Below are 57,671 nucleotides of genomic sequence, written 5' to 3'. Positions count from 1 at the left end.
AACTGGAGATCAAGCTGGGATCCGTGAGCTGGTGGAGCGAATGAAATCCATGGTGCTCCGCGGCTCCGGAATGCTGCTTTATACGAAGACTGAAGGTCGGTTCGTCACGGGATTGGGACGTTCCCATCCTGTGGAAAACGGATTTGCCTGGCACCCGACATTGGGCACCGCTTATCTACCAGGTTCGTCGGTAAAAGGATTGGTACGGGCTTGGGCGGAACGGTGGGAGGAGGCAGTGGATGAAAAAGATGTGCACCGAATTTTTGGCTACCAAGATTCATCCACCGCTAGTGTAGGGAGCGTGATTTTTTACGATGCGATCCCTCTTGCCCCGATCCAGTTGGAAGCAGATGTGATGACCCCTCATTATGGACCGTATTACCAAGAGGGAAAGGCACCGGTGGACTGGCATGCCCCCGTCCCGATCCCCTTTTTGACGGTAGCAGCGAATCAACCCTTCCTCTTTTCCCTGGCTCCACGACGGCTGGGAAAACATGAGGAAGATGTAGAAACGGTCATGGATTGGTTGCAGAAGGCGTTGGAATGGATTGGAGCCGGAGCAAAAACGGCAGTGGGATATGGTCGATTTGTGGTGGATAAAAAAAAGCAAAATGAGTGGAAACAGGCTCTTGAAGATCAGAAACGGGAACAGGAGAGACAAGCCAAGTTGGCCGAGATGACCCCGGTGGAACGGGAGATGGAAGAAGACGGGTATGACCAGGACTCGGATCGATTTATGAAGGTTCTCACCGATAAATGGCTGGACCGGATGGAGGCGGAGGATACCCCCCTAGCGGATCGAATGGAGATTGCCCAGCGTTTAGCTGATTGGTATCAAAAATACCGATTGGATCATTGGAAAAAACCCAATAAGAAGAATAAGGAGAAAATCCGCCGCATCCAGGCGGTGTTGCACGAGGAAAGTTAACCAAGTCTTTGTCGTCGATCCCCAGTAGGGTAAAAACCCCTGGGGATCGATGACAAAGCTAAAATGACGAGATTACTTGATATAATGGGAAGAAATCGAACATATCTTGATCTTAAAGGACATTTTCCATATGATGGATTTACGGAGATATGGCTTCGGATCGGCTTTTTGGTGGGTTTCTAACGTACTTACGAGGAATTGAAGTTAAGGAATCATGATCATCCCAAAGCCACCCCCCGCTCGGTGTTCTTCGCCGGGCGGGGGGGTTATTTATTATACCCTTCCTCTCCAATATACTCCGGGAACTCTTGCAGAAAGGTTTTGACCAGATGTTCTTACTCCGCATTGAGGATGTCGCGCAGTTCTCTGTTGGCGAGGGAGGCTGGGGTAGTACAAGCCTATTTCGCTACGATCGAAAATGGGAAGTATTCACGTCCACAGCCTGAACGCCCAACGCAATTTTGTCCCGCATTTTTTCGAGTAGCGACGTTTGCCGGAGGATCGGAATGACCGCGCGGCGCAATCCCAGAAGCAGGGGGTTTTTCACTGTGATCAGATGTGCCTGCATCGATTGGATTTTTTGAATTTCCGCTACTGCCGGTTTGCGGTACAGCTCGTAGCTTTTCAGTATTGCTTCCTGCAGAATACCGGATGGCTGAGACGCGATTGCTTTCATGATCATGTCGTGAGCAACGACCGCGTCCTGAATTGCCAAACTGTTGCCTTGTCCGGAAAATGGAGAGGCGACGTGAGCAGCATCTCCAATAAGAAGCAGGCCGTCTTTCACCCATACATCCGCCATTCCAACTTGAATATCCAGAACAGAACATTGCTTGAAGCTTGTGAGATGTTGAGGCAATACGTCCCGTAAATCCGACTCGATAGCGATTAAAGTGCGGATGAAATCATCGATACCCTTTTTTACCAATTTGGGGTATGTTCCTTTCTGTATCACCCAACCGACCTGTACGAGATCTTCCCCTTTTGGGATATAGATCAGCATGCCTTCCTTTTCTATTTTGATTTGTGGCGGATAATCTTTATTTAATGCTTTGGGCATATCGAACCAGACAAAATCAAATTCAAATTTGTCCATCGTCTGGCCGATCTTGGCCAGTTTCTGAATGGTTGAATAACGACCGTCGGCGCCGACGACCAATCGGCTGTGCACTTCAATTTCCCCCTGTGAGCTTCTTGCTCTGAGCCCGTGTACAGAATGCCCTTGTTTGATCAGTCCCTTGGCTGACGTTCCGCTGAGATAGGTGAAATTAGGGAACTTGGACGCTTCCCGGATGAAATATTCCAACAGCGGCGGTTGCGGGATGTTCAATCCGTAATTGAAGGGAGGATCAAGTTCATTAAACCGGACTTCGAACAACGTCTTTCCGTGATCCACAAATTGAAACATATCAACATGCTGATACGGAATTTTTAAAACGTCTTCCAATAGTCCGATCTGATCGAACAGTTTCAATACCAAAGGCTGAAAAAAATAACCGCGAAATTCCCGATCCAGACGTTGGTGTCGTTCCAGAAGAGCGGTCTCGACTCCGCTCCTGGCGAGTAGGTAACTGAGCATGCAACCTCCCGGTCCGGCTCCGACCACGACAACATCTACATTCATTTTTTTGTGTGAGACGGAAGATTTCAATTTAGTGGAACTCATTTTGAATGGCCTCCTCATTTATTATGTATTTAATAAGTAAACAGAACAAAAATTATTGCAATGCGTTCATAAATTGGCGAACCGACGTCTCGATATATCGGTTTCGCTCCTTTTCATCGTTGGAAAATCGATCCGTCATCAGAAAGTGAAGAACCATGGCGGTCTGTATATTGCGAATGGCGATCATAAGGTCGTAGGATGCCATTCGAACGCGCGGTTCAAGAAAGGCATGCAGGAGTTCCACGCCTTTTTGAATGATGCCTTTCAGTCGCTTACGGATTTCCGGATTACGTCCTGCCTCGCCGAAGCACAAAACCACCAAATGTTGTTGCTCATGGAGACTACGAAACAAACTTTGGAAATAAACGATCAGTTGTTGGTCAAGTGGGGCCTCAAGGTCCATCCTGCTCAACTCTTCCTGCATCTGATGCAAGAGCGTGTATTTATCCAGAATCGCCCAAAGCAGGTCTTCTTTCGACTTAAAGTAATGATAAATTAAACCGTCGGTAACCCCTGCTTCTTTGGCGATATCTTTGGTGGTGCTTTCGCCGAATCCTTTACGGGAAAAAATTCGAAGTGCCGCATCGATCAAATTGTTTTTTGTCTCCAGCGCCTGTTGTTGGCGATTCGTTCTTTTCTTCATCGCGATTCTCCTCCGTCGCCAATCATTGGTTAAGTATTTACTAAATAAATTACAATGATTCTTCAGCTCTGTCAACAATGTCTTTTTTTACCCTTATATATACTCGGTACGGGATCCAACCTTTTGTGAATTTGAAGTCGTCGATCTCCAGTAGCGTAAAAACCCCCAGGGATCGACGACATTTGTTAAGTGGCGATTTGGGTGAATCTATCAAGGGTTCCGGCGATCGCCAGTGAAAATTTATCGGAAATCGGAGTTTGGATTGGATCTTGAAAAGCCGATAGGCGTGGGGGTAAAATGGGTTTAGATCGTACCTATAAGGAATTGAAACATGAAGAGATTCCACAAGACCAAGATCCCATAGGCAAGTTTAGATCGTACCTATAAGGAATTGAAACTCACGATTGGGGAACCGAAAGCTGGGGCACGCTGCGTTTAGATCGTACCTATAAGGAATTGAAACACAAGGGCTTTGCATATTTCTTGGATATCCTCGCGTTTAGATCGTACCTATAAGGAATTGAAACAGGGTTGACAGTTTTGATTTAAAAACCTTGTCAAAACCGTTTAGATCGTACCTATAAGGAATTGAAACTTCGAACGGTGACATACAGGAGGGGGTATTTGTCAACTCGTTTAGATCGTACCTATAAGGAATTGAAACTTAAACTCATCGAAGGTAATTTTCCCGGATTGAAGAGCGTTTAGATCGTACCTATAAGGAATTGAAACCTCCGAGTGAAAGAAGAGTGACAAGGGCCACCGGGTTTAGATCGTACCTATAAGGAATTGAAACTGTTCAGCACCGAAGAATTACCCCACTTTTTCCCGCTAGTTTAGATCGTACCTATAAGGAATTGAAACGGCCAATGTGTTGTCTGGCCTTCCATTCCGCCCACCCGTTTAGATGGTACCTATAAGGAATTGAAACAAAGAACAAGCAGCAGGACGATCACGATCAAAAAACCGTTTAGATCGTACCTATAAGGAATTGAAATCCTTTAAGGAACTGGGCTGCTTTGGCTGTAAGTTTGAAACATGCCTATAAGTCGAAGGGCCCTTATCGATCCCATGAGTTACAAAGGCGTCCCTTTATAATGCAATTAAAATGTCGTCGATCTCCAGTCGTGCAAAAACCCCTGGGGACCGACGACATTTGTTATTTGATGATTAAGGTGATTCTATCAAAGGTTTCGGAGATCACCAGCGAAAATTCATCGGAAACCGGAGTTTGAACTGGAACTTGAAAAGCCGATGGGTATGCGGGTAAAATGGGTTTAGAGCTTACCTATGAGGGATTGAAACTTGGGGCTGGGCATTGACCCCGACCAGGCTGAAGCGTTTAGAGCTTACCTATGAGGGATTGAAACTGAGATTGGCAGAGGAGGCGGGGCGGTGAAAGAGGAAGTTTAGAGCTTACCTATGAGGGATTGAAACTGAATGCGCATCCGGATACTTTGATGTTTTTCGTCACGTTTAGAGCTTACCTATGAGGGATTGAAACAACGGCACTAGTTTCCGATAAATAGGAGGTGATGCCGTTTAGAGCTTACCTATGAGGGATTGAAACTGGATTGTATATGACTCTTGTTGGAAATTCGATCATCCGTTTAGAGCTTACCTATGAGGGATTGAAACGCTCAAGCTTTCATGCTGCTAGAGATCGCAACGCTGGTTTAGAGCTTACCTATGAGGGATTGAAACACAATGAAAGCAAGTGAGAATATCGAGGAAATTTGGGTTTAGAGCTTACCTATGAGGGATTGAAACAAGGGTCTCGTACGAGAGCTTCAAGCGGAAGTCAGGTTTAGAGCTTACCTATGAGGGATTGAAACTCCGCCGCCTCAGCCTGTTCCTGCTTCAGTTTGAGAGTTTAGAGCTTACCTATGAGGGATTGAAACGCGATTCCGGAATTTCTCAAAGAGGAGAGTCCACTCGTTTAGAGCTTACCTATGAGGGATTGAAACTAGAGCACCGTATGCTATCGCACCCTCCCCACTGTTTGTTTACAATCTACCTCTGAGGAATCATGGGGACATATATTTTAATCCGATAGTAAGCACGATTGGATAATATTTTCAAAAGACCTCAGGATGTTCATAAAAGGGTGATAGCATAATTATCTTGTAGGGATTATTCACGATAATTATTTTAATTGTTTGATTAATTGGACTTAAGAAAGTGAAAAATGAAGATCAGGTGTCTTATTGATGTGAAATCCGGCAGGGTGGTGTGGCGGGTTTTGCTTTTGAATTCACTGCCAACCACCCAGTTTTTCTGTAAACCAGTTGAATGTATCCGGAGTATATGTGTCAATCGCAAAAAATGGTATATGGACATTGATTATCCAAACGGTATGTATTATTCTCTTATTAGGTCTATTATAGTAATAAATTAATCCACCAGTTTAGGGGGTGAATCAATTGAAATTGGTGATGACGTTTTCGAAACAAGACGGGACGATTGAACTTCCGATCGATCACAATCACATGTTGCAATCCTTTTTGTACCGTAATATCAGTGATGATCAGTATCGGGATTTTCTTCATGAGCAGGGGTACTCGTTTGAGAAACGCAAGTTTAAAGGGTTCACTTTTTCTAGATTGGACAGTACATACATTGTAGACAGAAAGCGGGGAGTGATCTGTTTTCGATCACCGGTCACCTGGGTTGTAACTGCTGCCACGGAATCATTTATTCGTGATTTAATGACGACTTTATTGAAACAAAATCAGTTCAAATGGTACGACCAAAAGGTACATTTGGAGTCTCTCTATACAGAAGCGATACCCAATGTAACATCACCGACTCTTGTACGGACTCTTTCCCCGATCACTATGTATACCACGATTATTGACGAAAATCGTAACAAAAGGACTCATTACTATCATTGTGAAGACCAAGCCTTTTCTGCGCTTATACAACAAAACCTTATAAAAAAATATGTGGCTCTTCATGGAACGGAACCGGAGAATAATTCTTTTTCAATTTCTCCCGTCCGCATAAAACAACGGCCGGAGACTGTGAAGTTTAAGCGCTTCATAATTAAAGGTTGGAAGGGGGAATTTCTATGTACAGGGTCCCCGGAGTTAATTCAGTTTGCACTGAAGGTTGGTGTCGGCGCCAAATCGTCACAAGGTTTTGGCTGTATCGAAATTTAGTAAGAAGGTGAACTCATTGATCGAAGCCGTTCGCAAGCTGGGTGAACCGATGGCCAAACTAACACAACAAGAACAGGCCGATGCACTTGTTATGCAGGTGGCAGGAACTCAAGAAGGACGATCGGACTATGTTGTCTTCCTTGACTTTGATTTGACTACCCAAACGTTTTCCCTTGATGTGGAACCGATGACTATCGATTCCTCCTATCAATATTTCCACATCGGAACAGCAGATGGACCGAGTAGCGAACAGTGGATGCTGACTGGCACACGCCCGGATTATATCGTCTCACAAGCCTTGTACGCACTTATAAGAAGGCTTCCGGACTGTGAATGGAAGGACCGATTAGCTCAGGTTAAGCAAGATTTTTTTTATGATACAGGAGATAAACAAGGCATGAAAGCCCGTTATCGTTATGTCTTGGATGTTAAGTATCTGGGCGGAACCACGATGGAAGCATTGATGGAAGAAGCGCAGGGAGATGAGAAGAAAATTATTTCCCTTGTGGTGAAAGAGCTGAATCAAGCAGTTGAGAAACAGTTGGAGGTTAAATCAAAAGATGTTGCGCTTTGGGTACTTTCCGTAAATGGTGAATTTCCCCAACGAAGCGAACAATACCGTCAGCTGGCGTGGCAATTAAAAGAAGTTGCTTTTGAACGAGCAAAAAAAGGAAAATGTTCTTTGTGCAATGAAATGACCTCTGTTACAGATGACACAAGCAAATTAAAGTTCAAAAGCTATATAACCGATAAAATCAATTTTGCAAGTGGCGTTTCCAAGGATTTCTCGCGCAACTTTCAGCTGTGCCGAACCTGTCATCGTGAAATAATACTTGGTGAGATGCGGGTAATGGGGGAATTCTCGGCTCGGATTGGGAGGTTATCTCTTTATATCATCCCGGAAATCTTGTTTGACAACGACAGGATGCTTTCCGGTAAGTGGGGGCACGATGCAGTCAATCAGGGACGGGCCGTTCTGGATATGAAAGCTGCATATGAGATGGACGCAAAGCTACTGAAAGACACTTGGCATCAGTCACAGCTAAACAATCAATTTACGTTGCATTTTCTCTTCTACATTAAGCAACAGAACGAGTTCCGTGTAATTAAGTTGATAAAAGATGTTTCCCCTTCAAGATTAGTACGCCTGCAACAGATCACCTTTGATGTGGATGAATTGGGAAAAAGGTATTTTCGAAGTTGGAATGAACAAGAGCGCAGCGATTGGATGACTATCGACTTTAGGCAGATCTATTGGTTGTTTCCGCTGAAGGAAAGTCAGGGTCAACTGGTTGAGTATCGAAATCTGTTGCAACTGTACGATGCAATTTTTGCTAAAAAACCGATTGAGAAGCGTGTCCTAGTTTCTAAGTTGCTCGAATTAGCGAAAGTTTACCGCTTCGAACAGACAGGAGCTTATCAGCTATCGGCGCCTCTCGGTAACAATCGGGATTATGCTATGATTATTGGACTGTTGAAAGGGCTGTTGTTCCTGAAATATCTTGAAATGGCTTGTGTTTTAAGAGGAGGAGAAGCCATGGATGTTTCCTTGTTGACTGTCAAGGATGAATTAAAGGATTTCATTCAGAAAATGGGCTATAGTGAAAGTCAAACATCGTTGATTCTGTTGGGAATGCTGATCAATCAGGTGGCGCGAAAGCAGTATGATCACAATCTTACATCAAAACCGATCCTTGATAAGTTGAATTATCAAGGAATGAACCCCGGAAAGTTGCAACGACTCAGCACGGATGTGTTTGCTAAGATAAAGCAGTATAAAGCCTTATATCCGGCAAATGAAAAAATGTATGCGGATCATACCATGCTGTTGCACAAAAATCTGAAACGGTGGGATCTGTCCGATCAAGAAAATGTGTTCTATGTATTGTCCGGTTACGCGCTGGGAACAAGACGATTGGGTTTGGAAAGAGCAGAAGAAATCGTAGAGCGTAAGTCTATATGAAATAATACTGTATTTTTTGCAGGAGGAGGAAAAGCAAATGAACAATAGCGATTTGTTGTTTTTGTATGATGCGAAGTTGACGAATCCCAACGGTGATGCAGATGATGAAAACCGTCCGCGCATGGATTATGAAACGTCGCGCAATCTAGTGAGTGATGTACGCCTAAAGCGATATCTGCGTAACTTTTTGCAAGATGCTGGGCAAGAGATCTTTGTTGCGAACATCGAAAACAAAACGGTGAATGCTACAGCTCGCCTGGAGAATCTGTTTGAAGAGTATGACGGTAAAGTGAATATCAAAAAATTGGATACCGAACAAATTGAGTGGATGTTGGATCAATTGTTGGATGTTCGGCTGTTCGGGGCAACGATGCCGATTAAAGCGGAATCGGGTAAAGGATCGTCGTTGACATTTACTGGCCCGGTACAATTTAATTGGGGCTACTCACTCAACCCGGTCAGTTTGGTCGATTCGAGTAAAATTACATCTCACTTTAGTTCAGAAAGCAGCAACGAACGTGGTACTATGGGAAACGATTACCGCCTGTACTACTCGCTGATCGCTTTTCACGGAATTATCAGCGGTCGGCGGGCTGCACATACAAGGCTGAAGGAAGCCGATATTAGTCTGCTGGATCAAGCAATAGTCCGATCGATTCCGACCCAGGCGACCCGCAGTAAAATCGGTCAGTACCCGCGTTTGTACATACGCGTGGAATATGTTAATGATCAATTGGTTCTTGGTGATCTGCGGGATTTGATTCCCAACTTGGAAGATCCTAAAATCCGGGAGATCAATCAATACGAACTCCAAATGGAGGAATTGCGTCAAAAATTGGTGGATCACAAGCAACAAATCCACAGGATTCATTATTGGCATGACTCCAAACTGCAACTTGTTAGTGCAAACGGTCAGGGAACGTTGGAGGAAGTATTGGGATCGGAACTGAATGACCTGATGCACCTGCTTGATGTTTAAGGGGGGAGGACGGTGCAAACACAACCGATCCTAGTATTGAAGTGGTGGGGAGCAATGGCTCATTTCCGGAAATTTTATACCAACTCATCGTCACTTAGTTATGCCTTTCCCCCAAGAACAGTCATCATGGGTATGTTATCCGGCATTGTCGGATATGAGCGGGATACGTATTATGACCGCTTTGATCCCGAGGATTTCTATTGTGCTGTGGAATTGGTGGCACCCGTCAGGAAGATTTCGCAAACGGTGAATTACATTTTTGCCAAATCTGCAAAGGATTTGAACCGCTCGAGTGGTTCAACCCAAATTCCACTGGAAATTATTTTGAGCCGTCATTCAAAAAAACATGGGTACAGCCGGGTCTGCTACCGCCTGTTTATACGTCATCGGGATCTCAATATCATGCGCGAGTGGCAACATCGGGCACAAACAGGGTCCTTTTATTATCCGCCTTGCTTTGGATTAAGTGAATTCAGTTCTCAGTTGGAGTATGAAGCTTGGATTGATGGAGAAAAAATCAGCGAACTGCCGTCGGGAACACAGACGGAGATACATTCGGTGTGTTCGATGTCTGGCGTTGAACCGAAAGGATTGGAGTTGGACTTATGGGGGACTCGTCAATATTTGAAAGAACGTATGCCGCGGCATTTTTCGGGAAACCGTCAGCTTACGGAAACTGAACAATATATTTTTGAGCAACAAGGCAAGTCTATTTCCGGTACATTTCGCCATCCTGTGACCTGTATTGAGTTGGACGGAACAAAGAAGAACATCATGTGGATGTAGGGTAGGTGAACGATCATGTACTCCCATATCAAAAAAAACAAACAGGGTGAAGTAAAATGGAAGAAGCCACTTGTTCAACATTTGCAGGAGGTTGCAGACTCCGCAGATTATTTGTCCCCATTGCCGGACAGCCAGGATGAGAAGTTGCTCAAACAGATTCACCGTATCAACGCCTATGGACATGATTTCGGCAAATATACACCCTATTTTCAAACCTATTTATTGACCGGTGAAAAAGAGGGGAATTTGCACCACCATTCCTACATTTCGGCGGTGTGGACCGCATGGTTATTGAAAAAAAATAGTTTGAGGGAGGGGTGGGGGTGTTATGCCCCACTCCTAGGTTTTCTCGTTGTTCTTCATCATCATGGTGATCTTGGATCTCTGGAGCACGATATTCCCAAAGAAGAGGATACCAATGTAGAACTGGCTCGATTTTTGGGGCATGTAAGCCGCCACAGGGATAAAATCGAACAACTAAAAAAACAGATTGATAGCTTAATCCCCTATCAGGAAATTATTGAGAGTGATTACGCCTCGATGCTTGGAGTAGCTGTCAGTATCCAAGATTTCAGTGACCATCTTCTTGAAATATACGGGATGTTGGTTCAATTGAAAGAACAGCTGTCAGCAGAGAACAATAGCTTAAGAGTCAAACTGTTTTTCTATTTACAACTGCTTTTTTCTTTACTGATCGACGGGGACAAACATAGTGCCGCAAACCTATCCTTTATGGAAAGAAGACACCTGCCTGCAGATTTGGTAAATCGATACGCGGCGGATCATTTTAAGAAAAAACCGGAAACCACTCTTGACCATTTGCGTGTCGATTTTTCGCAAACAGCCATAGACCAACTTGCTCAATTTAATGTGAAGAGACGTCTTTATACGATAACTTCTCCGACTGGAACAGGTAAAACATTGATTTCTTTTGCGGTGGCTCTCGGGATGCGTGAGGAGATTAAGAAGGAGCTGGGGTATGAAGCGAGAATTATTTACGCTTTGCCTTTCACGAGTATCATCGAGCAAAATTACGATAAGCTACGAGAGGTCCTGTGTTATATTCCGGATTTCGATGGTTCGGAAGAGCGTTACTTATTGAAACATCATCACCTGGCAGAAGTTGCGTACAGGGAAAACAACGCAGATAAACCGATTTCCGATTCACTGCTTTTGATGGAGAGCTGGGAGTCAGAAGTTGTCATCACCACTTTTTATCAGCTGTTGCACAGTGTGATCGGGTTTAAAAACCGCTATTTGAAGAAAATTCACCAACTGTGTGGAAGTATTATCATCTTGGACGAAGTGCAGAATGTTCCCGCTGAATATTGGCCACTTCTCAATAATATGTTGAAACACTTATCGCAGCAGTTGGGGTGCTATATTTTGCTGTTAACAGCGACAAAACCTTTTATCTTCGAAAAAGGGGAAGCGCAGGAGTGGTTACCGTCAAACAAGGTGGAAAGATATTTTCAGTCCCTTAATCGGATGAAGATCGTTCCCATTCTTCCCGAGGATGGGGGTGGTTGGTCCGAGGATGAATGGATTGATCGTTTTATAGAGCGGTATGATGAAGAAAAGTCGCATTTACTCATTTTGAATACGGTGCAAAGCTCGATAAATATATATCAACGAGTAGCCAAACACATATGTGGCCAAAAAATATATTATTTATCGACAAATATTACACCACACGAGCGAATGAAGCGATTACGAGCCATTGGGGATGACTTAAAAAACAGGGAACCGATTGTTCTCGTCTCAACACAAGTCGTCGAAGCTGGAGTTGATCTTGATTTTGATGTCGTCGTCCGCGATCTTGCACCGATCGATAGTATAGTGCAAGCGGCAGGACGGGGTAATCGGAATGGACAACGTGCGCAAGGGACAATGTTTGTGCTCCCGATGATGCGCAATGAGACCAAAAGCGACTGCACTCTCGTCTATGGTGCCATCCATCGCAAACTTGCGATCGAAGGAATAACCCAGGATGTAATTCATGAACGTGACTTTCACCCCTGGATCGAGTCTTATTTTAAGCAAAAAATGAAAAAAACCAATCAAACGATTTCACGTCACATTTGGAACGGTGTACGATCCTTGCGTTTCCACGATCAGGACAATCCAAACAATAGTGAATCTGTTTCCCGCTTTAGGCTCATTGAACAACGGTTGGACATGGCCTCATTGTTCGTACAAATGGATGAAAAGGCTGAAAAAGTGTGGGAACGTTACATGACAGAAGTTGTGGCCCAGCCGGAGATGTTGTTACGGAAAGAAGCCTATCTCAAACTACGACGTGTATTTCAATCCTATGTGATCTCTGCACCATTGAAACGCGTTAAAAATTTGGAAGTATACGGTGGTGTATTTTTACTCCGGAAGGAACTGCTCAGTCAATATTACAAGGTAAACGACACTGGATTTATCCGTAATCCGGAAGATGCAGATGTGTGGATGCTATAAGAAGGCGTAGTAACCATTTGGAAGAGTGGTGGTGTTGTGCAAGTAACAGGAACGCTGGTCTGGTACTATTTTATCTGTCACCGGGAAGTATGGTTGATGGCCCGCCAAATTATTGCAGACCAGGATCACGAGGATTTGGATATGGGACGATTTGTTCAGGAAACGTCTTATTCCAGGGAGAAAAAAGAAGTTGCAATTGATAACATTCGGGTCGACCTGATCCATCATGATGGTGAAGAATTTGTAATCAGTGAAGTGAAGAAATCTTCCCGATTTGAACAGAGTTCCCGTATGCAACTGTTATTTTATTTGTACAAGTTCAAACAAAAAGGAGTCAATGCAAGGGGAGAATTGAGATTTCCCAAAGAAAAAAGGAAAGAGACTGTTCGCTTGACAGGAGATAGGGAGAAGGAATTAGAGCGAATTATCGACCACATTCAAAGGATCACTAAGCAACCAGTACCTCCCCCGCCTGTCAAATGTAAATACTGCGGGAAGTGCGCCTATTACGAATCCTGCTGGGTATAAAACAAGAGGTGACTAAGTGAAAAAAACGCTTTATATTTTCCAAAATGGAAATCTCAGACGAAAAGATCAAACCCTGCGGTTGGAAACGGAAGAGGGAAACAAGTATATTCCTGTTGAGGATACCCAGGAAATCCTGATTTTTGGTGAAGTTGATTTCAATAAACGATTACTTGAATTTCTTTCGCAGAAAGAGATCATCTTGCATATTTTTAACCATTACGGTTATTATGCAGGTTCCTTTTATCCCAGGGAGCACCTCAATTCGGGTTATATGATTTTAAAGCAGGCAATGAGTTATCAGGATGAAGCAAAAAGGATGGAATTGGCGAAATCCTTTATTAACGGCGCGGTCCATAACATTTTGCAAGTGATGAAGTATTACCAAAATCGTGGGAAAAACGTCGCTTCAATCATAGAAAGCATCACCCCTTTACAAGAAATGATAAGTACGAGTACAACAGTTGAAGAGTTAATGGCATTGGAAGGGAATATAAGGGGCTATTACTATCAATCATTTGATCATATTTTAGAAAATGAAAATTTCACTTTTGAAAACAGGTCAAAACAGCCGCCCAAAAATGAAATGAATGCTCTTGTGAGTTTTGGCAACACCATGCTCTATACTGCTGTCTTGAGCGAAATATATAAAACGCATCTGGATCCCCGTATTGGTTTTTTACATGCAACCAATTTTCGGCGGTTCACATTAAATTTAGATGTGGCTGAAGTATTCAAGCCAGTACTTGTCGATAGACTAATTTTTAGTCTTGTAGCAAAAAAGATGATAACTATGAAAGATTTTGATCGGCGTGCAGGAGGGACATTTTTGACTGATCGTGGGAAGAAGGTATTTATTACTGAATGGGACAAGCGATTAAAGACAACCTTCAAGCACCGGGATTTGGGACGGAGTGTTTCCAATCGCCGTTTAATTCGTCTGGAGCTCTACAAACTGCAGAAACATCTCATAGAAGAAAAAAATTATGTACCATATAAGGCTAAGTGGTAACAGAGAGGATGATTCAATTGTTTCGTTATTCTTGTGTATGATATCGGACAGAAACGGGTAGCCAAGGTATTGAAAACGTCACGCAAGTATTTAAATTGGGTGCAAAATTCGGTATTAGAAGGAAACATCTCACGTGTCAACTATGAAAAGTTAAAAGCTGAACTGAACACCATAATTAAACCCGAAGTGGATTCGGTGATCTTTTACACCTTCCGTACGACGAAGTATTCGAAAAGAGAGATTATCGGCATACAAAAAGGGGGCGAGGAAGTCATATTATAATTATGCATGTGATGAGTCAGAAATGGCACCTAAATATTGTAATGAATTATCCTTATCAAAAGTCGTCGATTCCCGGTGTTGTAAAAGCCCCTATGGGTCGACGACTTTTTTGAATCCCAAACTCTCCGTTACAGCCACGATTGATCAGACAAAACTTATAATCCCAACAAGAACACATGTCAGGATCAATCTTGAAACTCAATAACCATGTCTTAGAACCCACCTATGAGAAATTGAAACGGATTTAATCCAGGTCTTTTGGTTGCTTATGAAGGGAATCGAAGGTCCCTCTACTCTTGATTCGATCTCATGAGTTGCAAAGACGTCCCTTTATATCGAGCTTTTCATCTGTTAATCTATCGATTTGATTGAATGGCAAGTAATTTTCCGAAATTACCTAAATTAACATGTCGCCGATCTCCAGTCGTGCAAAAACCCCTGGGGGATTGACGACATTTGTTATGAGTGATTCAGATGAATCTATCAAGGACTTCGGCGTTTGCCAGCGAAAATCCATCGGAAATCGAAGTTTATTTGGATGGGCGATAGGCATGGGGTTAAAATGGGTTTAGATCCTACCTATGAGGAATTGAAACAGTCTATTTGCTCGCTCTTGTAGGATCGTAACTCAGTTTAGATCCTACCTATGAGGAATTGAAACCTGTCTTGCGGTTTACTGTTACTTGAACTAACCATGTTTAGATCCTACCTATGAGGAATTGAAACCTGGCTTGGTGACTCTGAAACGGAAACATCTAAGGTTTATAACGTACCTATGAGGAATTGAAACCGAGATTCCTGTTCAGCCTGATGTGGTGGCCGAAGCGAGTTTATAACGTACCTATGAGGAATTGAAACGAATATTGATCTTGATCTTTTTGGTCCTTTTCGTCTTTCGTTTATAACGTACCTATGAGGAATTGAAACTTTCTTCTCTTCCCGCTTCCTCTGTTCCTCTCGGTAACGTTTATAACGTACCTATGAGGAATTGAAACTCATCGTGTCTGACTCTTGCCAGATCGCCGAAAATGTTTATAACGTACCTATGAGGAATTGAAACTATGGAACTAGCACTATGCAGCAAATCGCGCCGACTCGTTTATAACGTACCTATGAGGAATTGAAACCCTTCCGTGAATCGTCCTTTGTTTTCGTTGAACCGTGTTTATAACGTACCAATGAGGAATTGAAACTGAGGATACAGGGTCTTGTTCCTTAGTTACTCGATTGCCACCCTGCCTTCTTCTGTTGCGGAGCCGATTGAATATCGAGGGATATGCCGAAATTACCCAAATTAAAATGTCGTCGATCTCCAGTCGTGCAAAAACCCCTGGGGATCGACGACATTTGTTATATAGTGATTCAGGTGAGTCTATCAAGGATTTCGACGTTTGCCAGCGAAAATCCATCGGAAATCGAAGTTTGATTTGGATCTTGAAAAGGCGATAGGAATGGGGTTAAAATGGGTTTGTAACGTACCTATGAGGAATTGAAACGAATGAGGACGCGAAGGGAGGGGGAATGGATGGCAGGTTTGTAACGTACCTATGAGGAATTGAAACTCAGGATTTTGTTTGCATTATGTTTGCAAACCGTTGTTTGTAACGTACCTATGAGGAATTGAAACTCATGGTTTTTGAAAGGACAATTTGTCCAAGAAGGGAGTTGAGTTTGTAACGTACCTATGAGGAATTGAAACCAACTTTATCAAGGAAATTGGGATGTACTGCCGGGGAGTTTGTAACGTACCTATGAGGAATTGAAACCTCCCAACAGGAACCGAAAGGAGATAAACCACATGGTTTGTAACGTACCTATGAGGAATTGAAACTCCACTCGGGCCACTTGAGAAGGAAGAACCCGAAAAGTTTGTAACGTACCTATGAGGAATTGAAACTGGGATTTTTTCGGAAGGATCGGCAGCCGTCAGCTAATGTTTGTAACGTACCTATGAGGAATTGAAACCATCGAGAAAAATGGCAGCATAAAAAGAACCGGGTGGGTTTGTAACGTACCTATGAGGAATTGAAACTGGGCGGCACGCCGGATACTACCGTACCGAAAGTGGAGTTTGTAACGTACCTATGAGGAATTGAAACTGAGGATACAGGGTCTTGTTCCTTAGTTACTCGATTGCCACCCTGCCTTCTTCTGTTGCGGAGCCGATTGAATATCGAGGGATATGCCGAAATTATCCAAATTAAAATGTCGTCGATCTCCAGTCGTGCAAAAAAACCTGGGGACCGACGACATTTGTTATGTAGTGATTCAGGTGAGTCTATCAAGGAATTCGGCGATTGCCAGCGAAAATCTATCGGAAATCGAAGTTTGATTTAGATCTTGAAAAGGCGATAGGCATGGGGTTAAAATGGGTTTAGAATGTACCTATAAGGAATTGAAACGTTGGTGTCTCCCCCGTCTCCCGGATCTGTGCCGCCATCGTTTAGAATGTACCTATAAGGAATTGAAACATCGAACGGAAGAACAGGTTCAAAAAGCCCAGATAGCCTGGTTTAGAATGTACCTATAAGGAATTGAAACTCTGATTGAAAACTCCCCAGGTGGCCAAAGCCAGGCGTTTAGAATGTACCTATAAGGAATTGAAACTGGCCATGTGGCCTATGTGACCGCGGTGGATGGCTCCAAGTTTAGAATGTACCTATAAGGAATTGAAACCCGCCAGTTGGACACCTTCCTCCCCCTTCGCCAAGACGTTTATAGCGTACCTATAAGGAATTGAAACTCATTAATTGCTTTAAACCCGCTCCTTCCTTGGTCGTTTAGATCCAACCAAAAAAATTGAGACTCCGGTTGCGGATCTTCGACGGAATCAGCGAAAAACTTCATCATTCAAAAAAACCACCCTTCACCCGATTTTTCCTCGGATGGAGGGTGGTTTACTTAGCGGTTCCTTGCCTTGGGGACGTTCCTCGGATGATTCATTAAACAGATTCTTTCCATAATAATTCTTCCTTGTCCATTCCCGGAGGGCTGTTACTCAAGGCCCGATGTCGCTGATATATTCGGGAAACTCCTGTAAAAAGATTTTGGCTACTTCTTCGTATTCTTCATCCGGGAGGTCGTGCAGCTGTTCGTCGGCGAGGCGGAAGAAGAAGGGGGTGGGGTTGCCGGGAGGGCGGCGGTAGTACATGCCGATCAGATGGCCCTGGGCGTGGAAGGTGGCGCCGAGGACGACGGGAAAGGTTCCCTCGTCGGTTTCCAGTTGGCGGAAGAAGAAGGGCTCCAGATGATTCCAGAGGGTCTCCTCGTAGGTTTCGCCGGGGTGGGTGAGGGTGAGGGTGTCTCCATCTTCTTCGGCGATGAATAGCTGTTTTTTGGCCTCCTTGGACCAGAGGAGGAGGAGATGTTTGATATGTTCGTGGATAAAGACGTATTGATGAGGGGTGGAAAAGTGGATATTCACAGCGTTTTCTCCCTTCTCCGTAGGATGGTGAGGCTAATATACCATGTTTTCAGAAAAGGAGAAACCATGAAGTCCCCATTGACCGGCCGGGGCTTTCTATTGTTTTAAAAAGATCAGATGATGGGGATGTAGCCCACTCCGCGATCTTGTCTCCCATTCCCAGCAATTAGGTGTATATGATGGCGATCGAAAGGCATACACTGGGAACAAACGTTTCGGAAGTGATGAGGATGGTGGAGACGGTATTGCAGCTGGCGGTTCGGCAAAAGGAGACCGTAGATCTGATCTATCTGGATCGGAAGGGGCATTTGACCCAACGGCGGGTCCGAATTTTGGAATTGGGGGAGACAGAGGTGCGGGTCTTCTGTTGGAAACGAAAAGCTTTCCGGAGATTACGCTGGGAGGGAATCTTGGCGGTGGAGAGGAATGAGAGCCAGAGGTAATCGGATAGAAATGTGTCTTTTTCATGAAGCAGGGGGGATGTCCTTTTTTCGCCGGGTCACAAGTATTTTCCGTATCAGAAAAGCATGCTATACTTGACGTGAACGTTGTGTTTTTTCCGGACGGTATTTGACGTCCGCGGATTACAGGGCCTGGATATGATTTACCGGCAGGTCCGGATGCAGGAGGGTGGAAGATGAGCTCCCAAACGAACTCCCAAGATCAACAACATGAAGAAAACGATTTTCTCGACATGGTGAAGGGGACGGCTCTCTTTACCGGGCTATTCATGGGAATTGCTCTGATCGGTGGGATTCTGGCCGAGGTGTTGAAGTAATCTGTAGCGGGGAGGGCTGGTGACAGCCCTCGTTTTTGATGCCTGGATTCCGAAGCCAGATGGGATTATCGTCAGTTTTTACAGAGAAAATTCCATCTCAGGAAGTGATATGGAAGGCGAAACCCCGTCAGTTGGCAATAGGTTCATGCTTGCGCTATACTTTCAGGGGGTTGAATTGGTTTTCCCCTACATAAGAGCACGGGCAAACCAGCTGCAGCCGGATCGGTTCTCGGCCGGACAGGCTGTGTATCCATCATTTTTCACGGATAGGGGGATGGGACATGAACGTACATGAGTATCAGGGAAAAGAAATTCTGAAGCAGTACGGGGTGGTCGTTCCCCGCGGCCACGTGGCTTTTACCCCGGAGGAGGCGGTGGATGCCGCCAAGGAATTAGGTGGGGATCTGTGGGTGGTTAAAGCTCAGATCCACGCAGGGGGCCGGGGAAAAGCCGGCGGAGTGAAGTTGGCCAAAAGCTTGGATGAGGTGAAACAATACGCTGACGAGCTTCTGGGCAAAACGCTAGTCACCCATCAGACCGGACCGGAAGGAAAAGAAGTGAAACGCCTCTTGATCGAGGAAGGCTGCAAGATCGAGAAGGAGTATTACGTGGGTGTGGTGATCGACCGTTCCACGGACCGGGTGACGATGATGGCTTCGTCAGAGGGGGGCACCGAGATTGAAGAGGTGGCTGCCCAAACCCCGGAAAAAATTGTGAAAGTAGTCGTCGACCCAGCAGTGGGTCTTCAGCCCTTCCAGGCGCGGCAACTGGCTTTTGCGATCGGGATTCCGAAAAAACTGGTCAATAAAGCCGTTAAATTCATGACTGGTCTGTACCAGGCCTTTGTGGAGAAGGACGGTTCTCTGGCGGAAATCAACCCGCTGATCACAACGACGGACGGCCAGGTGATGGCGCTGGATGCCAAACTGAACTTTGATTCCAATGCTCTTTACCGCCATCCTGAGGTGATGGAACTGCGGGACTTCTCCGAAGAGGATTCCAAAGAGATTGAAGCCTCCAAGTTCGATCTGACTTATATCGCCCTCGATGGAAACATCGGTTGCATGGTGAACGGAGCGGGGTTGGCTATGGCTACCATGGACATCATCAAGCATTACGGTGGGGAACCGGCCAACTTTCTGGATGTGGGAGGCGGGGCCACCACGGAAAAAGTGACGGCTGCCTTCAAAATTATCCTGGAAGATCCCCAGGTTCAAGGCATCTTGGTCAACATTTTCGGCGGGATCATGAAGTGTGACGTGATCGCTGAAGGGGTCGTGGAAGCGGCCAAAGAGATCGGTTTGGACCGTCCGCTGGTGGTACGGCTGGAAGGGACCAATGTGGAGCTCGGCAAAAAGATTTTGAATGAATCGGGTCTCAAGATCACAGCAGCCGATTCCATGGCCGATGCTGCGGAAAAAATCGTCTCCCTGGTGAAGTAAAGGATAAGTTCATCACATCTGGAAAGGAAAGGCGGGTTCCAACTTGAGCATTTTCATCAACAAAGATACGAAAGTGATCACGCAGGGGATTACCGGAAAAACCGGTCTGTTCCACACCCAAGGCGGGCTGGAATACGGCACACAAATGGTCGCCGGCGCTGTGCCAGGCAAGGGTGGCACCCAGGTGGAGATCACCCTGGAAGATGGCGAGGTCAAATCCGTTCCGGTATTTGATACGGTGGTGGAAGCGAAGGAGAAGACCGGAGCCAATGCGTCAGTGATCTATGTTCCCCCGGCATTTGCGGCGGATGCGATCATGGAAGCGGTAGATGCAGACCTGGATCTGGTGATCTGTATTACCGAAGGCATTCCGGTGATCGATATGGTGAAAGTGAACCGTTATATGGAAGGAAAGCGGACACGCTTGATCGGCCCGAACTGTCCCGGAGTGATCACTCCAGGGGAAAGTAAGATCGGTATCATGCCGGGCTATATTCATACTCCGGGACGAGTGGGTGTCGTCTCTCGCTCCGGCACTCTGACCTATGAAGCGGTTCATCAGCTGACCCAGCGGGGAATCGGTCAATCTACCGCTGTGGGGATCGGGGGAGATCCGGTCAACGGAACCAACTTTATTGATGTGTTGGAACGGTTCCAGCAAGATCCGGACACTTCAGCGGTCATCATGATTGGAGAAATCGGTGGGACTGCTGAGGAAGAGGCAGCGAACTGGATTCAAGCTCACATGACCAAACCGGTGGTCGGTTTCATCGGTGGTCAGACTGCCCCTCCGGGCAAGCGGATGGGTCACGCCGGTGCCATCATTTCCGGCGGCAAAGGAACAGCGAAGGAAAAGGTGGCCAAGCTGGAAGCCTGTGGGGTGGCAGTCGCTCCGACCCCGGCGGATATTGGCGAAACCCTGGTTCGGGTCCTGAAAGAGAAAGGCTTGCTGGAAGAGTGCACCACGGCGAAATAACATCAGAGCTTTTGCTAAAGGGATCTCCTAGGGGGATCCCTTTTTTATTTACTTAGGAAGGAGAGGATGGGGTGAAGGCTTGGGAGGAGCGGGAGGGACTGGTGGCGATGCACCAGATCCGGGGTGTCGGATGGGGGACACTGAACAAATTACGACAGGCAGGCTGGGATCCGGGTCGACCAGCGGAGGAGGAAGAGATGCACATGTGGCGGGAAGCGGGTATCCCTTCTGCCACGATCCACCGCATTCAGAAAAAATGGACTCCCCGTTGGGTGGAACAGGTGGCAGAGGAGTTGGCAAAGCGGGAAATTCAGGCGGTCACCCTACTGGATGATGACTATCCGCCGCTGTTGGGACAATTGTCTCAGCCGCCCTGGGTATTGTATGTGCGAGGGGATGTCTCTTACCTTCAGGGTCCCGGTCTGGCGGTGGTGGGGACTCGCAAAACGACCTCTTACGGAAAACAGGTGACGCGACAATTTGCAGGGGATATCGCCAAGCGGGGTTGGACGGTGGTGAGTGGTCTGGCTGCCGGGGTGGATGGAGAGGCCCATCGGGCTGCTTTGGAAGTTGGAGGAAGGACGGTAGCCGTGCTGGGTTGTGGTGTGGACGTGGTTTACCCGCGCCATCACCGGGATCTTTACAAAGAGGTGGTGAGGAAGGGAGCAGTGATTTCTGAGGCACCTCCAGGAATGGAGCCTCACCCCGGGTTGTTTCCCCAGCGAAACCGGATCATCAGTGGGTTGAGCTGGGGGACGTTGGTGGTGGAGGCGGCGGAGAAGAGTGGGTCTCTGATCACGGCACATCACAGTTTGGAGCAAGGACGGGAGGTTTTTGCCGTGCCTGGACCTGTCACCTCAACCTGGAGTCAGGGTACCAACCGTCTGATCCGGGAGGGAGCTAAATGTGTGATCGATGCAGAGGATCTGTGGACGGAGCTGACTTTCGTTCCCCAGCCGGAAACTCCTTCGCAAAAGGAATCTCTCCCCGAAGCTGATCTGGAGCCGCAGGAGCAGGTTCTCTTGGAGCTGCTGGGGGAGCATCCCTTGACGGTGGATTCCTTAGCGGATCGCACAGACATGTCCCTCGGAGAATTACACCGGCAACTCCTTCAGCTACAGGTGAAAGGGTGGGTCCGACAGTTGCCTGGAGCTCAGTTCATGAAAAAGTGAGAGTTTCCCAATTTGGCATCTTCCGTTGAAGGTGCTTATTTTTTTGTTTCCATGGCATCTGCTCATTTCCAACCATACTTCTTTTACATATAGAAATACAGGCGTGTTGATTAGTCATATTTTAGGCAGGAACTAAGGTCGGGATGGTTGGACTTTGATTCGCCTTTGCGCTCTTTGCAAGAGATCGTAGCCCTCCCACCCTCCCCGTCCCCTCAAGCCATATTTTACGATGGAGGCAAGGGAAAGAGCGAAAGGTCAGTTTTGGTTCCACCACCCATTTCCTGATTAATCAACAGCCCTGATAAAAATAGAAACGGGCAAAGGAGTGATCCCTCGATTATGGCTGGATCCAGTCAAGTAATCCTAGAGCATCAGCGGAAAAAGAAACGATTCGCTGTTCGTCCGCTTGAGGTGGTCAGATTGGCGTGTCATTTTTCCCGTGTGCGGGTGGCAAAGATGGCATTGCGTCCCGGGGATTTTGTCCGGGTAACCTGCAAGAGACGCACGGCGATTGTTTTCAACTCCTTCCGCGCTTTCAATCGGGGAACTATCCATCTGCGGCGGGGAGAGTTTGTCACTTTTATCGGTGATTTCCGTCGCAAAAAATCGCGATCGCGGTAACAGATCGATCGGGGAGGGGGAATCCCTCCCTTTTTTAATGGGATGCTTAGCTGGAAGTGAAGGAGTGGCTACACACCTCCCGCTAGGTAAACTCCGTTCCCGTTATGGTGTTGCGGAGAGGGGCAGCTGAGGTTTCGCATTTCCAAAAACCGTTGCTTTGTTTTGGGAGATGGGATAGAATGAGGGATATCAATTTTTCGGAAGAAGGAGGTGGAAAGGTCCATGTGTAGTCAACTCTCTATCACTGCAAGTACGATGAATCGGATCTCGCCGCAGTTGTGCCTTGTAGCGGTACTTCATGGGATCCGTTTATCTTTGCTTGGAAAAACAAGTAAATTCATTCGTCTACGCAAGGGATTCCTTTCCATCTCCTGCGCGGTCCATTCTGTTCTGGCTCCCTGGGCGGGGCAGGCATAGAACGCATTCGGGACCCGGGAACCATGGGCAAAGGAACCCTTGCTCATGGTTCTTTTTTGTGTCCGAAAAAAACAGAGGAATGGAGGGGAAACCGATGCGTTGGAAAGAGTGGGATTTGAATTTGAAAATCCGACTGTTGGGTGAAGGGATGGTCAACATCCTGTTCTGGATGTTCTTTCCTTTCATGGCGATCTATTTTGCCGAGTCCTTTGGCAAAGGAACCGCCGGTGCGCTGTTGATTGTATCCCAGGTGATCGGGGTATTGGCCAACGTAATCGGGGGTTATTGCGCCGACCGGTTCGGCCGCAAGCGGATGATGTTGATCGCGTCAGTGGTGGATGGGATTGCTTTTGTCTTTTTTGCTTTGGCCAACTCTCCTTGGTACCATTCCCCGATGCTGACCTTCATCTGTTTCAGTGCCCTAGGCATTTCCAATTCTCTGTACTTGCCTGCCAGCCACGCGATGGTGGCGGATCTGGTGAAACCGAAACACCGGAATGAAGTGTTTGCGGTATTTTACACCACGGTCAATATCGCAGTGGTGGTCGGTCCGATTCTAGGTGGAATCTTCTTCTTCAAGTACCGATTTGCCTTGCTTGTGGTCGCCGCGCTGATCAGTCTACTTGTGGCTGTAGCGATTAGCTATTGGATTCGGGAGACGGTGCCCCAAAAGGGAGAGACATCCGGATTTCCAGAAGGGAAAAAGTTGCCTTGGTACCGCTTTTTGTGGGTTCAGTTGCAGGATTATCGGGTGATTCTGTCTGACCGCAACTTTATGTTGTTTATCGTGGCGGGAATTCTGGTAGCCCAGACCTTTATGCAATTGGACCTGACTGTAGCGGTTTACGTCAAGGAGGCGATCTCGCAACAGACACTGTTTTCTTTCGGGAATCGGTCGATTCAGACGGGAGGGGCGGAGTTTTTCGGTTGGCTGTTGGCTTTAAACGGGTTCTTGGTGGCTCTGTTGACTGTCATCGTGACCCGTTGGGTGAACCGGTTTCCGGAAGGGCGTGTTTTTATCCTCTCTTCTCTCTTGTACGGAGTGTCGATGTGGGTATTTGGAAGTTCCACAGCCCTCTGGGTGGCGGTGGCAGGGATGATTTTCCTGACGGCAGGGGAATTGGCTGTGGTCGGAATCCAGGAAGGATTTGTCTCCAAGTTGGCTCCGCAGAATATGCGGGGACAATATTTTGCCGCTGCCAGCCTGCGCTTTTCGATCGGCCGGGCGATCGCTCCTGTGGCCATTCCAGCCACGGCTTGGGTCGGATATGGATGGACTTTCTTCTTGTTAGGGATCTGTGCTTTCGTCAGTGCGGGGGTGTATCAGCTCCTGTTCCGTCGGTTGAATCGGGCGCCTGAGTATCGCCGTTTGTCGAGGGCACAAGGGAGCGGCTCCCTGGAAGAGGGGGTGTCATCCTAGGTAGCCGGCAGGATTTTGATAGTGAGGAAACGAATCATTCATAAAGCCTGTTCCCGTAACGGGAAGCAGGCTTTTTCCTTATGCAAGAGAACCCTGAAAATGGATAGACTTCAAATCACCTCATTGCTCAGGGGCTTCTCCATTTGATATGGTACAAGAGCGACAGGAACCGATCCACTCCAGATCCGTCAGCTTTACCTCTGGGGTTTATACCCTGTGGCGAATTGGGTAAAGATTGACATTAGAATGATGATCAGTATTACGGTTTATTTTTTAGAGAGGGGGTCGAGGCATGGCCGATTCTTTGGTCATTGTCGAATCGCCCGCCAAAGCGAAAACCATCAGTAAGTATTTGGGGAGAAAATATATCGTCAAAGCCTCGATGGGTCACGTGCGGGATTTGCCCAAAAGTCAACTGGGCGTGGACACTGAAAACGGATTCCAACCAAAATATATCACGATCCGGGGGAAAGGGGATGTCCTCAAGGAACTGAGAGACGCCAAAAAAAAGGTGAAGCGTGTCTATCTGGCGGCTGACCCGGATCGGGAAGGGGAAGCCATCGCCTACCATCTGGCTCACAGCCTCAATATGGAGGTGGATGAAGAGTGCCGGGTGGTGTTTAACGAGATCACCAAACAGGCGGTCAAAGATGCCTTCAAGCATCCGCGCAAGATTGACCTGGACTTAGTTCAGGCGCAACAAGCGCGCAGAATTTTGGATCGTCTGGTGGGATACGGGATCAGCCCAGTACTGTGGAAGAAAGTGAGAAAGGGACTCTCCGCGGGACGGGTCCAATCGGTAGCCGTCAAGTTCATCATCGACCGGGAAAAGGAGATCCGTAATTTCCAACCGGAAGAATACTGGACGGTGACAGCGGTTCTGGACGCGAAGGGGGAGACTTTGGAAGCGAAGTTTCACGGATACGGAAAGAAGAAGAAAGAACTGAAAAATGAGGCAGAGGTTCAAGAGCTGCTGGAAGCGATCAAGGGTAAACGGTTTACTGTGGAGGAAGTGAAACAGAGTGAGCGGCGGCGCAACCCCGCCCCGCCTTTCATCACGAGCTCGTTGCAACAGGAAGCGGCCCGCAAGCTCAACTTTCGTGCAGCGAAAACGATGACGATTGCCCAGCAGCTCTATGAAGGGGTGAATCTAGGAAAAAAGGAGGGCTCCGTCGGTCTGATCACCTATATGCGGACAGATTCCACCCGGATCTCAGAAACCGCTCGCCAGGAAGCCCGGGAATACATCCAGGGAAAGTATGGGGACTCTTACCTTCCGGCTCGCCCCCGGACCCATAAAAAGCAGGCCGGGGCTCAGGATGCTCATGAAGGGATTCGTCCCACATCGGTTTTGCGGACACCTGCTGAGATGAAACCTCACCTATCCCGGGATCAGTATCGACTATACAAATTGATCTGGGAACGGTTTCTCGCTAGTCAGATGTCCCCTGCGGTTCTGGACCAGATCTCTGCCGACATTCAGGTGGGGGAGGCGCTGTTTCGGGCGACGGGATCCAAAATCAAGTTTCCTGGGTTTATGAAGGTGTATACCGAGGGCAATGATGATGGAACCAAGGAAGAAAACAAATTCTTGCCTGCGCTGGAGAAAGGGCAGCTACTGAAAAGAAAATCCATCCGCCCGCAACAGCATTTCACCCAACCTCCGCCCCGCTATACCGAAGCTCGTTTGGTAAAAACCCTGGAGGAAAAGGGAATCGGGCGCCCCAGCACCTATGCTCCCACGCTGAGTACGATTCAGAAGCGGGGCTACGTGATGCTGGAAGAACGGCGTTTTGTCCCGTCGGAATTGGGGGAGATTGTCATCTCCCTGATGGAGGAGTTCTTCCCTGAGATTCTGGATGTGGAATTTACCGTCAGCATGGAGGAAAGCCTGGACTACGTCGAAGAGGGCAAGGTGGATTGGGTCCAGATTTTAGAACGATTCTATGAAAAGTTTGCAAAGCGGTTGGAAGTGGCAGAGGAAGAGATGAAGGAAGTAGAGATTCAAGACGAGGTTTCCGATGAAGTCTGTGAAAAATGCGGAAGCCCGATGGTTTACAAATTTGGTCGTTACGGAAAATTCCTAGCCTGTTCAGGGTTTCCGGATTGCCGTAATGCAAAACCGATCCTGAAGTCCACAGGTGTTACCTGTCCCCGCTGCAAAGAAGGGGAGATCGTGGAAAGAAAAAGTAAAAGACAACGCACTTTTTATGGGTGTAGCCGCTATCCGGAGTGCGAGTTTGTCTCTTGGGACAAACCGAATCCTCGACCCTGCCCTCGTTGTAGCCATTTGATGGTGGAGAAGAAGAGGAAAAAGGGAACTATGATCCAATGTACTCACTGTGATTACCAAGAGGAGAAAAATTGAGGGGGAGGATCTATGACCCAAAGGGTAACGGTGATCGGAGCCGGTTTGGCCGGCAGTGAAGCGGCGTGGCAGTTGGCCTGTCGCGGTGTGGACGTCCGCCTGGTGGAGATGCGACCGAAAAGGCAAACGCCGGCCCATCACACTGGGCAATTCGCGGAGTTGGTCTGTAGCAATTCACTCCGCTCCAATGATTTGAGCAATGCGGTCGGAATTCTGAAAGAGGAGATGCGGCAACTGGACTCCCTTATCCTCGGGTGTGCCGACACCCACTCCGTGCCCGCCGGGGGAGCGTTGGCCGTGGATCGGAAAGGTTTTTCCAATTGTGTAACCGAGAGGTTGCGCAATCATGAGAAGGTGGAGATCCTCGAAGAGGAGGTGGCAGAGATCCCCGACGGCATCACAGTGATTGCCACTGGCCCCCTCACTACCGATGCTCTCTCTCGGGAAATCCGCAAGCTGGCTGGTGAAGAGCATCTCTACTTTTACGATGCGGCAGCACCGATTGTGACTAAGGACAGTATCGATATGGATCAAGCATTTATTGCCTCCCGATACGGCAAAGGGGAGGCGGCGTATATCAACTGTCCGATGACGGAGGCGGAGTTTCGCCGTTTTTATAAAGCTCTGGTGGAGGCGGAAGTGAGTCCGCTGAAGGAATTTGAAAAGGAGATTTACTTTGAAGGCTGTATGCCTATTGAAGTGATGGCCCGTCGCGGGGAGAAAACCATCCTGTACGGTCCGATGAAACCTGTAGGGCTCACAGATCCCAGAACAGGGAAGCAACCTTATGCCGTGGTTCAGTTGCGTCAGGATAACGGGGCGGGTACTCTCTACAATCTCGTCGGATTTCAGACCCATCTGAAGTGGGGAGAACAGAAACGGATTCTCCAGATGATCCCCGGTCTGGAACAGGCGGAGATTGTCCGCTACGGGGTGATGCATCGCAATACCTTTATCAATTCACCGAGAGCACTTTTGCCGACCTATCAGTTTCGAGAGCGGAAGGATCTCTTCATCGCCGGGCAGATGACTGGGGTGGAGGGCTATGTGGAATCGGCGGCGGCGGGTCTGATCGCCGGCATCAACGCCGCTCGTCTGGCAATGAACGAAGCACCTGTCGTCTTTCCAACGGAAACGGCGATGGGCAGTTTGGCCCGTTATATTACAGAGGCGGATCCGAACCATTTTCAGCCGATGAATATCAACTTCGGCCTTTTCCCTCCCTTGGAAACCCGGGTGAAACCGAAGCGGGAGCGTGTTCGTCAACTGGCCGAGCGTGCTCTCGAATCCATGAAGGAATTCTCTTCTTATGTGACGGCAAAGGAAACTTCCGCTGGATAAGTCCACGCTGTTGTTGGGATTGGCAGGAACCGATCCTGGCAACAGCGTTGTCATTGGAATTCCCCTTTTTTGTTGCCTTGATTGGGCCAAACCCTCTGTGATACGATGAAGTAGAGTCTGGAATTGGGAAGCTTTGACACTTTTTTGCAGAAAAAAGTGCCAACCACAGGCAATAGAGCCGTTGACCTGCCTCGGCACAAGTGTTAGCCGAAGGAGGTTGACCCGGAGGGGGAAAACAGGTTGGAAAGCATGCATGCAACGACCATATTTGCGATCCACCATAACGGTTCAGGGGCGATAGCCGGTGATGGTCAGGTAACCTTCGGCAACCAAATGATTATGAAACACCAGGCCAAAAAAGTCCGCCGTCTCTATCGGGGTCAGGTAGTGGCAGGCTTTGCGGGATCGGTGGCGGACGCTGTCACTCTGTTTGAGAAATTTGAAGGCAGGCTGGAAGAGTTCCATGGCAATCTGCCGCGAGCAGCCGTTGAGCTAGCCAAAGAGTGGCGGGCGGATAAAGTGCTCCGCAAGTTGGAAGCGATGTTGGTGGTGATGGATCAGGAGCATCTGTTGCTGGTCTCCGGTAACGGGGAAGTGATTGAGCCCGATGACGGGATGATGGCCATCGGTTCTGGAGGAAGTTACGCCCTGTCGGCAGGCAGGGCGCTCAGCCGTTACGCCTCCAACCTCACCGCGCGTGAGATCGCAAAGGCAGCACTCACCATCGCGTCGGAAATCTGTGTGTTTACTAATGAGCAAATCGTTCTGGAGGAGGTATGAGGGTGACCGTATCCCCTGATAAGCAATCCAAACGGACTCCGCGGGAAATCGTGGCGGAGCTCGATAAATACATTGTAGGCCAGAACGAGGCAAAGCGGGCGGTGGCTGTGGCTCTCCGCAATCGTTACCGGAGGACACTGCTACCGGAAGATCTGAAAGACGAAGTGGTTCCCAAAAACATCTTGATGATTGGTCCCACCGGTGTCGGGAAGACAGAGATCGCCCGTCGCCTCGCTCGCTTGGTCGGGGCTCCCTTTGTTAAGGTGGAGGCGACCAAATTTACGGAAGTCGGCTATGTAGGTCGGGATGTGGAATCGATGGTGCGGGATTTGGTGGAGACGGCCATCCGCATCGTCAAGGCGGAAAAATTGGAAGAAGTGAAGGAGAAGGCGGAAGAGCTGGCTGATGAAAGAATCGTTTCTCTCCTGGTCCCCTCCGGCAAAGGAAGCAATCAATTTAAAAACCCATTGGAGATGCTGTTCAACTCAGGAAAAGGGGAACGCAACTCCGATGCGGAGGAAGAAAACCGCAACCAAGAGCTGGAGCAGAGGAAGCGTAAGGTCCGCTTTCAACTGAAGAGCGGTTCATTGGAAGATGAAGTGATCGAGATCGAAGTGGAAGATCAATTGCCGATGATGGATATGTTTGCTGGCTCCAGTGCAGAACAGATGGGGATTAATATGCAGGAGATGCTGGGACAGTTTATGCCCAAAAAGACCAAGAAACGCCGTCTTCCTGTCCGGGAGGCCCGCAAGGTTCTGATCCAGGAAGAAGGACAGAAGCTGATCGATATGGACCAAGTGCAGCAGGATTCCATGAGCCGGGTGGAACAGACGGGGATCATCTTCATCGATGAGGTGGATAAAATTGCGGGCAAGGATCGGCAGGGAGGGCCTGATGTCTCCAGAGAAGGGGTGCAACGGGATATCCTGCCCATCGTGGAGGGTTCCACGGTGATGACCAAGTACGGCCCGGTAAAGACGGATCACATTCTGTTTATCGCCGCGGGCGCTTTCCACACTGCCAAACCCTCTGACATGATCCCGGAACTGCAGGGAAGGTTCCCGATCCGTGTGGAACTGGGGGATCTGAAGGCGGAGGATTTTGTCCGCATATTGACCGAACCCAAAGGCGCCCTTCTCAAACAGTACACCGCTCTCCTGGAGACCGAGGGAATTCGAGTGACCTTTACGGAGACTGCGATTCAGGAGATTGCAAAACTGGCAGCGGATGTCAACCAAGGAACGGAGAATATTGGGGCTCGTCGGCTCCATACGATATTGGAACGTTTGCTGGAGGAACTCTCCTTTGAGGCTCCTGATATTACCTTGGAAGAGGTTCAGGTGACTCCTGAATACGTCCGGGAGCGATTGGGGGATGTGGTGGGAAACCGGGATCTGAGCCAATATATACTCTAAAAACAGGGAGCTTGATACTAGAAAAAAGTTTGCGGGAGTGTCGTGTGTCACCCGAGGGAGCGTAGGGAAACACGATCTCCCCACCTAAAATAGGTATCAACACTCTGGATGTGAAACTCCATCCCGACCGTCTGTGAAGGGTAAATCACAACACTTTTTCTCTCCTTTGAACCGGGGGCTGATGGGATCTCAGCGGGTTGGGGAACAGTATCAGGATCCCTCCCTCAAAATTCAGCAAAGGAGCTGCCTGTTAACAAGAAAAGGAGGAAATCATAGAAATGGACCTGTTGTCCAAGGCGAGGGAGATTAACAATCTCCTGCAAAGAACAGGAGGACAAGCCGTCAGTTTTAAAGAGATGGCCGAAGTCCTGCGGGATATGATCCTGGCCAATGTCTATGTGGTCAGTCGCCGGGGGAAGATCCTCGGATTCGGGACCGTGCAGGAATCCGCAGGAGATGATCTGCAACGGCGAGCAGTGTTTGAGGGTCATCTCGGCGAAGAGTACAATGATCTTCTGAAGTCGGTTCGGGAAACTTCCGCCAACCAGAATGAAAACAGCCCATTCAGCCTGAATCATCAGACGGATGAGAACGAATCACACGGTTACACCACCCTCGTTCCGATCATGGGTGGGGGAGACCGCCTGGGAACTTTGTTGTTAACCCGCTTTGATCAGCCTTTTGTGGAGGATGATCTGGTGTTGGCGGAGTACGGGGCTACCGTAGTCGGGATGGAGATTTTGGAGATGAAGGCGGAAAAAGCGGAGGAAGAAGCCCGCAACCGGGCGATGGTCCAGTTGGCAGTGGATTCTCTCTCTTATAGCGAACAGGAAGCAGTGGAACATATCTTTGAAGAGCTGGATGGGCGAGAGGGAATTCTGGTGGCGAGCAAGGTGGCCGACCAGGCTGGAATCACCCGTTCCGTTATCGTCAACGCTTTGCGAAAATTGGAAAGCGGCGGGGTGGTCGAATCCCGATCCTTGGGAATGAAAGGAACACATATCAAGGTATTGAATGATAAATTTCTTCCCATGTTGGGTAAATTGAAACAATCTTGAGGACGCAAGGGCAAATTCCTTTTGAAATCGATCCAAGTTCTTGCGAGGCCGCTTTTGCTTGTGGTATATTATTAAGCGGTGTGAATACACACGTCGGCCGATGGGACCGGTCGGTGCCTTCGGGTCCCAGTCCCGAAAGCCGGCGGAGGAATAACCAAAAGGAGGAATTAACCATGGCTGTCGTTTCTATGAAACAGCTGTTGGAAGCGGGGGTTCACTTCGGACACCAGACCCGTCGTTGGAACCCGAAGATGGAGAAATATATTTTTACGGAACGGAACGGAATCTACATCATCGACCTGCAAAAAACGGTCAAAATGATGGAAGAGACCTATAACTATGTGCGTGACCTGGCTTCTAAGGGGGGCAAGATCCTGTTTGTCGGGACGAAAAAACAGGCACAGGATGCCGTACGGGAAGAAGCCGAGCGTTCCGGCATGTTTTATGTCAACCATCGGTGGTTGGGAGGTACGCTCACCAACTTCCAAACGATCCGCAAACGGATCGATCGGTTGCACAAACTGGAAGCAATGGAAGATGACGGCACCTTTGACGTTCTCCCCAAAAAAGAAGTGGTCATGCTGAAGAAGGAACAGGCCCGTCTGGAGAAATTCCTGGGTGGGATCAAGCATATGAAGGAACTGCCCGATGCCGTCTTTATCATTGACCCGCGCAAAGAGCGCATCGCTGTGGCGGAAGCCCGCAAACTGGGGATCCCGATTATCGCGATTGTCGATACCAACTGTGATCCCGATGAAATCGATCATATCATCCCCGGCAACGATGATGCCATTCGTGCGGTGCGTCTGTTTACTTCCAAGATGGCCGATGCCTCACTGGAAGGGAAACAGGGAGAAGAGACGTCAGCGTCCTGAAGAGGAGAGTAACAGGGTGGCCGCGGGATGCGTGACCACCCTTTTTTTAAACGATATGTACAGGAGGAAGATTTATGGCGATTACTGCGGCCCAAGTGAAAGAGTTGCGTGAAAAAACCGGCGCCGGCATGATGGATTGCAAAAAGGTGCTCCAAGAAGCAGATGGAAATGTGCAGAAAGCGATGGAGTTGCTTCGAGAAAAAGGGTTGGCCAAAGCTGAGAAGAAAGCAGATCGCATTGCCGCTGAGGGCTTGGTAGAATCCTACATACATGCCAACGGCCGAATTGGTGTGCTGGTAGAGGTCAACTGTGAGACGGACTTTGTCGCCAATACCGATGATTTCAAGGGATTTGTCAGGGAGATTGCCATGCAGATCGCGGCTCTGAACCCTCAATATGTCCGTCGAGAAGAAGTGCCGGAAGCTGAAGTGGACAAAGAACGGGAAATCCTGAAGAACCAGGCTTTGCAAGAAGGTAAACCTGAACACATCGTGGATAAGATGGTGGAAGGTCGTCTCGGGAAGTTTTATGAGCGTGTCTGCCTGTTGGAACAACCCTACATCAAGGATGGAGACAAGACCGTCGATGAATTGGTGAAAGAAAAAATCGCCAAGATCGGGGAAAACATCTCGGTCCGTCGTTTCACACGTTATGAGCTGGGTGAAGGATTGGAGAAACGGCAGGAGGACTTTGCCTCCGAAGTGATGTCCCAGGTGAGAAAGTAAGGATATGGGGCATGAGGGAACACGGAGTGTTCCCTTTTTTTGCACGGAGGTGGAAGAGGAACTGCCTCCGATCACGTCGAAATGGATGAATGGGAAACGGGGGGGTCCAGGGATGGCAGATCCGAGATATAAACGCATCGTGCTCAAATTGAGCGGGGAAGCCTTGGCGGGAGAACAGGGTTATGGGATTGATCCCAATGTGATTCAGTCCATCGCCGTCCAGCTGAAAGAAGTGATCGAGATGGATGTGCAAGTCGCCATTGTGGTCGGCGGCGGCAACATCTGGCGCGGGATGGCCGGCAGTGCCAAGGGGATGGATCGAGCCACGGCGGACTATATGGGAATGCTAGCTACGGTGATGAACTCACTCGCTCTGCAGGATGCTTTGGAAACGGAGGGGGTCCCGAGCCGGGTCCAGACATCCATTGAAATGCGACAGGTGGCGGAGCCCTATATTCGACGGAGAGCTATTCGCCACTTGGAAAAGGGGCGGGTGGTCATCTTCGCTTCGGGGACTGGAAACCCCTATTTCTCCACAGATACTACAGCTGCACTACGGGCGGCTGAAATCGAAGCCGATGTGATTCTGATGGCCAAAAATAAAGTGGACGGAGTCTATTCAGCAGATCCAAGCCAGGACCCGGATGCTGTCAAGTATGAATCGCTGACCTATCTGGATGTGTTGAACCAGGGACTTGGAGTGATGGATTCAACTGCTTCGTCACTCTGTATGGATAATGACATTCCGTTGATTGTATTCAACATCGAAGGGACCGGAAATATCCGCCGTGTCATTCAGGGGGAACCAATCGGTACCCTTGTCAGGGGGAATGTATAGATGGATGCTGTCAAAAAAGATGCCAACCAACGAATGGAAAAGGCGATCCAGTCGTTAAAAAGGGAGCTCGCTTCGATTCGGGCTGGACGGGCGACGCCGGCCTTGTTGGATAAGGTGATGGTGGAATGTTACGGAAGCGAAATGCCCTTAAATCAACTGGCCAACATCTCCACGCCAGAACCCCGGCTGTTGGTGGTGCAACCTTGGGACAAGTCGACGCTGGGGGATGTGGAACGGGCCATCCTCAAATCGGATTTAGGACTGACACCCAATAACGATGGCAACCTGATCCGAATCGCCATTCCCGCTCTTACAGAAGAGCGTCGGGCTGAATTGGTGAAAGTGGTGAAGAAGACAGGGGAAGAAGCCAAGGTGGCGATTCGCAACATCCGTCGGGATGCCAACGATGAAATGAAGAAATTGGAGAAAAAAGGTGATCTGTCCGAAGATGAGGCTCGTCGTGGCCAGGATGAAATTCAAAAATTGACGGACCGCTTCATTCAGGAGACAGATCAAGTCGTCGAAACAAAAGAAAAAGAGATCATGGAGGTTTGACAGGGTGATCCCCCTTCGCTTGCAAGGGGGGTTTGTTTTATCTGGAATGTCGCGGTTCATCCTCTCGCAAGTCCGACAAATTTTTGGTATCTTTAAGATGCGGGTGAACATTTTATCACCTACACATTGATTTGATGGAAACTGATCTGCCGTTCAACGGTTAGGAAGCGTGAAAAAACCTGGTTGCGGATGGGCCGGTGAGATCCCGAGCCAAAGGTGTTTCATAGGGCAAAATCCAAGCGCCCAAACATCGTAATGTTGCAGAGCTGCGGGGGTATGAGGATGATTGACTGGTTAAAGAAATGGTTGGTGGGATATCACCGGGAGACGAAACAAAATGACACAGACTGCAAACGGATCCAAACTCTCCAAAAAGGTCCCCTCCCCCGTCACGTGGCCATCATCATGGACGGAAACGGACGTTGGGCCAAGAGCAGGGGAATGCCCCGGGTAGCCGGCCACCGGGCTGGAATGAAAACGGTCCGTCATATTACGCGGGCAGCGGATGATCTGGGGATTGAAGCACTGACATTGTATTCTTTTTCCACGGAAAATTGGAAGCGTCCGAAAGAGGAAGTTAATTACCTGATGGGCTTGCCAGGGGAGTTTTTGCGAACGGATCTGGAGGAATTGGTGGCTCGAAACATTCAGGTAAGTATGCTGGGAGAAGAAGACCAGCTACCCGGTCATACGAGGGAGGCGATCTTGAAATTCAAGGAAGCCACTCGAGACAATACGGGGATGATTCTTAGCTTTGCCCTCAATTACGGATCCCGTGCAGAAATGCTTCGAGCGATGCATGGGATTATAGATGATGTCATATCGGGTAAGCTGGAAAAGGAAGCTGTGAACGAGGAGTATTTTGGGAGCACCTTGTATACAGCAAACCTTCCCGAACCCGATCTAATGATCCGGACCAGTGGTGAAGTTCGGATCAGCAACTTTATGCTTTGGCAGCTGGCATACAGTGAACTTTGGTTTACCGATGTTTTTTGGCCGGATTTTACAAGAGAGATGTTTTTTGAGGCGATAGATGATTTTCAGCGCCGTTCCCGCCGTTATGGGGCGGTCTGATGGAAAACGGGTGAGAACGGATGAAACAACGGATCATTACGGGGGTGTTGGGCGGAGCGGGTTTTCTTGCTTTTCTCTGGGGGGGCGGATGGAGTTATGCCGGATTGATCGGTGTGTTGGCTACGATCGGTTATGTGGAATTCTGTCGCATGAAAAAGATCGTCTTTTATTCTTTGGAAGCGATGACGGGACTAGTCCTGATGTGGATGATCCTATTGACCGGGTTGGTCGAACAGGGTTTTTTGCCGTCGATTTGGCCTCTTCAGGTACCTAATAACATTCTGATGGGTCTGGTGGTACTCCTGACTCTGATAGTTACCAGCCGAAATCGGATTCATGTGGAAGAGGTGGCCTATCTTTTTTTGGGGTCTTTATACATAGGATTTGGATTCTCCTACATGATCCAGACCCGTCTGATGACCGATGGGGTGATGTGGTCCTTGCTGGCATTGATTGTTACTTGGACTAACGATTCCGGTGCTTACTTTACGGGAAAACGCTGGGGAAAAAGGAAGCTGTGGCCGTCCATCAGCCCCAACAAAACTGTGGAAGGATCCTTGGGGGGGATGGTTCTGTCTCTGGGCATCAGCGGCATTATCGGACTCTTGTTTCCAGAATTGGGCAGTCTTGTTGCCGTCCTGGGAATCGGGTTGATGATCAGCATCGTCGGTCCTTTGGGAGATCTGATTGAATCAGCGATCAAGCGGACGACAGGTGTGAAGGATACCGGTTCTCTCCTCCCCGGTCATGGGGGGGTCCTGGATCGCTTTGACAGCCTCCTGCTCGTTTTTATCGTTTTGCATACGACCCAGCTGATCTAGGAGCATGGTGAAAAAGCACCCCGACCGACTCCGAATGTACTCAATCACAACGCTTCCAGGAGAGTGAAATAGAATGAAAAAACGATTGGCGATCCTGGGTTCCACGGGTTCCATAGGAATCAATACGTTGGAGGTGGTCAGGCAGCATCCCGACCAGTTTGAAGTGATCGCCCTCGCCGCCGGTGGCAATGTGGAAGAGTTGGTGAAACAGGTGGAGGAATTTAAACCCAAATTAATCTCCATGTCTTCCAAAGATGCGGTAGAAGAAGTAAAGCTAAGGGTGTCTGATCCGGTTCGCACCACATATGGCGAGGAGGGACTCACAGAGGTGGCGACTCATCCTGATGCCACCTATCTGGTATCTGCTCTGGTGGGGAGTCGGGGACTGGTGCCAACCTTGGCTGGCATCCAAGCGGGAAAAACGATTGGTCTGGCCAACAAGGAGACCTTGGTGATGGGCGGAGCGATCGTTATGGAGGAAGCGAAGAAAGCCGGAGTGGACATCCTTCCCATCGACAGTGAGCATTCGGCGATCCATCAATGTTTGCACAGGGAGAATCCGTCACAGGTGAGACGAATCATACTGACGGCCTCCGGTGGCCCTTTCCGGGACTGGCCCAGGGAAAAGATCGAGGATGCCACCCGGGAGGAAGCTCTCAATCACCCCAACTGGTCCATGGGAGCCAAGATCACCGTGGACTCCGCCAGTATGATGAACAAGGGCTTGGAAGTGATTGAGGCCCACTGGCTGTTCGGTCTTTCCTACGACCAGATTGATGTCCTGATTCACCCTGAGAGTATCATCCATTCCTTGGTGGAGTTTGTGGATGGAGCTTTGCTAGCGGAGCTGGGGACCCCCGATATGAAAGTTCCCATTCAATACGCATTGAGCAATCCAGAGCGCTTGCCCTTGCGCACAGACCCCCTCGATCTGGTGAAGCTGGGGGCTCTCCACTTCCGTGAACCGGATCTGAAACGGTTTCCCTGTCTGCAGATGGCCTATGATGCAGGCCAAGCCGGCGGGACGCTACCTACGGTCCTCAATGGGGCTAACGAGGTGGCGGTGGAACGCTTTCTCCAAGGGGGATCGCCCTTTCCGATGATTGAAGAGGTGGTTGGAGAGGCCCTCTCCCGGCACAAGGTAGTGAGGGATCCCAACTTGGAAGAGCTGTTTGAAGCGGACCGCTGGGCCCGGGAAACGGCTCGGCAATGCTTAAAGAAGACAAGTTGACGGATCCACGACCAATCAAGGTGGTGACGGTTTGATGCAGACAGTGATAACCTTTATCTTATTGATCAGTGTGTTGGTGTTCATCCATGAACTGGGACATTTTATCTTTGCCAAACGGGCAGGGATTCTGGTCCGGGAATTTGCCATTGGTTTCGGTCCCAAACTGATCTCCTGGTTCAAAGGGGAGACGCAGTATTCCATCCGAATTCTTCCCCTCGGAGGCTATGTGCGGATGGCCGGAGAGGATCCGGAAATTGTCGAATTAAAAACCGGTGCCTCCTTGCTATTGGACCGGGATGGGGAAGGTCGCGTTCTTCGGATTCGCACGAACCCATCCCAGACGGCGGATTCCGGAAGTAGGGGAGAATGGGTCCGAGAATACGGGGAAGTGGACGACTTTCCGGGAACGGACCTACCCAAACACCTTCCCACTGTAGCGGATACGGTGTCCGGAAAATTGTTGGAAGCGGATTTGGAAGATCAGCTTTTCATTCTGATGGAGGATGAAGAGGGGAAAGAGATTCGTCACCGGCTCCATCCCCAGGCAGTGATCCAGTATGATGAGAAAAACATCATTCAGATTGCTCCTCTGGATCGGCAGTTCGCCTCCAAAGGTATTTTGGACCGTGGACTGACTATCTTGGCGGGACCGGTATTTAATCTCTTGCTGACGATTGTTCTGATGGCCGTGGTGACATTGGCAGTCGGCTTGGAGACAAAGGTTACGGTCGAGGATATCGAATCGGGCACACCGGCGGAAAAAGCGGGGATTAAGCCAGGGGATACAGTCCGAAAAGTGGAGAACAAGGAAGTCAAAAGTCTCAATGACATCCGGATGCCCTTACAGGAAGCCGAGGGAAAACCGGTAGCCATGGAACTGGAACGGGCGAACCAGAAGTATGATATTACGGTCCAGCCTGAAAAAAAAGACGGGCAATTTCTGATTGGAATACGGATGAAGCAGGAATTGCGGGATGCAACAGTCTCTGAGGCAGCGGTGAGCGGCTTTCAAAAGACCTATGAGCTGACCGGAGTGATGCTACAAGCGATCGGCCAGTTGATCACAGGGAAGGTGGGTCTGGAGAGTTTGGCGGGACCGGTGGGAATCGCCGATATCACGGGACAGGCGGCAGAAGCCGGATGGTTGCCAATGATTCGTCTGGCTGCTCTGCTCAGTCTCAACTTGGGGATTCTCAACATCCTTCCTTTCCCCGCTTTGGACGGGGGACGGCTCGTCTTTATCCTCTTTGAAGCTCTCAGAGGAAAACCGATTGACCCCAACAAGGAAAGCTTGGTGCACTTTGTCGGTTTTGCCCTACTGATGATGTTGATGTTGATGATCACATACAATGATGTGGTGCGGGTCTTTTTCAGTTGATCCCGACGGATGAAAAATAAACCAATCCATTAAACCCTGCCTGTGGTGGCGGGGTTTTTGGTTGCGAATAGGTGGTCGTGATAAAGGGTTTCTGGTACACTTTTTAAGACAGTCGATAGATTCGGGAGAGCAGGAATCGGAGGTGGCGGGGATTGACGATGACGGCTGTGATGAGGGATCGGCTGGAGGATGTGTTCCGACGGGCGAGGATTCCAGAGGAGAGCGTAAAATATTTTGAGGGTGCTTACATAGAGAAAGTCAAAGTGAGTCGGCGGAACCGAAGCTGGACTTTTTATCTGGTATTGGGACGCCCGGTTCCCCCACAGATTCTGTTTGCCGTTCAGGACCGGATCCGAGAGACGTTCCGTTCCATGGCAGAGATTCGGTTTTCGATCCGGTACGGCCAGGCGAACCTTTCTCAGCTAATGGAGATGTATTGGCAGTGGATTCGCAAGCGGGTGTCGGAGCAACTTTCTCCCTCTGCGGCGGGGTGGTTGGCCCAGGCGGAATGGCAGTTGGAAGGGGAGCGGTTGATCCTCGTTTTTGCGAATCCGATGATGCATCAGATGGCAGTGAGCAAACAACTGGATCAAGTGGTTGCCTCTTTCTTTCATGAGATTTCCGGTACCCGGATTCATGTGGCGCTCACCTTTCGGGAGTCGGATGTGGCTAGAGAAAAATTTTTGGAGGAACGGGAAGAGGCGGAACGTCAGCTGGTGGAGGAAGCGATGATCCATTTGGAAGAATCGATGCCGCCAGAGGAGAGTCCGGATGAGAAGGGGCCGGTGGCTATCGGATATGATTTTCATGATGAGCCGATTCTGATCAAGGAAATCACCGATGAAGAACGGCGGGTTTGCATCCGAGGGTCTGTCTTCAAGTCCGAGGTGAGGGAGTTGCGAAGCGGGCGAACGTTGCTAACCTTCCATGTGACAGATTATACGGATTCCATCGCAGTCAAGGTTTTTGCCCGTGATAAAGAGGATGCCGCTATCGTAAACCGGGTAAAGGATGGGATGTGGGTGGCAATTCGCGGTTCTGTCCAGTTCGACACCTTTGCCCGGGACCTAGTGGTGATGGCCAATGATCTGAAGGAGGTTCCTCCCTACCGAAGAGAGGACACGGCAGAGGAGAAACGGGTGGAACTCCACCTTCATACGGCGATGAGTGCCATGGATGGTGTCTACGAACCGGCGGTGCTGGTGAAGCAGGCGGCGCAGTGGGGACATCCTGCTGTGGCGATTACGGATCACGGGGTGTTACAAGGGTATCCCGATGCTTATGCTGCGGGACAGAAGCATGGTATCAAGGTGATCTTCGGACTGGAGGCCAATGTGGTGGATGACGGGGTGCCGATTGTGATGAATGAGGCTCCCCGCACATTGAAAGAGGATACCTATGTGGTGTTTGATGTGGAAACCACCGGTTTGTCCGCAGTTCACGATGAGATCATCGAGCTGGCGGCGGTCAAGGTGAAGGACGGGGAGATTATCGATCGCTTTGAATCCTTTGTCAATCCCCATCAAAAGCTGACAGCTACCATCACTGAGCTGACAGGGATCACCGATGAGATGGTGGTGGATGCACCCGAACTCTCTGAGGTATTGCCCCGGTACCTGGAGTTTATCGAGGGAACGGTGTTAGTCGCTCACAATGCCCGTTTTGATATGGGATTTCTCCAGGCGGCTTGTAAAAAGACCGGTTGCCCCTCTGTAGACCTACCGGTGATAGACACTTTGGAGTTGGGCCGGTTCCTGTATCCCCGGTTGAAGAATCACCGGCTGAATACCCTGTGTAAACAGTTTGACATTGAGCTGACCCAGCATCACCGAGCCATTTACGATGCAGAAGCGACGGGTTTTCTTCTGTGGCGAATGATCCAAGATTGTGCCGAGCGCAAAATTGTACGTCTCGATCAGTTGAATGAGTTTACCGGGGAACGGGATTTGAATCGTCTGCGTCCTTTTCACATCATTATACTGGTGAAAAATCATGTCGGGCTCAAGAATCTCTACAAGTTGGTCTCTCTGTCGCATCTGAAGCATTTTTACCGAACGCCTCGCATTCCACGGAGCCAGTTGGAGAAACACCGGGAGGGATTGATCTTCGGCTCAGGATGTGAGAAGGGAGAACTTTTTGAAGCGGCTTTGCAAAAGTCGCCTGAAGTAGTGGAGGAGATGGCTCGTTTCTATGATTACTTGGAGATCCAGCCGGTAGATGTCAATCGGCATCTCCTCGAAAAAGAGATTGTGGCCAGTGAAGAGCATCTCAGACAGGCGAACCAATTGTTGTTGGATATCGGGGAGAAGTTGAACAAGCCGGTGGTAGCCACTTCCAACACTCACTACCTGAACAAATGGGAAGCGATCTACCGCGATATCCTGGCTTTCAATCAAACCGGTGGATTTCGGAATAAAGGGCCCCTTTCCCCCGCTCATTTTCGGACGACAGACGAGATGTTGGAGGAGTTTTCATACCTAGGGGAAGACAAAGCCAGGGAAGTAGTCGTAGGCAATCCCCGAAAAATTGCGGATGAGATCGAAGAGCTGAAGCCTTTTCCCGATGGGTTGCACACACCGATCATTGAGGGTTCCGATGACGAGCTTCGCCGCATTTGTTATGAGACGGCAGCGAATATTTATGGAACCCCCCTGCCGGAGATTGTGGAAGAACGATTGGAAAAAGAGCTAGGAAGTATTATCAAACACGGATTTGGTGTGATCTATCTCATCTCCCACAAGCTGGTGACCAAATCCCTCGCCGACGGATATTTGGTGGGTTCCCGGGGATCGGTGGGCTCCTCCTTTGTAGCGACTATGAGTCATATCACCGAAGTGAACCCACTACCTCCTCACTATGTCTGTCCAGAGTGTAAAAACAGCGAGTTCATCACCGACGGGTCGGTCGCTTCCGGGTTTGACATGTCGGATAAAGATTGTCCGAAGTGTGGTACCCGGATGAAGAAGGACGGCCACAACATTCCTTTTGAGACCTTCCTGGGATTCAAGGGGGACAAAGTGCCAGATATCGATCTGAACTTTTCCGGGGAGTATCAACCCCGGGCTCACAAATACACAGAGGAACTCTTTGGGAAGGATTACGTCTACCGGGCGGGAACCATCTCGACTGTGGCTCAAAAAACGGCTTTCGGTTACGCGAAAAAGTTTCAAGAAGAAAAAGGATATCAATGGCGGAATGCAGAAATCGATCGGATGGTGGAAGGGTGTACCGGGGTAAAGCGGACGACAGGTCAACACCCTGGAGGTCTGGTCGTGATTCCGCAGAACCGGGAAGTGTATGATTTCACTCCGATTCAACGGCCTGCCGATGATGTCAAGTCGGAGACGACCACGACCCACTTCGATTATCATGCGATCAGCGATAATTTGCTGAAGCTGGATATCCTGGGCCACGATGATCCTACGGTGATTCGTATGCTGCAGGATCTGACGGGAGTGGACCCCAAGTCGATCCCTGTGGATGATCCGGAAGTGATGGAACTCTTTAAGAGCACGAAATCTCTCGGGGTGACAGCGGAGGAGATTGGGACGGTTACCGGAACCCTCGGCATTCCCGAATTTGGAACTCGGTTTGTTCGGCAGATGCTGGAGGATACCAAACCGACTACCTTTGGGGAGTTGGTTCGGATCTCCGGCCTTTCCCACGGTACAGATGTTTGGCTCAACAATGCCCAAGAACTGGTCCGATCGAAGACGGCGGTTCTTTCCGAAGTGATTTCGACCCGGGATGACATTATGATCTATCTGATCTATAAAGGGATGGACCCCTCCCTCGCCTTTAAATTGATGGAAAAAGTGCGGAAAGGGAAGGGGCTGACCGATGAAGAGGCGGATCAGATGCGCAATCATGATGTACCGCAGTGGTATATCGATTCCTGCCGTAAGATCAAGTATATGTTTCCTAAAGCCCATGCCGTGGCTTATGTGATGATGGCGGTGCGGATCGCTTGGTTTAAGGTGCATCATCCTATTGAATACTATGCCACCTTCTTCTCGGTGCGTGCAGATGACTTCGATGTGGAGATTGCTTTGAAAGGAATGGATGGTGTCAAGAAGACGATCCGGGAGATCGAAGAGAAAGGGGTGACTGCCAGCCCGAAAGAGAAAGGGCTATTGCCGATCCTGGAGTCTGTACGGGAAATGCTGGCCCGGGGACTCTCTTTTCGACGTGTGGATTTATATCGCTCTGATGCGACCCGGTTTTTGGTGGATGGAGATGGCTTGATTCCGCCATTCTCTTCCGTTTCCGGCGTAGGGACCAATGCGGCCCGGAACATTGCCGAGGCTCGGGAGAATGGGGAATTTCTTTCTATCGAAGATTTGACCAAACGGGCTCGTCTCAGCAGTGCGGTGATCGATGCCCTGAAACGGTTGGGATGCTTGGAGAAGCTACCGGAAAGCAACCAGTTGACGCTTTTTTAAAAGCATCGTGAAAAAGTCGCCACGCATGGAGCGTTTTGGCTCGTCGGAACTTTGGCGCCAGGTGAAGCTCCATCGGGCCTTCCGGGGTTTGACTTCTATGTCGCCTTGCTGTATGATCGAGCCAATCGGAAGGATCTGGTGGCCGCGTTTTAAAGAGGGGTTTTTCTGTCTTTGGAAACTATGATGGAATCCTCTTGAACCTGCGGCGGACGAAAATGGCTTTGTTCACGTGCTGGATCTGCTTTTTCGCGTTGTGGTTTGTGATCTTTTTGGCTATACTGTAGGTAGATATGTGTTCGGCCGAAAAGAGTGGGTGGTCACCCACTCTTTCCCTTTGTGATGGAAATCCTCCACGAGGTGAAGGACCGAACTGAAGGAGGGTGAAGATTAGGTGAGCCGTAAGGTGACCGAAGTAGTGGAAGAGATGGCCCAACCCATTCTTGCAGAAGAAGGATTGGAGCTCTACGATACGGAATACACAAAGGAAGGTAAAAACTGGATACTCCGTGTCTATATTGACCGTCCAGATGGAAAAGTAGATCTGGATGATTGCAGCCGGGTGAGTGAACGACTCGGGGAGGCGTTGGACCGAGAAGATCCCCTTACCGGGCAGTATTATCTGGAAGTATCGTCTCCGGGGGCAGAGCGCCCGTTGAAGAAACCCACCCATTTTGAAGCGGCGGTGGGCAAGCGAATCTTTCTCAATACCTTTGAACCTATTGACGGACGAAAAAAATTTGAAGGGGTTCTGACCCGCTATTCTCCGGAAAGTCTAACGGTTGAAACCGAGGAAGATACGGCGGAAATTCCGATGGAGAAGGTGGCTAAGGCGCGTCTGGTCCTCGTGGTTTAAATGAAGGGAGGAAAATAAAAACGATGAATGCCGAATTCATCGACGCCCTCAACCAACTGGAAAAGGAAAAGGGCATCAGCAAAGAGGTGTTGATCGATGCGATGGAAGCAGCCCTTATTTCCGGTTACAAGCGAAATTTTCATTCCGCCCAAAACGTGCGAGTAGACATTGATCGGGATAGCGGCCAAGTTCGTGTCTTTGCTCGCAAAACAGTGGTGGAAGAGGTGACGGATCCCCGTCTTGAAATCTCGTTGGAGGCAGCCACTGAGATTAATCCCACCTATGAGTTGGACGATATTGTGGAGATGGAGGTGACGCCGGCAGATTTCGGCCGGATCGCCGCCCAAACGGCCAAACAGGTGGTTACTCAGCGCATCCGGGAAGCAGAGCGTAGTATTATTTATGAAGAGTTTGTGGATCGGGAAGCGGATATCGTGACCGGGATGGTGCAACGGTCGGACAGTCGACATTATTTTATCGATCTGGGACGGGTGGAGGCGCTTCTTCCCTTTGCGGAAACGATGCCGGGAGAGCGATTTAAGCATAACGACCGGGTCAAGGCGTATATCACCCGGGTTGAAAAATCGACCAAGGGTCCTCAGGTCTTTGTCTCCAGGACCCATCCGGGTTTGTTGAAGCGACTGTTTGAACTGGAAGTGCCGGAAATCTATGAGGGAATCGTGGAGATCCGGTCTGTGTCCCGCGAAGCAGGCCAACGCTCCAAGATCGCCGTCGTGTCTCGGGATGAGCAAGTGGATCCGGTAGGTTCTTGTGTCGGTCATAAGGGGATGCGCGTGCAAACCGTGGTCAACGAGCTGCGAGGGGAGAAGATCGATATCGTTCGTTGGTCCGAGGATCCGGTGGAATTCGTCTCCAATGCCCTCAGTCCATCCAAGGTCGTGCGAGTGGATATCCGGGAAGCGGAAAAAGTGGCACAAGTGGTCGTCCCAGACCATCAATTGTCCCTCGCCATCGGCAAAGAGGGGCAGAATGCTCGCTTGGCCGCCAAACTGACCGGTTGGAAGATTGATATCAAGAGTGAATCGGATTTTGAGCCGGAGAAAGAAGATGAGGAAGTTATTGAAGAGCCGGTGGTAACGGAACATCCGCCGGATCCGGATCTGACCGGGGCGGATGAGGGAGAAAGATAACAGACCATCCCCGTGAGGAGGTGGTGAATGGTGAAACAACGGAAGGTTCCCATGAGGAAATGCGTCGCTTCCCAGGAAATGTTTCCGAAAAAAGAGCTGGTCCGTGTGGTGCGTACACCGGACAATGAGATCCGGATCGACCCTACCGGTAAAAAATCGGGACGGGGTGCCTATGTTTGTGCCAAGGAAGAGTATGTGGATTTGGCGAAAAAGAAAAAGGCTCTGGATCGCGCTTTGAAGACCAAAGTCGGCGAAGAAGTGTATGAACATCTACGGGAGTACATTACAACGGGGAAACTCCATGAGTAAGCTACATCAGTTGTTGGGTTTGGCCATGCGAGCCGGGAAGGTGGTTTCCGGCGAAGAGAGAGTACTCTCTGCGATTCGTTCGGGGGTTGCTTTTCTTGTCCTGATCTCCGATGATGCCGCTCCCAATGCCCGCAAGAAAATCTCGGATAAGAGCAAACATTACGGGGTGCCGCTGATCACTGCGGGCTCCCGGATGGAGTTGGGCCGGGCATTGGGAAAAGCGGAGCGGGTCGTTGTCGCCGTGACCGATCCGGGCTTTGCCAAAGCGATCCGGAAGCGGTGCGAGTAACCGACGGAGGTGAGCAGTTTGGCGAAAGTTCGCGTATATGAATATGCAAAGCAAATGAATATGAGCAGTAAAGAGATTCTTACCATCCTGAAGAGACTGGATGTTGAGGTCAACAATCACATGAGTGTGATGGATGACGAGATGGTGAAGAAAGTGGAACAATTCTTCAAAGATGTAAAACAGGGGGCGGCGAAATCGGAAACGAAACAGACTAGAGCAGAGGATAAACCGAAGAACAAGACAACGCAATCCAATCCCAACCGTTCCGGGAGGTCCGGTCAGGGTGGGGGAAATAAAGCCAACCGGAATCGGAGTGGCAGAAATCCCAATCAAAATCGCGGAGGCAACAACAAAGGGCGGGGCCGGAATAACCGGAGAGGTAACCGACGGGACCGCAGAAATTCGCAACATCAGAAGCAAGCCCCGGTCCTTCCTTCTGAGATTGAAGTGACGGGCCCGATGACAGTGGGCGAGTTGGCCCGACTGTTGCGACGGGAAGCATCGGAATTGATCAAGAAGCTGATGGGGATGGGGGTCATGGCCACCATCAATCAGGAGATCGATGTGGATACGATCACTCTGGTCGCCCAGGAATTCGGGGCGAAAGTGAATTACAAAGAAGTGATCGATGAGTCGGCCTTTGAGGACTTGGTGGAAGAAGATGACCTAGAAAATCTGCAGGAACGGGCTCCTGTGGTTACCATCATGGGTCACGTCGACCACGGGAAGACGACCTTATTGGATACGATTCGTCACACCAAAGTGACTGCTGGTGAAGCAGGTGGGATTACCCAGCATATCGGAGCGTACCAGGTAGAAGACAAGGGGAAGAAGATCACCTTCCTGGATACCCCTGGTCACGCCGCTTTCACCACGATGCGGGCTCGGGGCGCTGAGGTGACGGATATTACCATCCTAGTGGTGGCTGCTGACGACGGGGTGAAGCCGCAGACAGTAGAAGCGATCAACCACGCCAAGGCCGCCGATGTGCCCATCATTGTGGCCGTCAATAAGATGGATAAACCGGAAGCCAACCCGGACCGGGTGAAACAACAGTTGACAGAACACGGTCTCGTACCTGAAGAGTGGGGCGGGGAGAACATTTTTGTCCCGGTGTCTGCAGTCAAAGGTGAGGGGATCGACGAGTTATTGGAAATGATCTTGTTGGTGGCGGAAGTTCAAGAGAAAAAAGCCAATCCCAACAAACGGGCCCGGGGAGTCGTCATCGAGGCGGAACTGGATAAAGGGCGCGGAGCCGTGGCCACCCTCTTGGTCCAAAACGGAACTCTCCACGTGGGGGATGCCGTTGTAGTCGGGAATAGCTTCGGTCGGGTGCGGGCTATGATCAACGATCTAGGCAAGCGGGTGAAGACGGCTGAACCCTCCATGCCTGTCGCTATTCTGGGCCTGTCCGATGTGCCAGAGGCAGGAGATCCCTTCATGGCCTTTGAAGAAGAGAAAAAAGCACGGGATATTGCTGATCGACGCTCGGAAAAAAGACGGCAGGAAGAGCTAGGCTTCTCTAGTCGGGTGACCCTGGATGATCTTTACAAGCAGATCCAAGAAGGCGATGTAAAGGATCTGAACGTCATTATCAAGGCGGATGTGCAAGGTTCCGCTGAGGCCCTGCGCAGCTCCTTTGAAAAAATCGATGTGGAAGGGGTACGAATCAACATTGTTCACTCCGGAGCCGGAGCCATCACAGAGTCGGACGTCAGTCTCGCTTCTGCCTCCAACGCTTTGATCGTCGGTTTCAATGTGCGTCCTGAACCCCAGGCCCGAGTGACGGCAGAGCAGGAAAAAGTGGAGATTCGGCTGTACCGGGTGATCTATGATGCGATTGAAGAGCTGGAGTCCGCTATGAAAGGGATGCTCGATCCCGAGTTCCGGGATAAGATGGTGGGCCGTGCTGAGGTTCGCCAGATTTTCAAAGTTTCCAAAGTGGGAACGATTGCCGGCTGCTATGTGACAGAAGGAAAAATGGTCCGTGACGGAAAAGCCCAGCTGATTCGTGACGGGGTAGTGATCCATGAAGGGGATATCGACACACTGAAACGGTTTAAGGACGATGCCAAAGAGGTGGCCCAGGGATATGAATGTGGAGTCACTCTCAAAAACTACAATGATATCAAGGAGAACGACGTCCTCGAAATCTTCATCCTCGAAGAGGTGAAGCGGTAATTCCATGGTTGTCGGTCTGCTGGACTGTCGCTGCCGTATTTTGTATTCCACTTCCCTCAAGGACAAACGACGGGCGGTGAAGAGTGGATTATCTCGTATTCGCCACCGTCTCAATCTGTCCGTGGCGGAAGTGGGCTTTCAGAATGACCGGCAGTGGGCGAATGTAGCTGTTGTCGGTGTTGGAAGCGACCGGGGGATCGTGGACAGTGAGTTGAAGCAGGCTGTTCGGATCCTGGAGACGATTGACGACTTGGAGATCGTGGATGTTGACATCTCCTTTCTGTAAAATTCGCCCGCCCCACCTAACGGGGCGGACAGGAGGTATCGACAATGGCACGCATCCGTGCGAGTCGGGTCGGCGAACAAGTGAAAAAAGAGTTGAGCCATGTATTGCAACATGAGATGAAGGATCCCCGGGTCGGTTTTGTGACGGTGACCGCCGTAGAGATGAGCGGAGATTTGCAACAGGCAAAAGTGTTTATCAGCGTGCTGGGGGATGAAGAGAAGAAAAAAGAAACCTTGGAGGGGCTGGAAAAAGCCAAAGGTTTCCTGCGGACGGAGATCGGGCGAAGAGTACAGCTTCGCCACACTCCCGAGCTGATTTTCAAGTTTGATGAGTCGATCGAACATGGCCAGCACATTTCCAAACTGTTGGAAGAAGTGAGCCGAAATGAGCGCAACTCGGATTGAAGAGGATTGGGAGCAGGCGTTAGCCTTTGTCTCAGAACAGGGACCTTATCTGGTGGTTTCCCACCTACATCCTGACGGGGATGCCATCGGCTCCACTTTGGCTGTTGGATGGATCCTGAAGCGGTTGGGCAAGCAGGTCATGATGGTGAACGAGTCTCCCCTCCCAGAGAAATTTCGGTTTCTGCCGGGAGCGGAAAAGATCCTCTCTCCGGAGGAAGCTGAGTCAGAAGGTCCCTATCGACGGGGGATCGCCGTGGATGTGGCAGACCGGGAACGGATGGGCGCCGCCGGTCACTTGTTGGCAGAGGCGGAGGTGTTAAATATTGACCACCACCCTACTAACGACCGGTTCGGGACCATCAACCTAGTGATTCCTGAGGCGGCGGCGACGGCAGAGATTCTCTGCCGTTGGGCCCGTCATTTGCAGGTGGAGTGGAGTGTTGAACTGGCCACCTGTCTCTACACGGGATTGTTAACCGATACCGGTGGTTTTCGATATACCAATACCACACCGGAAGTGATGGAACTCGCCTCGGGCTTGTTACGCCACGGGGTGGAGCCCGGAGCGATCGCGGACCGGGTGTTTGAGACGATGACACGGGGGCAGTTGGCTTTGCTTCAGCGGGCCTTGGACTCCCTGACTTTTTCCGATGACGGGTTAGTGGCTTGGATCAAACTAACCCGGGAGGACTTTCGTTCCAGTGAGGCCAGGGAGGAAGATTTGGATGGGATCGTCAATTATGCTCGCAATGTGACGGGAGTGGATGTAGGGATTCTGTTCCGGGAAACAGACGGGCAAGGAATCAAGATCAGCCTCCGCTCCAGGGAAATCGTCGATGTAGGAAAACTGGCTCAATCCATGGGTGGAGGCGGCCATGCCCGTGCGGCAGGGTGCTCGCTGGAGGGAACTCTGGATGAGGCGGAGAAGACTTTGTTAGAGCAGGTGAATGTGGCGCTGGATGGGAGGAAGGGATGATGTTGCACGGTGTGATCCCAGTCAATAAGCCGGCAGGGCTGACCTCCCATGATGTGGTCAACCGGCTCCGACGTTTGTCGGGACAAAAAAAGGTGGGACATACCGGCACCCTCGACCCCGCTGTGGAAGGAGTGCTGCCCATCTGTCTCGGTCAGGCGACTCGAATTGCCGAGTACATCCAGTCTCTTCCCAAACGATACCGAGGGACTCTCACACTGGGAGTGGCTACCGATACGGAAGATCAGACGGGCGAGGTGCTGGAAGAGCAACCGGTGGGTCCGCTGGAGCCGGAACGGATCGATGCGGTGTTTCGAAAGTTCACGGGAGAGATCGAACAAATCCCGCCGATGTATTCCGCTGTGAAGGTGGAAGGGAAGCGGTTGTATGAATGGGCTCGGCAGGGACAGCAAGTTCAGCGCCGTTCCCGAAGGGTCACCATCTACTCACTGGAACGAACTGGCATGGAGGAGGGGGAGCAACCCCGAATCCACTTTGATGTCAGATGTTCCAAAGGCACCTATGTGCGAAGTCTGTGTGTGGATGTGGGCAAGGAGCTCGGGTATCCGGCCCACATGTCCCGGCTGATCCGCACGGAAAGCGGTCCCTTTATGCTGGAGGAAGCTTTCGACCTCGACAGATTGGAGCAGGTAGCCAACTCGGGGGAGTGGGGAAGCGTTCTGACAGGAATCGGGGAGGCGTTAAGACATCTGCCCGAGCTCATCGTTCCCCAAAGCTTATATACTTCTGTGATGAACGGCAGGCTCCTTCATCCCGAACAAAGGGAGGCGCTCGCAACAGGTACGCTTTTTCGCGTATCTAGCGAAGAAGGTCAATTTTGTGCCTTGTACCGGATGAAGGATGAAGGAACGGCCAAGCCGGAAAAAGTGTTTCGGGTCAGGTGAAATCTATGGAAACGATCCATTTAACCTATCCATTGAAGATTCAAAGTGAAGTGCCTCCGGTTTCCCTGGCGATCGGATATTTTGACGGAGTCCATCTCGGCCACCAGAGCGTGATCGGTCAGGCCCGCCAAATGGCTGAGGAACTTGGGACATCCCCTGCAGTTATGACCTTTCATCCTCACCCTCGGGAAGTGTTGGGGAAGGCCTCGGTGTCCCGCTACCTCACCCCCTTATCGGAGAAGTTGCTCCGGTTTGCGGAACTGGGGGTGCAACGGGTATATGTGATGAAGTTTGACCGAGAGCTGGCCTCCAAAACTCAGGAAGAATTCGTTGAGGAAGTGCTGATACCCTTGCGGGTACGCGGGGTGACTGTAGGTTTCAATTTCACCTTCGGCCGGGGAGCTGAGGGAAAAGCAGAGGACCTGAACCGTCTGAGTGACGGCCGGTTTCAGGTGGAGATTGTACATCCCATCGCCAGTGATGGGGATTTTGTCAGCAGTACTCGTCTGCGGCAAACTCTAGACAGCGGGGATGTCGAAGCAGCCCTGAAGATTTTGGGGCGTCCTTATTCCCTCCGGGGAGAAGTGGTTCAAGGGAATCGAAGAGGGCGGACCATCGGTTTCCCGACAGCCAACATCCAGTTGCAGGATCCCTTTATCATTCCCGCCACAGGTGTGTATGTGGTTCGTGTCCACAGGGAAGGAGTCTCCAAAGATCTTTTCGGAATGATGAATATTGGCTACCGCCCCACTTTTCGGGATCCGGATCCTGTGAAAACTCTGGAAGTCCACCTGTTTGATCTGGATGAGAACTTGTACGGGGACCGCTTGGAAGTGGAGTTCCTTCATCGGATTCGGGGTGAACAACCCTTTGCCTCGGTGACAGCGCTGACCGAGCAGTTGAAGTCCGATGAGGAGAATTCTCGGGGATGGCTGAAGCGGCAGAATCTCTACTAAGCCAGAGCGCATTTACTCAAACATGGTTCTATGCTATAATATTTTGGTATTGGGCCGGGTTGTTCCCTCCCATGCAGAACCCTGGCGCGGATCATCGATTGCCTCGGCGATGGCCTGGGCTATGGGTGCTTTTCAAACAAAGGAGGTGAAAGGGATGACCCTATCCCTGGAACGGAAACGGGAAATTATCGACGAATACAAGACTCACGAGAGCGATACCGGATCCCCGGAAGTTCAGGTAGCGATCCTGACACATCGGATCAACGAGTTGAACGAACATCTGCGTGAGCATAAGAAAGATCATCACTCCCGCCGTGGTCTGTTGAAGATGGTCGGGCAGCGACGCAACCTGCTCAATTACCTGAAGAAAAATGACGTCGCGCGGTACCGGACGTTGATTCAAAAACTGGGCTTGCGCCGGTAACTTTGGAAGAGCGGGGATTTCCCCGCTTTTTCAATAGGAAGGACTGCTTTTAAATCCAATAAACCCTCCGATTGGATCGGAGCCCCTTCACCTGCTTTAAAAAACCGGGTGGAGGGAAATAATGCATGGATGAAGAAAGTAAACATGTGCGCGTTGAGAGGAGGAAATGCGGCATTGAGTGAATCGACCCTATTTGAGACGGAGTTTGCCGGGAGGCGGCTGACGATGGAAGTCGGCAAATACGCCAACCAATCCAACGGGGCAGTGTTGGTCCGTTACGGAGATACAGCGGTGATGGCGACAGCCACTGCATCCGATGAACCCAAGGACCTCGGTTTTTTTCCATTAACAGTGAACTATGAGGAAAGGCTTTATGCAGTAGGTAAAATCCCCGGTGGTTTTATTAAGCGGGAAGGGCGACCCTCGGAAAAGGCGATCCTGGCCAGCCGGTTGATCGATCGTCCGATCCGCCCACTGTTTCCGGAAGGGTATCGGAATGATGTGCAAGTGGTCACGACGGTGATGTCCGTTGACCAGGATTGTTCCACGGAGATGGCAGCCATGATCGGTGCATCCACCGCTCTGTCCATCTCTGATATTCCCTTCGCCGGTCCCATCGCCGGTGTGATCGTCGGACGGATTGATGGTAAATGGGTGCTGAACCCCTCAGTGGAACAGACGGAAAAAAGCGATCTTCATCTGGTGGTCGCCGGCACCAAGCATGGAATCAACATGGTGGAGGCAGGGGCTGAAGAGGTTCCGGAAGAGGTGATGCTGGAAGGGATCCTGTTTGGTCATGAAGCGATCAAAGAGATGATCGCATTTCAGGAGCAGATCGTGCAGCAAGTGGGGAAAGAAAAGATGGTACCGGATCTCCACCAGGTGGATTCCGAATTGGAACGCCAGATTCGTGAACTGTCCACAGCCCCGATGGCAAAGGCCGCTCAGGTGGAAGAAAAGCAACAGCGGCAGGATGCGATCAACCAAGTGAGAGAGTCTGTTTTGCAACAACTGGCAGGGGAAGAGCCGGAAGCGGAACAGACGAAGGCGATCGAAGAGGTTCTGGACATGGTACTTAAAGAAGAGGTTCGCCGAATGATCCTGGAAGAAAAGAAACGTCCTGACGGTCGTTCTCCGGAAGAGATCCGACCTCTCACCAGTGAAGTGGGAATTCTTCCCCGCACCCACGGGTCAGGCCATTTTCGGCGGGGTCAAACCCAAGTCCTTAGTGTCTGCACCCTGGGAGCTTTGGGGGATGTTCAGATCCTGGATGGTCTCGATCTGGAAGAATCGAAACGATTTATGCATCACTATAACTTTCCCCCTTATTCTGTCGGTGAATCCCGCCCTATGAGAGGACCGGGACGACGTGAAATTGGACACGGGGCCTTGGGTGAACGGGCATTGGAACCGGTGATCCCTTCGGAAGAGGAATTTCCCTATACGATCCGACTGGTCTCCGAGGTACTGGAATCTAATGGCTCCACTTCCCAAGCCAGTATCTGTGCTTCCACCCTGGCTTTGATGGATGCAGGTGTGCCGATCAAAGATCCCGTGGCCGGGATTGCGATGGGGCTGGTCAAGGAAGGAGAGCAAGTGACGGTCTTGACGGATATTCAGGGGATGGAAGACCATCTGGGAGATATGGATTTCAAAGTGGCGGGGACCCGAAAAGGTGTGACCGCGCTGCAGATGGATATCAAGATCGAAGAGATTGACAGGGAAGTTCTTTCCCAGGCGTTGCAACAAGCCCATCGTGCCCGACATGTACTCCTTGATAATATGACGGCCACTCTGGGTGAACCCCGTCAGGAACTGTCTCCCCATGCTCCAAAAATCTTGACCCTGAAGATTCATCCGGACAAGATCCGGGAAGTGATCGGGCCCAGCGGACGGGTGATCAACAAGATTATCGATGAAACTGGAGTCAAAATCGATATTGAGCAGGATGGCAGGATCTTTATCGCCTCAGCGGACCCTGTGCAAAACGAGAAAGCGAAAAGTATCATTGAAGACTTAGTCCGGGAAGTGACGGTTGGGGAGATCTACAACGGAACAGTCAAACGAGTGGAGAAATACGGAGCTTTTGTCGAGATCCTTCCGGGAAAAGAAGGTTTGGTACATATTTCCCAACTGGATAAAGAGCGCGTGAACAAGGTGAGCGACGTGGTAAACCTGGGGGATCAGATCCAGGTGAAAGTGACTGAGATCGATAACCAAGGACGGATTAACTTGTCCAGGAAAGCGGTCCTGACACAAGGCTCCTGATGTCCTCCGTACAAAAAGAGTCAGAGCGATCTGTCTCTTTTTTTATTGGGAAAACCCCTTTGTATAGGAAGGGATGGGGGTGCATAAGTTAGTAGCATCCAATAGGGTGACGAGGTGCTTTATAGTATGAAACAAAGATTGCGGAAACGTTGGGTGTTGCTAACGGTGCCCTTGATCTGGTTGGGGGTTTGGTCCCCATCGGTGACGGCCTATGTCACGTCTGTAAAAAAGGGCTCAGCGGAGCCTGTGCTTCAGAGGGAGGATGAGAAGCTACGGGAAGTGATTGAAAAGGGCTCCCAAGCCCGTCGGGATCCCCCGGTGGATGCACGGATTGACCGTATTTGGAAGGCGATCCCCGGATACAATGGCCTCGAAGTGGACAAGGAAGCTACCTATCGATCGGCGATCAAAGGTGGAAAAGAAAAATCGCTCACCTGGGTTTTTCGCGAGATACCGGCCCGGGTTTCTCTGGATCAATTGCCTGTGGGACCCATATATCGAGGAAATGAAAAGAAACCGATGGCCGCCTTGATGATCAATGTAGCTTGGGGGACGGAACATCTGCCGCGGATGTTGGATATCTTAGAGAAAGAGGGGGTTGCCGCCACCTTTTTTCTAGATGGTTCTTGGCTGAAGCAACATCCCGAGAAGGCGAAAAAATTATTGACCAAAGGTCATGAGCTAGGAAATCACGGTTACAGCCATCCCTTGATGAGTCGGGTAACTCGGGAGCGAATCCGGTCGGAGATGGAAAAGACAGAGTCTCTGATCCGTAAGTTAGGGGCAGAATCCCACTTCTTTGCACCTCCGGCGGGGGATTTCAACCAGGTGGTGTTGGAAGAAGCTCAGCGAATGGGGATGAAGACGGTGTTATGGACTGTGGATACGGTGGATTGGAGAAAAACTTCCTCTCCAGAGTGGATGATTCAGCGGATCCGTAAAGGGATCCACAAGGGATCGCTGGTATTGATGCACCCCACCGAACGCACAGTTCAAGCGCTTCCTCAAATCATCCACAGTATCCAAGAAAAAGGACTGCGGTTAGGAACCGTCAAAGAAGTATTATCTCCTAAACGCGTGGAGCTTGTTGAGCCCGTCCCTTCCTTCTGATATAGTGGGGATGGTTTTTTACAGGTGGAAGTTTGTAATAAGGGGGAGGAATGCATAAAAAGTGATTCAGAGACACCATCTTCCCAATGGGGTCCGGGTCGTGGCGGAATCGATTCCCCATGTCCGGTCTGTAGCTTTTGGCCTGTGGATCGGGGCCGGATCCCGTTGGGAGACAGAGGAGAACAACGGGATTTCTCATTTTTTGGAGCATATGCTTTTCAAAGGAACCGAGAAACGGACCGCCCGTCAGCTAGCGGAAACCTTCGATGAAATCGGCGGACAGGTGAACGCCTTCACTTCCAAGGAGATGACCTGTTACTACGCAAAAGTACTAGATGAACACCTGGAGATCGCCATCGATGTATTGGCGGATATGTTTTTTGAGTCGCTCTTCGAGCCGGAGGAGATTGAAAAAGAGCAAAACGTCATAGAGGAAGAGATTCGGATGGTGGAAGACACACCGGACGACATAGTTCACGATTATCTCTCTATGGCTGCCATGGAAAAGAGTCCCCTCGGCTATGCAGTTCTCGGAACTGTGGAAAATGTTCGGAGTTTCAATCGTTCTCTTTTGTTGGAATACAAGGAGAAGCATTATCGTCCCGATCAGTTGGTGATCGCACTGGCAGGAAATTTGCCGGCAAACTATCTGGAATGGATTGCAGAACGCTTTGGTGATTTCCAAGGGGAGGGGAAAGTGGATGCAAGGAGTGAGGATCCTTGTTTTACTGCGGGAACTTCCCTCCATCGTAAAGAAACAGAGCAATCCCATTTATGTATCGGACTTCCCAGCGTTTCAGTTGCCGATCCCCGAATTTATTCGTATAATTTGTTGAACAACTTACTCGGTGGAAACATGAGCTCCCGCCTGTTTCAGGAAATAAGAGAAGAACGAGGATTGGCCTATTCGGTTTTTTCTTATCTCAGTGCCTACCGTGATACAGGTTTATTCACGATTTATGCCGGTACGGCGCCAGATCAGGAAAACGAAGTGATGGAAATTCTGCTTCGCATTATGAAAGAGTTGCGGGAGAATGGGGTTTCTGAAGAGGAACTGCGAAAAGGAAAAGAACAGTTGAAGGGTAGTCTGATGATGAGTCTGGAGAGCACCAATAGCCGGATGAGTCGCCTCGGAAAAAACGAACTTCTCTTGGGTTCTCACAAATCTTTAGATGAAGTAGTGGCAGCTGTGGAGGGGTTGACCCGTCAAGATCTTTGGGAAGCGGCACAGACGATTTTTTCTCATCCGATGGCTCTCTCCATCATTTCACCTACGGGTGAGCTTCCTTCGGCTTTCAGGAGGGATGCTCTTGTACTTTGATGTAGGAATCAAAAAACTGCCTGGAAATGAAGATTTGCCTCTACCCGAGCGGATGTCGGAAGAGGCGAGTGGCTTTGATCTGTTGGCGGCGGTCCAAGATGAACTGCAACTGGAACCGGGGGAGTGGAGGCTGGTGCCTACAGGTATCGCTTTGGAGATGCCGGCTGGCCTGGAAGCACAGGTCCGTCCTCGCAGTGGTTTAGCTCTCAAACACGGGATTACGCTGTTAAATTCTCCAGGAACTATTGATGCGGATTATCGGGGGGAGATCTCCGCCATACTTCATAATCTAGGCCGGGAGCCCTTTGTGGTTCGTCGCGGAGAGCGGATCGCTCAGCTGGTGTTCCAACAGGTTCCCAAGGTCCGATGGAGGGCGGTGGAACAGCTGAGTTCCACCGACCGTGGCTCTGGTGGATTTGGTCACACGGGCAAGTAGAGTGAGGGAAAGAAATGGGGCGGACACTTTGAGCCGTCTGTTCCCCACAGATGGGTTTGCGTCGGCTCGCCGGAATACAGGCGTTGGAACCCAAACTGATCTGACCCCGGTCTATCGCAATAAAATCCTCTCCTGAAAAGAGGATTTTTTTCAGGCGTGTTGATTAGCCATATTTTGGGTGGGGAGATCGTGTTCACCCACGCGACCGTTGCCATCCGGCAAGGAAGTGAAAACTGGCCG

Annotated in this window: 48 protein-coding genes and 5 CRISPR repeat arrays (1 of these 53 running past the window's edge); of the genes, 45 read left to right on the top strand and 3 right to left on the bottom strand. The window is 49.8% G+C overall.

Annotated elements, in window-relative coordinates:
* Nucleotides 1-928, top strand: partial view of a type III-B CRISPR module RAMP protein Cmr6 gene (cmr6, locus tag JOD24_RS09940; protein WP_429246839.1) — the 3' portion only. It extends 179 nt beyond the left edge of the window; the window shows 928 of its 1,107 coding nt (coding positions 180-1,107); the start codon falls outside the window, past its left edge; it ends in the stop codon at nt 926-928.
* Between the two features lie 406 nt (nt 929-1,334).
* On the opposite strand, the gene JOD24_RS09935 is transcribed toward cmr6, so the two are convergent.
* A complete protein-coding gene (locus JOD24_RS09935; RefSeq protein WP_429246838.1) occupies nt 1,335-2,594 on the bottom strand; it encodes an FAD-dependent monooxygenase in 1,260 nt (419 codons plus the stop codon).
* A gap of 52 nt (nt 2,595-2,646) precedes the next feature.
* Nucleotides 2,647-3,237 carry a TetR/AcrR family transcriptional regulator gene (locus JOD24_RS09930; RefSeq protein WP_380163289.1) on the bottom strand — a complete coding sequence of 197 codons (591 nt, stop codon included), beginning with the start codon at nt 3,235-3,237 and terminating at the stop codon, nt 2,647-2,649.
* 301 nt (nt 3,238-3,538) lie between these two features.
* A CRISPR array of direct repeats spans nt 3,539-4,235; the repeat unit is 30 nt.
* Between the two features lie 276 nt (nt 4,236-4,511).
* A CRISPR array of direct repeats spans nt 4,512-5,204; the repeat unit is 30 nt; unit sequence GTTTAGAGCTTACCTATGAGGGATTGAAAC.
* Between the two features lie 465 nt (nt 5,205-5,669).
* Here JOD24_RS09930 and cas6 point away from each other — a divergent pair.
* The 8 genes from cas6 to cas2 are packed head-to-tail and all read left to right on the top strand — an operon-like array spanning nt 5,670 to nt 14,411.
* Nucleotides 5,670-6,398, top strand: coding sequence for a CRISPR-associated endoribonuclease Cas6 (gene cas6, locus JOD24_RS09925; protein ID WP_380163343.1), 729 nt, complete (start codon nt 5,670-5,672; stop codon nt 6,396-6,398).
* A 16-nt stretch (nt 6,399-6,414) separates the two neighbouring features.
* Nucleotides 6,415-8,361, top strand: coding sequence for a TIGR02556 family CRISPR-associated protein (locus tag JOD24_RS09920; RefSeq protein WP_380163288.1), 1,947 nt, complete (start codon nt 6,415-6,417; stop codon nt 8,359-8,361).
* A 37-nt stretch (nt 8,362-8,398) separates the two neighbouring features.
* On the top strand, nt 8,399-9,340 hold the full coding sequence (cas7b, locus tag JOD24_RS09915) for a type I-B CRISPR-associated protein Cas7/Csh2 (protein ID WP_380163287.1): 942 nt from the start codon (nt 8,399-8,401) through the stop codon (nt 9,338-9,340).
* A 12-nt stretch (nt 9,341-9,352) separates the two neighbouring features.
* Nucleotides 9,353-10,126, top strand: a complete 774-nt coding sequence (cas5, locus tag JOD24_RS09910) for a CRISPR-associated protein Cas5 (RefSeq protein WP_380163286.1) — start codon at nt 9,353-9,355, stop codon at nt 10,124-10,126.
* A 15-nt stretch (nt 10,127-10,141) separates the two neighbouring features.
* A complete protein-coding gene (gene cas3, locus JOD24_RS09905; RefSeq protein ID WP_429246837.1) occupies nt 10,142-12,592 on the top strand; it encodes a CRISPR-associated helicase Cas3' in 2,451 nt (816 codons plus the stop codon).
* Between the two features lie 36 nt (nt 12,593-12,628).
* Nucleotides 12,629-13,120 carry a CRISPR-associated protein Cas4 gene (gene cas4, locus JOD24_RS09900; RefSeq protein ID WP_429246836.1) on the top strand — a complete coding sequence of 164 codons (492 nt, stop codon included), beginning with the start codon at nt 12,629-12,631 and terminating at the stop codon, nt 13,118-13,120.
* Nucleotides 13,121-13,136: 16 nt separating this feature from the next.
* The gene (gene cas1b / locus JOD24_RS09895; RefSeq protein WP_380163283.1) at nt 13,137-14,129 is read left to right on the top strand and encodes a type I-B CRISPR-associated endonuclease Cas1b; all 993 of its coding nucleotides are present in this window, start codon (nt 13,137-13,139) and stop codon (nt 14,127-14,129) included.
* A 27-nt stretch (nt 14,130-14,156) separates the two neighbouring features.
* Nucleotides 14,157-14,411, top strand: coding sequence for a CRISPR-associated endonuclease Cas2 (gene cas2, locus JOD24_RS09890; protein WP_380163342.1), 255 nt, complete (start codon nt 14,157-14,159; stop codon nt 14,409-14,411).
* A 566-nt stretch (nt 14,412-14,977) separates the two neighbouring features.
* Nucleotides 14,978-15,604: a CRISPR direct-repeat array (repeat unit 30 nt).
* A gap of 272 nt (nt 15,605-15,876) precedes the next feature.
* Nucleotides 15,877-16,510: a CRISPR direct-repeat array (repeat unit 30 nt; unit sequence GTTTGTAACGTACCTATGAGGAATTGAAAC).
* Nucleotides 16,511-16,782: 272 nt separating this feature from the next.
* Nucleotides 16,783-17,154: direct repeats of the CRISPR family, unit length 30 nt.
* Between the two features lie 255 nt (nt 17,155-17,409).
* On the opposite strand, the gene JOD24_RS09885 is transcribed toward cas2, so the two are convergent.
* Nucleotides 17,410-17,835: a hypothetical protein gene (locus JOD24_RS09885; RefSeq protein ID WP_380163282.1), complete on the bottom strand. Its 426-nt coding sequence runs from the start codon at nt 17,833-17,835 to the stop codon at nt 17,410-17,412.
* A gap of 179 nt (nt 17,836-18,014) precedes the next feature.
* Here JOD24_RS09885 and JOD24_RS09880 point away from each other — a divergent pair, with 179 nt between their 5' ends.
* From JOD24_RS09880 to dut, 36 genes are all read left to right on the top strand, one after another.
* On the top strand, nt 18,015-18,278 hold the full coding sequence (locus JOD24_RS09880; RefSeq protein ID WP_429246835.1) for a hypothetical protein: 264 nt from the start codon (nt 18,015-18,017) through the stop codon (nt 18,276-18,278).
* 194 nt (nt 18,279-18,472) lie between these two features.
* Nucleotides 18,473-18,613 (top strand): hypothetical protein, encoded by a 141-nt coding sequence (locus tag JOD24_RS09875; RefSeq protein ID WP_380163280.1) that lies wholly within the window; start codon nt 18,473-18,475, stop codon nt 18,611-18,613.
* A gap of 281 nt (nt 18,614-18,894) precedes the next feature.
* Nucleotides 18,895-20,055, top strand: a complete 1,161-nt coding sequence (gene sucC, locus JOD24_RS09870) for an ADP-forming succinate--CoA ligase subunit beta (RefSeq protein WP_429246834.1) — start codon at nt 18,895-18,897, stop codon at nt 20,053-20,055.
* 43 nt (nt 20,056-20,098) lie between these two features.
* Entirely contained in the window at nt 20,099-21,031 is a 933-nt protein-coding gene (gene sucD, locus JOD24_RS09865; protein ID WP_429246833.1) for a succinate--CoA ligase subunit alpha, read from the top strand.
* A gap of 71 nt (nt 21,032-21,102) precedes the next feature.
* Complete coding sequence (gene dprA, locus JOD24_RS09860; protein ID WP_429246832.1) at nt 21,103-22,203, top strand: DNA-processing protein DprA; 1,101 nt, start codon at nt 21,103-21,105, stop codon at nt 22,201-22,203.
* Between the two features lie 339 nt (nt 22,204-22,542).
* On the top strand, nt 22,543-22,824 hold the full coding sequence (locus JOD24_RS09855; RefSeq protein WP_380163276.1) for a hypothetical protein: 282 nt from the start codon (nt 22,543-22,545) through the stop codon (nt 22,822-22,824).
* Between the two features lie 511 nt (nt 22,825-23,335).
* A complete protein-coding gene (locus tag JOD24_RS09850; protein ID WP_380163275.1) occupies nt 23,336-24,661 on the top strand; it encodes an MDR family MFS transporter in 1,326 nt (441 codons plus the stop codon).
* Between the two features lie 292 nt (nt 24,662-24,953).
* Nucleotides 24,954-27,029, top strand: coding sequence for a type I DNA topoisomerase (gene topA / locus JOD24_RS09845; protein WP_429246831.1), 2,076 nt, complete (start codon nt 24,954-24,956; stop codon nt 27,027-27,029).
* A 12-nt stretch (nt 27,030-27,041) separates the two neighbouring features.
* Nucleotides 27,042-28,370 carry an FADH(2)-oxidizing methylenetetrahydrofolate--tRNA-(uracil(54)-C(5))-methyltransferase TrmFO gene (gene trmFO / locus JOD24_RS09840; protein WP_380163273.1) on the top strand — a complete coding sequence of 443 codons (1,329 nt, stop codon included), beginning with the start codon at nt 27,042-27,044 and terminating at the stop codon, nt 28,368-28,370.
* A gap of 240 nt (nt 28,371-28,610) precedes the next feature.
* Nucleotides 28,611-29,150: an ATP-dependent protease subunit HslV gene (gene hslV, locus JOD24_RS09835; RefSeq protein ID WP_380163272.1), complete on the top strand. Its 540-nt coding sequence runs from the start codon at nt 28,611-28,613 to the stop codon at nt 29,148-29,150.
* Nucleotides 29,147-30,568 (top strand): ATP-dependent protease ATPase subunit HslU, encoded by a 1,422-nt coding sequence (gene hslU, locus JOD24_RS09830; protein ID WP_380163271.1) that lies wholly within the window; start codon nt 29,147-29,149, stop codon nt 30,566-30,568. Before hslV ends, hslU begins: the two co-directional genes overlap by 4 nt.
* Before the next feature lie 278 nt (nt 30,569-30,846).
* Nucleotides 30,847-31,626, top strand: a complete 780-nt coding sequence (gene codY / locus JOD24_RS09825) for a GTP-sensing pleiotropic transcriptional regulator CodY (RefSeq protein ID WP_429246830.1) — start codon at nt 30,847-30,849, stop codon at nt 31,624-31,626.
* Nucleotides 31,627-31,799: 173 nt separating this feature from the next.
* Nucleotides 31,800-32,501 (top strand): 30S ribosomal protein S2, encoded by a 702-nt coding sequence (rpsB, locus tag JOD24_RS09820; RefSeq protein WP_380163269.1) that lies wholly within the window; start codon nt 31,800-31,802, stop codon nt 32,499-32,501.
* Between the two features lie 74 nt (nt 32,502-32,575).
* Nucleotides 32,576-33,226, top strand: coding sequence for a translation elongation factor Ts (gene tsf, locus JOD24_RS09815; RefSeq protein ID WP_380163268.1), 651 nt, complete (start codon nt 32,576-32,578; stop codon nt 33,224-33,226).
* A 112-nt stretch (nt 33,227-33,338) separates the two neighbouring features.
* Nucleotides 33,339-34,064 carry a UMP kinase gene (pyrH, locus tag JOD24_RS09810; protein WP_380163267.1) on the top strand — a complete coding sequence of 242 codons (726 nt, stop codon included), beginning with the start codon at nt 33,339-33,341 and terminating at the stop codon, nt 34,062-34,064.
* Nucleotides 34,065-34,619 carry a ribosome recycling factor gene (gene frr / locus JOD24_RS09805; protein WP_380163266.1) on the top strand — a complete coding sequence of 185 codons (555 nt, stop codon included), beginning with the start codon at nt 34,065-34,067 and terminating at the stop codon, nt 34,617-34,619.
* A 282-nt stretch (nt 34,620-34,901) separates the two neighbouring features.
* Nucleotides 34,902-35,693, top strand: coding sequence for an undecaprenyl pyrophosphate synthase (uppS, locus tag JOD24_RS09800; RefSeq protein WP_380163265.1), 792 nt, complete (start codon nt 34,902-34,904; stop codon nt 35,691-35,693).
* A gap of 20 nt (nt 35,694-35,713) precedes the next feature.
* Entirely contained in the window at nt 35,714-36,514 is an 801-nt protein-coding gene (locus tag JOD24_RS09795; RefSeq protein WP_429246829.1) for a phosphatidate cytidylyltransferase, read from the top strand.
* Between the two features lie 73 nt (nt 36,515-36,587).
* A complete protein-coding gene (locus tag JOD24_RS09790; RefSeq protein WP_429246828.1) occupies nt 36,588-37,745 on the top strand; it encodes a 1-deoxy-D-xylulose-5-phosphate reductoisomerase in 1,158 nt (385 codons plus the stop codon).
* A 34-nt stretch (nt 37,746-37,779) separates the two neighbouring features.
* The gene (gene rseP, locus JOD24_RS09785; protein WP_429246827.1) at nt 37,780-39,123 is read left to right on the top strand and encodes an RIP metalloprotease RseP; all 1,344 of its coding nucleotides are present in this window, start codon (nt 37,780-37,782) and stop codon (nt 39,121-39,123) included.
* A 158-nt stretch (nt 39,124-39,281) separates the two neighbouring features.
* The gene (locus JOD24_RS09780; protein ID WP_429246864.1) at nt 39,282-43,565 is read left to right on the top strand and encodes a PolC-type DNA polymerase III; all 4,284 of its coding nucleotides are present in this window, start codon (nt 39,282-39,284) and stop codon (nt 43,563-43,565) included.
* 424 nt (nt 43,566-43,989) lie between these two features.
* Nucleotides 43,990-44,418: a ribosome maturation factor RimP gene (gene rimP / locus JOD24_RS09775; protein WP_380163340.1), complete on the top strand. Its 429-nt coding sequence runs from the start codon at nt 43,990-43,992 to the stop codon at nt 44,416-44,418.
* A gap of 23 nt (nt 44,419-44,441) precedes the next feature.
* Entirely contained in the window at nt 44,442-45,569 is a 1,128-nt protein-coding gene (gene nusA, locus JOD24_RS09770) for a transcription termination factor NusA (protein ID WP_380163260.1), read from the top strand.
* Nucleotides 45,570-45,599: 30 nt separating this feature from the next.
* Nucleotides 45,600-45,878 (top strand): RNase P modulator RnpM, encoded by a 279-nt coding sequence (rnpM, locus tag JOD24_RS09765; RefSeq protein ID WP_429246863.1) that lies wholly within the window; start codon nt 45,600-45,602, stop codon nt 45,876-45,878.
* On the top strand, nt 45,871-46,167 hold the full coding sequence (locus JOD24_RS09760; protein ID WP_380163258.1) for a YlxQ family RNA-binding protein: 297 nt from the start codon (nt 45,871-45,873) through the stop codon (nt 46,165-46,167). The genes rnpM and JOD24_RS09760 overlap by 8 nt, the downstream gene beginning before the upstream one ends.
* Before the next feature lie 18 nt (nt 46,168-46,185).
* Nucleotides 46,186-48,348 carry a translation initiation factor IF-2 gene (gene infB, locus JOD24_RS09755; RefSeq protein ID WP_429246826.1) on the top strand — a complete coding sequence of 721 codons (2,163 nt, stop codon included), beginning with the start codon at nt 46,186-46,188 and terminating at the stop codon, nt 48,346-48,348.
* Between the two features lie 4 nt (nt 48,349-48,352).
* Nucleotides 48,353-48,634, top strand: a complete 282-nt coding sequence (locus JOD24_RS09750) for a DUF503 domain-containing protein (RefSeq protein WP_380163256.1) — start codon at nt 48,353-48,355, stop codon at nt 48,632-48,634.
* 44 nt (nt 48,635-48,678) lie between these two features.
* The gene (gene rbfA / locus JOD24_RS09745; protein ID WP_380163255.1) at nt 48,679-49,038 is read left to right on the top strand and encodes a 30S ribosome-binding factor RbfA; all 360 of its coding nucleotides are present in this window, start codon (nt 48,679-48,681) and stop codon (nt 49,036-49,038) included.
* On the top strand, nt 49,019-50,014 hold the full coding sequence (locus tag JOD24_RS09740) for a DHH family phosphoesterase (protein ID WP_380163254.1): 996 nt from the start codon (nt 49,019-49,021) through the stop codon (nt 50,012-50,014). The genes rbfA and JOD24_RS09740 overlap by 20 nt, the downstream gene beginning before the upstream one ends.
* Nucleotides 50,011-50,916: a tRNA pseudouridine(55) synthase TruB gene (gene truB / locus JOD24_RS09735; protein ID WP_429246825.1), complete on the top strand. Its 906-nt coding sequence runs from the start codon at nt 50,011-50,013 to the stop codon at nt 50,914-50,916. Before JOD24_RS09740 ends, truB begins: the two co-directional genes overlap by 4 nt.
* Nucleotides 50,917-50,921: 5 nt before the next feature.
* The gene (locus JOD24_RS09730; protein WP_380163252.1) at nt 50,922-51,872 is read left to right on the top strand and encodes a bifunctional riboflavin kinase/FAD synthetase; all 951 of its coding nucleotides are present in this window, start codon (nt 50,922-50,924) and stop codon (nt 51,870-51,872) included.
* Nucleotides 51,873-52,026: 154 nt separating this feature from the next.
* On the top strand, nt 52,027-52,296 hold the full coding sequence (gene rpsO / locus JOD24_RS09725; RefSeq protein WP_009708763.1) for a 30S ribosomal protein S15: 270 nt from the start codon (nt 52,027-52,029) through the stop codon (nt 52,294-52,296).
* Nucleotides 52,297-52,440: 144 nt separating this feature from the next.
* Complete coding sequence (gene pnp, locus JOD24_RS09720; protein ID WP_380163339.1) at nt 52,441-54,564, top strand: polyribonucleotide nucleotidyltransferase; 2,124 nt, start codon at nt 52,441-52,443, stop codon at nt 54,562-54,564.
* 126 nt (nt 54,565-54,690) lie between these two features.
* Nucleotides 54,691-55,674, top strand: coding sequence for a polysaccharide deacetylase family protein (locus JOD24_RS09715; RefSeq protein ID WP_380163251.1), 984 nt, complete (start codon nt 54,691-54,693; stop codon nt 55,672-55,674).
* 61 nt (nt 55,675-55,735) lie between these two features.
* The gene (locus JOD24_RS09710) at nt 55,736-56,995 is read left to right on the top strand and encodes a M16 family metallopeptidase (RefSeq protein ID WP_380163250.1); all 1,260 of its coding nucleotides are present in this window, start codon (nt 55,736-55,738) and stop codon (nt 56,993-56,995) included.
* Entirely contained in the window at nt 56,979-57,431 is a 453-nt protein-coding gene (gene dut / locus JOD24_RS09705; protein ID WP_380163249.1) for a dUTP diphosphatase, read from the top strand. Before JOD24_RS09710 ends, dut begins: the two co-directional genes overlap by 17 nt.
* Nucleotides 57,432-57,671 lie beyond the last annotated feature (240 nt).

Origin of the sequence: Kroppenstedtia sanguinis, from assembly GCF_050433445.1 — a bacterium.
Lineage (GTDB): Bacteria > Bacillota > Bacilli > Thermoactinomycetales > DSM-45169 > Kroppenstedtia > Kroppenstedtia sanguinis.
The sequence above is the reverse complement of the archived record's forward strand: the minus strand, read 5'-3'. Positions and strand labels throughout refer to the sequence as shown.

Excerpts from the sequence above, each read along its gene's own strand:
- JOD24_RS09740 (WP_380163254.1), top strand. The coding sequence starts at position 49,019 with ATGAGCGCAACTCGGATTGAAGAGGATTGGGAGCAGGCGTTAGCCTTT.
- JOD24_RS09760 (WP_380163258.1), top strand. The coding sequence starts at position 45,871 with ATGAGTAAGCTACATCAGTTGTTGGGTTTGGCCATGCGAGCCGGGAAG.
- rimP (WP_380163340.1), top strand. The coding sequence starts at position 43,990 with ATGGCCCAACCCATTCTTGCAGAAGAAGGATTGGAGCTCTACGATACG.
- JOD24_RS09855 (WP_380163276.1), top strand. The coding sequence starts at position 22,543 with ATGGCTGGATCCAGTCAAGTAATCCTAGAGCATCAGCGGAAAAAGAAA.
- JOD24_RS09850 (WP_380163275.1), top strand. The coding sequence starts at position 23,336 with ATGCGTTGGAAAGAGTGGGATTTGAATTTGAAAATCCGACTGTTGGGT.
- cas3 (WP_429246837.1), top strand. The coding sequence starts at position 10,142 with ATGTACTCCCATATCAAAAAAAACAAACAGGGTGAAGTAAAATGGAAG.
- JOD24_RS09715 (WP_380163251.1), top strand. The coding sequence starts at position 54,691 with ATGAAACAAAGATTGCGGAAACGTTGGGTGTTGCTAACGGTGCCCTTG.
- rseP (WP_429246827.1), top strand. The coding sequence starts at position 37,780 with ATGCAGACAGTGATAACCTTTATCTTATTGATCAGTGTGTTGGTGTTC.
- JOD24_RS09875 (WP_380163280.1), top strand. The coding sequence starts at position 18,473 with ATGAGCTCCCAAACGAACTCCCAAGATCAACAACATGAAGAAAACGAT.
- trmFO (WP_380163273.1), top strand. The coding sequence starts at position 27,042 with ATGACCCAAAGGGTAACGGTGATCGGAGCCGGTTTGGCCGGCAGTGAA.
- JOD24_RS09795 (WP_429246829.1), top strand. The coding sequence starts at position 35,714 with ATGAAACAACGGATCATTACGGGGGTGTTGGGCGGAGCGGGTTTTCTT.
- codY (WP_429246830.1), top strand. The coding sequence starts at position 30,847 with ATGGACCTGTTGTCCAAGGCGAGGGAGATTAACAATCTCCTGCAAAGA.
- topA (WP_429246831.1), top strand. The coding sequence starts at position 24,954 with ATGGCCGATTCTTTGGTCATTGTCGAATCGCCCGCCAAAGCGAAAACC.
- JOD24_RS09935 (WP_429246838.1), bottom strand. The coding sequence starts at position 2,594 with ATGAGTTCCACTAAATTGAAATCTTCCGTCTCACACAAAAAAATGAAT.
- JOD24_RS09750 (WP_380163256.1), top strand. The coding sequence starts at position 48,353 with ATGGTTGTCGGTCTGCTGGACTGTCGCTGCCGTATTTTGTATTCCACT.
- frr (WP_380163266.1), top strand. The coding sequence starts at position 34,065 with ATGGATGCTGTCAAAAAAGATGCCAACCAACGAATGGAAAAGGCGATC.
- JOD24_RS09730 (WP_380163252.1), top strand. The coding sequence starts at position 50,922 with ATGGAAACGATCCATTTAACCTATCCATTGAAGATTCAAAGTGAAGTG.
- hslU (WP_380163271.1), top strand. The coding sequence starts at position 29,147 with ATGAGGGTGACCGTATCCCCTGATAAGCAATCCAAACGGACTCCGCGG.
- rpsO (WP_009708763.1), top strand. The coding sequence starts at position 52,027 with ATGACCCTATCCCTGGAACGGAAACGGGAAATTATCGACGAATACAAG.
- dut (WP_380163249.1), top strand. The coding sequence starts at position 56,979 with ATGCTCTTGTACTTTGATGTAGGAATCAAAAAACTGCCTGGAAATGAA.
- JOD24_RS09880 (WP_429246835.1), top strand. The coding sequence starts at position 18,015 with ATGGCGATCGAAAGGCATACACTGGGAACAAACGTTTCGGAAGTGATG.
- JOD24_RS09780 (WP_429246864.1), top strand. The coding sequence starts at position 39,282 with ATGACGGCTGTGATGAGGGATCGGCTGGAGGATGTGTTCCGACGGGCG.
- JOD24_RS09930 (WP_380163289.1), bottom strand. The coding sequence starts at position 3,237 with ATGAAGAAAAGAACGAATCGCCAACAACAGGCGCTGGAGACAAAAAAC.
- truB (WP_429246825.1), top strand. The coding sequence starts at position 50,011 with ATGATGTTGCACGGTGTGATCCCAGTCAATAAGCCGGCAGGGCTGACC.
- rbfA (WP_380163255.1), top strand. The coding sequence starts at position 48,679 with ATGGCACGCATCCGTGCGAGTCGGGTCGGCGAACAAGTGAAAAAAGAG.
- uppS (WP_380163265.1), top strand. The coding sequence starts at position 34,902 with ATGATTGACTGGTTAAAGAAATGGTTGGTGGGATATCACCGGGAGACG.
- nusA (WP_380163260.1), top strand. The coding sequence starts at position 44,442 with ATGAATGCCGAATTCATCGACGCCCTCAACCAACTGGAAAAGGAAAAG.
- tsf (WP_380163268.1), top strand. The coding sequence starts at position 32,576 with ATGGCGATTACTGCGGCCCAAGTGAAAGAGTTGCGTGAAAAAACCGGC.
- pyrH (WP_380163267.1), top strand. The coding sequence starts at position 33,339 with ATGGCAGATCCGAGATATAAACGCATCGTGCTCAAATTGAGCGGGGAA.
- cas7b (WP_380163287.1), top strand. The coding sequence starts at position 8,399 with ATGAACAATAGCGATTTGTTGTTTTTGTATGATGCGAAGTTGACGAAT.
- JOD24_RS09790 (WP_429246828.1), top strand. The coding sequence starts at position 36,588 with ATGAAAAAACGATTGGCGATCCTGGGTTCCACGGGTTCCATAGGAATC.
- rpsB (WP_380163269.1), top strand. The coding sequence starts at position 31,800 with ATGGCTGTCGTTTCTATGAAACAGCTGTTGGAAGCGGGGGTTCACTTC.
- sucC (WP_429246834.1), top strand. The coding sequence starts at position 18,895 with ATGAACGTACATGAGTATCAGGGAAAAGAAATTCTGAAGCAGTACGGG.
- pnp (WP_380163339.1), top strand. The coding sequence starts at position 52,441 with ATGTGCGCGTTGAGAGGAGGAAATGCGGCATTGAGTGAATCGACCCTA.